The sequence below is a fragment of the Pantoea stewartii subsp. stewartii genome, from assembly GCF_008801695.1.
Classification (GTDB): domain Bacteria; phylum Pseudomonadota; class Gammaproteobacteria; order Enterobacterales; family Enterobacteriaceae; genus Pantoea; species Pantoea stewartii.
In genome coordinates this window covers 1-41641 of record NZ_VZPF01000045.1, presented here as the reverse complement: position 1 = coordinate 41641, position 41641 = coordinate 1, and the positions used below count along the sequence as shown (strand labels likewise).

Here is a 41641-nt window from a genome sequence, read left to right as displayed (position 1 = left end):
GGTTGCTAAGCTGCAACGTATGCAGTTCGGCAAAAGCTCCGAAAAGCTGCGTGAGAAAACGGCCCGCCAGGTGCGCGAGGCAGAGGAGCGCATCAGCGCCCTGCAGGAGGAGATGGCTGAGGTGCTGGGCGAGCAGCATGACCCGGCACTCCCGCAGCCGCTGCGCCAGTCTTCCGCCCGCAAACCGCTGCCGGCCTCACTTCCCCGCGAAACCCTCACGCTGTCGCCGGCAGAAACCACCTGTCCGGCGTGCGGCGGCGAACTCAACCCGCTGGGCTGCGACGTGTCAGAGCAGCTGGAGCTTATCAGCAGCGCCTTTAAGGTTATCGAAACGCAGCGGCCGAAGCTGGCCTGCTGCAGCTGTGACCACATCGTTCAGACAGCCATGCCCTCAAAACCCATCGAGCGCAGCTATGCGGGCCCCGGCCTGCTGGCGCGCATCGTCACGGCGAAGTTCGCCGAACATACGCCACACTATCGTCAGTCAGAGATATACCGTCGCCAGGGCGTGGAGCTGAGCCGGGCAACGCTGGGGCGCTGGTCCGGTGCGGTCAGCGAGCTGCTGGAGCCGCTGTACGACCTGCTGCGCCAGTACGTGCTGATGCCGGGCAAGGTGCATACAGACGATATCCCTGTGCCGGTACAGGAGCCGGGCAGCGGTAAAACGCGCACGGCCCGGCTGTGGGTATACGTGCGGGATGACCGCAACGCGGGCTCACAGCTTCGACCGGCGGTCTGGTTCGCGTACTCGCCGGACCGGAAAGGCGTACATCCACAGCGGCACCTTGCGGGGTACAGCGGTATCCTGCAGGCGGACGCTTACGGTGGTTATAATGCGCTGTACGAAGATGGCCGCATAACCGAAGCAGCCTGCATGGCGCACGCCCGGCGAAAAATCCACGACGTGCATGCCCGGACACCGACCGACATCACAACCGAAGCGCTGAAGCGTATCGGAAAGCTGTATGCCATCGAGGCTGAGATACGCGGCAGCCCGGCAGACGAGCGGCTGGCGGTACGTAAAGAGCAGACTATCCCGTTAATGCAGTCACTGTACGACTGGATACAGGTTCAGATGAAGGTACTGTCGCGCCACTCGGACACGGCGAAGGCGTTCGCCTATCTACTGAAGCAGTGGGACGCATTAAACCTGTACTGCAGCAATGGCTGGGCGGAGATCGACAACAATATCGCGGAGAACGCGCTGCGTGGCGTAGCCCTGGGCCGGAAAAACTGGCTGTTCGCCGGTTCAGATACAGGCGGAGAACGTGCGGCGATCCTCTACTCTCTGATCGTCACCTGCCGGCTTAACGGCGTTGACCCCGAGACGTGGTTGCGTTACGTCATCGGTCATATACAGGACTGGCCGGTGAACCGGGTCCGCGATCTGCTGCCATGGAAGGTCGAGCTTCCCTCTGCCTGAACGTCAATACGGTCTGAATGCGACGCTTACGAACCTGACATGGTCGATGGATTTTGTCGTGGAAGCACTTGCCAGCGGCCGCCGGATAAAGTGCCTGACCTGCGTGGATGATTTCACGAAGGAGTGTCTGAAGATCACCATGGCATTCGGGATTACAGGTGTTCAGGTGACACGTATTCTGGACAGCATTGCGCTGTTTAGTGGCTGTCCTCCAACGATAAGAACCGATCAGGACCCGGAATTTACTTGCCGCGCGCTCGATCAATGGGCCTTAGAACATGGTGTTGAATTGCGCTTAATCCAGCCGGGCAAGCCAACCCAGAACGGATTCAGGCCGCTTAGGGATGAATACCTGAATGAGCACTGGTTCAGCGATATTCGTCATGCCCGGAAAATAATTAATGACTGGCGGCAGGATTAAAACGAGTGTCGACCACATGCGTCGGGCTTTGTTGAATAATAGGTAATCATTCTGTTTTGTCTGCACTGTTTTGGTAGAAAACGCTGATGCCAGACAGAACACCGTCATACGCAAGCATGTAATGCATTGATTTTATGTTATCTGAAACAACCGTTTTCATAGTACCACAGCATAAAATCCATTTATTCAACAAAGCCCATGCGTCGCTGAATATCAGACGCCCTCTGAATTTGCAGCAGGCTGGCGAAACGGGAAAACATGAAGAAAAATCAACCGACATTACTAACTGAAGATTGTATCTAATGCTGGGGGCAGGTCAAAACTTCACTTTTCCTCTGTCAGTTTGGGAACCACAGAATGAATAGAAACCACAAAGATTTTGTTAATAATAAACGGTTCCTGGAGGCATATATGCATGCAAATCCTTTAAGCTCTTTCAACAGAATTCAACATTGTAATCAGACTAATGCAGAGGTCAGCCAAGCTCAATCAATAGGCACCTCTTCTGTCACTGATGTAGCTAGTAAAAATATTGAAGAGCATGTTGCGGAAAGGCTCAGGGATTTAGGCAGACCTGATGGTGGATGGTTTTTCGAGAGATCATTTGGCACCTTGAAAAATTTAAATTTTGAGCAATTATCCGGAATACATGATGTGCTAAAATTAACAGATGGCGTAAAGAACATTGTTTCTTTCGGAGCTCGGGAAGGAGGCTTCGAATTAGCAATGCAGTTTCGTCATGATCTGTATAGATCTCAAAATCCGAATGAAAGCTTGTCGCACGATGCCGCAACTCATTACCTTGATGCAATCAGCCTCCAATCAAACAAATTTACAAAACTCGAGAAACTACAACATGTAGATGTATTTAAAATACAAAACCCTTTTTGGGATGTCGGGTACAAAAACGGCATTGCACACGCAAAAAAATGGCATTTTTCATAACGCCCGAGTGGCTGGCTTCTGATTTCTGCAAACAGGAATTTCAGTGGCTTAGCCAAACAAAAAACAAAGATATACAATCTGCTTTTGTTATTTTTAAAGATGTAGATTTAAAAAGCAAGGATATGAAAAATATCTTTAATTTCGCAGAAATTCATAAATCACACGTCATGATGGCAAGCACGACTCCTGAATCGGGATTAAATGACGTCAAAATCGAAAACAGCGCTGATCTTAATTTCAAGAGATTATTAACTGAGCGTGAGTCATGGGAACTGAATAACTTCCTAGGCGACAAATAGATTGCGTAGGGCAATGCCGACCTGTCCCAGCGCACTGAGGGGCAGGCCAGTGCGCTTGAGGAGACCGCTGCAACCATGACGCATCAGCATGACGGTCAAAAACAACGCGGATAATGCCCGTCAGGCCTCTCAGCTGGCGGTGAACGTTCGGGACGTGGCACACAAATGCAGCGATGCCGCGGGCGCCATCACTGATACGATGAAATCCATACGTGACAATTCTGGCCGCATAGCTGAAATTACCGCCGTCATTGACGGCATCGTTTTCCAGACCAACATACTAGTCCTTAATGCGGCAGTAGAGGCTGCCCGTGCAGGTGAATATGGCCGTGGCTTTGCGGTAGTGGCCGGTGAGGTTCAAACACTTGCCCGGCGCAGCGCCACGGCGGCCGGTAAGATATGCCAGCTCATAGAGTCAAACGCCAACAGCGTCGGTAATGGGAACAGGCTTGTGGCCCATTCCTCCGAAACCATGTCGGATATCCTTTCTGCAGTGAGACGACTGACGGATACCGTTGAAGAAATCACCTCCGCCACCGCTGAGCAGGCCCGCGGAATTGAGCAGGTCGGGATTGCTGTCACGCAGATGGACAGCACAACGCAGCAGAACGCTTCCCTGCTGCCCTTGTCACACCGGGGGCACAGGTTTATAAAGCAAAAGCGCCTGGAAGTGCAGCGAAAACTGGATTATGTGTTCGTTCTATTGCTCAGGCAAGAGGCATGGATTGAGTACCTTTGAAACATGGTATTGTGCCGGACCTGGAAGCAATGACCATGCAGCTCAAAGACTTCATGAAAAAGTATGAAATTTTTGAAAAACTATAGTGATATTTTTCGAAGATACTTCTCATGAATTAGTTATTTAGCACTATGAATCTGTCATGAGCCATAATAAATCAGGAGTTTTATAAATTAATTTTTCCTTCCTTTACGCTGGTCCGGGTGGGCCAGCTGGACTCTTTTTGGATAATCTGTATCCTCGCTAAAATAAGTTAACCATACGTTACTCATAAATTTATTTCTTGAGTAATTTACCTTTGTCGCGTGATGCAGATAAGCGCCCTCCTCTACACGTTAATAAAAAATCGCCAAACTGCGCATTGTTACGGCCTCATGGCGACTTAGCTTAATGTTAAATTTTTTAATTTGTGAGGACGATTTATTTTATAACACTTTTTTGACTAACTAAGTTGTATCTAAGAGGCTTTGATGTTGTTACGTATTATAATTCAAGCCACGTCGTGCTCAGTAATGTGTGTGATGAACTCACGCACCTCTTCAGCTTGTGTAATAAAACCTGTTATAAGGTTACCAAAACTGGTCTCATCAATCTGACTTATCGTTTGCTGAAAACATAAACGCACTATATGATTTTCATCTATCGCCAGCCAACAGCCTCGCATAGCAGACATTTCAAAATTCAACTGCAATAAAAGCGCATAAAAGTTCTGTCCGGCCTGATGTTCAGCGTTGATTAACTGGCAATGAAAAAGCAGGCAGTCACTTTGGTCTGGAACCTCCAGCACTGCGGCTTCATGTCCCTGCGTGTTATACAATGCGCATACACCTTCTTTAAGGTGCAACGTTGTATTGCAGCTCGTGGCAAATTGCTGTAATAATGCTTCAACTTTTTTTTGAGAAGGTGTCATTAATTTACTCCTGAATGTTGTAATAACCTGTAGTGACTGATGAATTAATCATAACCTCAGCTTTTCATTTCAAACCCTTCTTTTTTAAGCTCAGACAAAGCAGAGGCTACGTCTGGATTTGCTTTAGCAATTTCGCCTTCCAGGGTAAAGCGCCTGGGAGTGTCTTGATCTTGCCCATATTTGAAATTAATGGTGCCAATATTACGTCCCATACTTAGACCTGCACTGTTGCTAGCCCCTAATAGCAATGTGGGCATATTAAAACCCTCGCTTTTACTAACACTCTGACTGACATTGATCGAACGGATGCGTAAGTTATTACGATCCTGGAAGAGCAGCGCAAGTTCTTCACGTCCCACCTTACCGTCCAGAATGGCTTTTTCCGTTTGGTCACGCAGGCCATCTTTGAGCTCCATCGAAACGCTTGCGCTGGTGAATGGTGAACTTTGCAACTTTTGGATAAGCGCTTTAAGTAAAGGGTTGTTAGCCATCATATTACTAATACGGGTTGCGCTGGTCGGCGGTAATGCTGCATTGAAATGATGATGTAAAATATCGAAAATGCCGTTTTCATCTAAACGAGAGAGGTTGCTGTATTGCGTGGTATGTTTGGCTGAACCTAATTCCATCATATTACTTTCTGCTGCCCGTTGGCGCTGAACTAATTGTTTCAGACTTCGCACTGCTTCATAACGGTCATCGCCAACGACATTATTATAGCTGAAATGTCGATCAAGGCTTTTCAGTTGCTCAGCCGGATCGGGATTTTCTTGATTTTTAAGAGATGAAAGTAATGTAGTACTCATACTGTCTTTAAAATGCTTACCTAACGTTGAAATTAACTCGTCGATATCGTTTTGAGAGACGGGATCAGCATGTTTCATTTCAACGCTGATGCTTTGTGTCGTGCGATTATCCAAAGCCAGCGCTGCTGAAACATTAACTGACATAAATGCAGGGAAGGTTCCAGGTTTTTTTTCTGGTTTTGTTGTTCCATCCTGACTGACGCTGGCACCGCGGATAAAATCATGAGCGACGCCCGCACTTAACGTAAGGTTGGCACCTATATTAGCAGAATTGAAAAATGTAGGCCGGTTGTCACTGGCCGAAACCGTATTCCCAAGCTGGCCGACTGTTGTACTGCGCTCGCTTCTGGCTGAAACAAGATTGGCTGAGGCGCTCAATCCTGTAGATGCACGGAAGGTGGCGGTATCGGGTTTGCTACCGTCGGCGGTGATATTGATACCGGCACGGAGATCTGACGCGGCCGAAACATCTATGTTAAAGACCAGTTTGCTCCCCTGTTTCATCTGATGCTCAATCCCTTTTTTCATCAGATCTACTGGGGTCAATGTGCCCTGAATCATCCCATTCAGAAATGAGGGAAGCTCATCTTCTGTGAGTTTAAAATTGAGGCTGTTTTGTAGCGTGCGCTGCATGTTGCTACTCAGGGTGGCACCGATACGAAAATCCGGGCTGATTTTATGTTTTTTGCTCAGCCAGTCACTGGCGTTTTCGGCGGTGGTTTGGGTGCCGGTCATATAAGGTAATAAATCATGTCCTGTAGAAACAGAGAGGGTTCCTGTCACTCCGCCGTCGCGGGCAAAGCTGACATCGAGTCCGCCATCAGTACGACCAAACGTGAGATTATAAGCCCGATCCAGAGTGATGCCCGCGCCGGGTACAATCGGTACCGGTATTTTTTTTATAGTGGGAACAAAGGCCGTACTGAGGCCACCACTGTATGCACGACTGAAACTCATACTTTCACCCGCGTTCAGGGACAGAAGCGTATCCTTCAATTTCTTTTCCAGGCTGGCGTTTCCCTGGGTTTCCAGTACGGTGCGAGTGGTCAGATTTACGCCATGATGCTCTTTTCGAAACGCGTTGATAAAAGCTTTTACCGCGTCGTAATTCGCCTCCAGTGCGGCATTATGGGTAAAGCCCATGTCGGTAAACTGTTTTACCGGGTTTGCTTCGTACTGGTTTTCACGCAGGGCCTCAAACTGTTGATGTAGCTGGGCTATCTGGCTGGGGTCGGGATTATGCCCCGATATCAGTGCTGCCTTATCTACAAACTCGTGCAACTCACCAAGGGTAACGACATCCAGAATAAGCCGGGATTTTGTCAGTGCGTTCTCATCATTAGGATCTCGCTGGCGTCCCAACGGTATATCACCTTTCTGGTGGCTCATATTGAGACCTGACGTGACAAAATGGCTTAGCAATTTTTGCAATTTACTTTGAGGGGACGGAGAGGCAGCACGAACGGCTTGCTCCAGACCTTTACTTAAATCCCTGCCAGAGCGGTTAACGTTAAAGCTTTGTATTGCCGCTTTACTGATCGGAGGTTTGAATTTTTCATTGATTTGACCGTTGCTGGTCAGTACGCCTTGATGCTTTCCTAGCAATATTGCTGCTTGTGTTGCGCTGTTTTCAAGTTCTTCACGGAATTGCTTTATGTTTTTAAGTAACGTCGCACCCTGCTCCCCAAAGTCCAGTGCGTCCAGTTTGCTTTGCAAATCCGTTTGCGCACCCTTGTTTCGTACATTTTGAGATTCCAGTTGCTTAATCAGCGCGCCTTGCATTTCATAGACGGCACTCAGGCCTCGCCGTCCTTGCCATCTGTGTTGAAGATTGTATGCAATATTTTTCAGAGGACGCGGTGTAGCCATGGTAGGATTAAATATATAAGCACGCACCCTTTCAGCGAATTTACTCTTTATTTGTCGGTTTTCCCTCCCTGTCTTGCCGGCAAGCTGCGCTGAAGCCTGTATTGTTAGTCCGGTCCCCGGAATTAGCCCACCTTTCATATCCTGATTGAGTCTTGCAAATACACGCTGTGAATCGCGCAGACCGGTTTCTAATTGCGTGGGTTCAGATGCGTTTTGAGGATGCCATGTTTCACCTCTTAACTGGTAACGGCTGCCGTCGAGAAGTACTGCAACAGGATGAAAATGAGCGTCAGTTTCGATACGATCTATTCCGCTCTCACCTGGTGGCATTGTCAGTTTTTGCCAACCTCTCCCTGACTCACCCTGCTGCCAGTGTTCACGTGCCTGGCGAAATATCTCTCCTTCGCGGGTCACTGCATACAAATTCTGCTTTTTATCGAGATGAATATCTTTAAGAGTGCCGTTCAGCCCTTCCTGACTCAGGGTTCGCGCGGGACGTGCTAATTGCTGAGCGCCTGGTTTTATTTGAAAAGACCGGATATCGCCTTTTTCAGATAAGGCAAGATAATTATTCACGCCAACAACAGCGATAGCCTGCGCTTTATCCGTTTTATCCAACCCATGAAGTGCCGTTCCCGGTTCCGGTTTATTGCGAACATGAGGCAATGCGAAGAAATTATCTCTGCCCTGGCTAATGGATGAGGTTGACTGATTAATATTCAGGCGCTTGACTTCACCCTCTTTCAGAATATATGCGCCACCGTCGAGTCCTTTTTTTAACTGCTGACAGCCCGCCTCTGCTTCTGTCCAGCCCCTGGTAAGCTGATCAAAATAGTGCACTTTGCCATCCTGCAGCGTCAGACTGCCTTCATGCCCCAGATTAACGATTTCATGAGGTGCAGGATTAATATTATTCAGCCCGAGCTGATTGTTTATGATCAGCGCATCACTCAAATTCCAGCCTGCATGAAACTGATTGTCGTCAGCCAGTGGGCAAGCATGCATCTGTCGGAAGTTATCTTTTACCAGCGCATTGACCTGTCCGTTGTCATCAGTAAAAAAACCTTCAATACGGTGATCGTGGCCAAAATGTTGCTTAAGAACATTTTGCGACATGGGATTCATGGGCAACTCGCCATCTTTAATCTGTGATAGCTCGCCGCAGTATAATTTCCCTTCGCTGTCGGCAGCAAAAAGCCTGCCGTCCTTAAGCGCGATCGACTGGGTTTCAAGATGTGGCTCACCACGCTGAAGCATTTGCATGGTATCAGCCAGATGAAGACTGAACGCTATACGCTCACTGGAAACCGCATTTGCCGAAGGCATCAGACAAATATGGTGGGGACTTTCTGTATCAGTCAGAACAGCGACTTCCCCGTGCTCACTGACAGCAAATGACTTAATCTTGTCGACAAAACTTTCTGATACGTGATTATCGGAAAGGTTGTGAAGTGCCCGGCTATCCCGTACGGCGTAGAGTTTGCCATCCCCCTGAACGGAAAGCTGGCTATACGGTGTTTTATCCGACGTTTGCCACACTCCGACTTCATTATTTAAATAATGGATTTTGTCATCATGAATGCGGACCCATTGGTTTTCCTGGTTCATCTCCCCTGCTACAGAATGTCGCCAGATACCGCTGAGGTAAGCATGGTGGATTTCGCCGGGAGGATTGAGATGCAATACTTTCTGACCTTCAGCTCCCCTGTCCAGGATTAGTTTTCCATTATCATTTACCAGTTTAATCGGTTCATCATTGTTTTTGGACAACTGCATTTTTACCGTTGAGGGCAGGCTGTTATGAAAAACGCTGTAACCACCCTCATGACTTTTGAGGTCAAACAAGTGCCCTTGTTCATCCAGCAGCATATGATGGTTGCCCTCTGCGCTGGCTGTGTGTGCAACATAGTGTTGCCCCTCCTTGCCTAAGGTTTGTTCCAAAAGCGTATTCATTGCAGTGGGATTGCTGTCAGCAAGCCGTAATTTACCTTTATCTAGCGTCAGGCTAAGCGGGCTGACCGGTGTATTTTCCAGAGGTGGTGGAGTCTGAAGCGGCTGTATTCTTCGGTTTGCCTCAGCTTCCGCGGTATTTTCTGCAATAGCGGGTAATGTAGGCCGGAAGCGGTGAATGCTTGTCACATCCCGGCCTGTTTTTAGTATTCGTGAAGGATTTTCTCGAGCATCAAGATGCCGCTGCGGAAGCTGTTGTTCGGGCTGAGTTGCATCAACCTCTTCCGTTATTTCTGATGTTGTGGATGGAATGGCAGGTAAAGGCGCTCTCGCGTCCATGACTGATGATGTGGTAGCTCCCTGAGAAAATGGTCTCGTTTTGTTCAAGATGTTTTGACGCATCTGATTAAAATTGTTCAGTTGATGCTTAATATCGATGGCAGACGTTTCACGTGGGTCTGCCTTTGCGACAGGCTTATCGCGCATGTCTTCCACGCTGTGACGGCTTACACCGGGAGAACGGGTCAGGCGCGGGGAAGCGGCTGAAGGATGGGGGGCTTGAATCTCACCGTCCTGCTCTGGTTGTGCCAAAAAGTCACCCAGCGTGGGTCTCCGAATCCGACTGCTTTCCGGAACATTTGAGCCAGGGTTTGTGGGTTGGGCAGGGGCCTTTGTTGTTTTTTTAAATCCGAGAAAATTTTTTAAACTGAAGCTTTTATTTTTTTGCCGGGCAGCACCATTTTCACCATCAGCGGATAAATGCTGACGAATAGCGGGCATACTGGCAATGTTTTTACCCTCGCTGGCTAGCGTTCCGCCTGACGCCTGAGGGGCGCTGCTGCTGCTTCCCTGTTGCAGTGGCGGGATTGTAGAATTATTAGGATTTTCGACATTCTGAACGGTTGTTTTCTTTTCTGTTGCGTGCAAATTCAGTCTCATAATCCGCCCTCGCCATCAGGTCTTCGCAAAAAAACATTAATTATCTTTGTGTGGTGAGTTTGCGTGGATAGTTCCACTTTGTTGAATAAAGCCTCAAGCGAAGGATGAACAGTGTTTCAGAACGTGTACGCAAAACTTTTTCCCTATAGTGAAATGATATTTATGGCGCGTGTTCTTATAACGATGAAATAAGGAATGCGTGAGAATGATGATTAGCGGTCCGAGGGGGGAATCATTGCTGGCAAGGGGCACCGGGCAAATCGTGAAGTAACATGATTTATTTACCCGGAAAGACTTTCGCGGAGCCAGGATTTATTGCAGGTCCGTAAAATGGGCAGGCAGAAACTCCCTGCCTGCCTTATGGTGCTTTATGCCGCACTCAGTCTGGTCAGTGCCATATTGTTTATGGCATCTCCCGTCAGGGTGGCATCAATACCCATTGATGATCCGCCTGCGCCACGTGCCTGAAGGTTGATGTTGCCATTATCGCCAGCCATAGCGCTTTTGATGATGCCTTTGGCTTTATTAAATTGCTCCATGCTGGCAGGCGTCATACCGTCATCGTCTGGTTGACTCAGTGCTTCAGCCCAGGATTTCGTATCGGTCTTTACTGCCGAATCTGCGTTTTTTTGGTACTGGGGTTTGCCAAAAGTTTCGGGATATTGATCCATAAACTGTCCCACTTCCCTGGCCAGCGCGCGATCCTCTTTGTTAATAAAAGAGCGAGTACTGCTATCGCTGTGTGTACCAATATTGTTCAGGGCCTCAATGCCCGCTTTCATACCGACACCGGTACCGATCGCATTACCCAACTGCTGAAAGTCAGCAGGACCACTCAGATCCTGTAACCCTTTTCCGCCCAGTCCATTACCGCCACCAAGCCCCATGCCTCCATCCAGTCCACCTTCGGATCCGTTTCCAGCAACCTGGCTCAGGCCTCCTCCCATAAAGGCAGTCAGGGCATCCGTAACACCTTTTTTATATGCATTTTGCTCATCCTGAGAAGGTTGACGCCCTGCGTTGCCTCCCGATGCGCCATCCTGATCGCCAAACAGGCTTTGCGTAATATCGGCGAATATTTTCATCAACTGTTCCATCGGACTCATACCGGATGTTTGGCCAGCGCCTGACAGAGAATCATCACCCGTCTGGGTCGGATCAAGTCCTAGCGACGAACCAGCCCCCGTAGTACCTCCAGGTGAACCACCCGATGTTCCACTCAGCGTGTTCCCGGGTGCCGAGCCTGAACCACCGAAAGGTGAGTTCCCCATCCCAGTGCCTGAACCTAAAAGGCTGCTAAGGCCGCCGCCGCCCATCATGCTCATCATCATCATCATGCCAGTGAGGGCAGCTGCAAGCAGATCGATGCTTTCATTGTGACCTTTCCCCTCGCCCAGCCCTGGCTGGGAAAGTAATCCCAATCCGTCGGTACGTAAATCCGTTCCCATCAAACCATTATTGCCACCCAAAGTAACTTGTAGCGCAGATGTGCCCAGCGGACTCGTATTCATACTCATGTCCTCTTCCTCTTTGAATAAGTGATGATTACTTTGCATACGGTGCGCTATGTGAGTGTCCGGGCAAAGCTTTTATTAAGTGCCGCTATCGCGGTGCTGGTTCCTGTCTGAAATGAAAATAATCACACGTGATGGGGGAATTTGACGTTTACAGGGCGTGACTTTCGTTTGGGTCAGAAGAACGAAATTTGCAAATAAAAGCGGCACAGCGATGTGGAAAAAAGCTGTAAATACAAAGCGTAGTGGGTTAGCAGAGGTAGGTGGAAGATCATAAAAGATGAAACTTACTCAGATCCAGACTTCAGTTTCGATGCCGGCTAGCTGAAAAAGTTGTGCAATCTGATGCTTGTCATCAGCGCCCTCTTCCCTTAACTGATACCAGCAAGAAAGTATGTTCTCACTGTTCAAACAGAGATAACAGCCATCATAGTAATCCGGGTGCTGCGCGCGGCGGCGCAGCAATCGCTGAAAAATTCCGGGAGCCTGAAAAGGGGGATACAGGTTAAGCATCAATTCACGTCCATGAGTACCGCTCAATACAACAAGTTCTACCCCCTGAAGCACTGTCCAGCGGCAGTTTTGTTGAAGTTTGAGCACGTCTAGCACAGCAGAAAGTGAGTTAACCTGAGGGCAAGTTTCATTCATTTACCGAGACCTGAGTATAGTCCGCAGCGTTGTTGCGTAAATCGGGTTGCCACCAGATAACCAACTGATGTGGGCTGGACTGTGGACGACAGTCTGAGGATGTACAGGACAACCCTTTATCCTGCCGCGAAGCGCAGCCAGCAAGTAAAAATGCGGCCACCAGAAGAAGGTAAGCAGAAGATTTAAGCATATATTTAGCCTTAATGATTTATCAGCGATTCTCGTGTCACAGCAATATTACGATGTGGTTGTAGGGCCATGTAAACTTCTGCCGATTCACCCGGTGCCAGGGAACTGTGCGGCCAGACAGCCACCGCCAGTGTCCGTTTGCCTGCGCAACTGGCTTCGTTAAAGCGCAGTGTGTTATGCGTGATATTGCGGACCACACCAACGCTCAGTCGTAAACTCCCGCTGTCGCTGCTGTACCACTGCCCGCGCGCGTTATCAAAAAGTAAGCCCGGGGTGGACTGGCAAATATCGTTTAAACGTTCCCCCGATGCTTCTGCTTTAAAACCTGCGGGAGTTTGTCGTTCAGCCAGATCGCGCAGGGCATTTTCCACCATATCCTGCAGGTTAACGTTACTGTGACGACGTTCGACTCGCGCCATGGCGTCACTTAACTGCTGACGGTTATCTGCGGAGACATAGCGTGTGGGATCCGTTTGATCGCCGATCAGACGCGGGGTAAGAATAAACAATCGCTCACGCTGAGAAATTTCATGCCGTGTTGACGTGAAAAGCCTCCCTAACCACGGAATATCTCCCAGCAAAGGAATCCGGCGGTCACGTTCACCACTTTCTTCGACATGGAATCCACCTAACACCAGGGCGCGATTTTCGCTTATTAATGCCTGGGTGCTAACCGTACCGCGTTTAACGCCGGTTGCCTGGCCGTCGTTGTTGGTTTCAACGTGCCCATCTTCAATATCAATCACTAACTGAATACTGGCATGGTCCTGATGGCCTACTGCACGCGGCGTGACCTGAAGACTGGTGCCTGCCGTGACTGGCTGAATATCCGCAACGCGTTCACCTGTTGCAGTAATGTAAGCGGTCTGGCTGAAATCAATGACAGCTGGCTGATTTTCAAGTGTCAGCACCGACGGGTTGGCGACAATCGATGCGGTACCTTCTCCTTCCAGAGCCTTAATATCGGCAAAAAAACGTTTAAAATCACTGACGAAAAGCGTACCGCTGCCTGACATTAGCGATGTACCGCCAGTTACGCCACCTAACGTTGCCTGCCAGTTTGCTTCCAGTCGATTAAGGGCGGTACGATCGATATCAATGATGACTGCATCAATTTCTACCAAATTTTGCGGTATATCGATCTTGTTAATAAGCTGCGCGTATTCTTCACGACGCTTATCATCATCCCTGATAAGTAATGCATTATTCCTTACGTCTGCAGAAATGCGGCCACTGAGATCGTCAACGCTGTTATTATCTCTGTCACCCGGTCGGTTAGTGTTGTTCGCGTGATTAGAGAGACGAGCCAGTAATGACTGGGTGTTTTGCATCATTGCAGCGTTATCCGCTCCCCCTATCGTCCCCTCAGCCCCGCTGGCGCTTACCGGCGCGGCACGCTTACCGTTCATCAACTCATTAAGCATTGTGGCGACACCGGGAATGACCAGCGTTTGATCCCGGTAATGAATAGTCCTGTCCGCAACCGAAGCATACTTGAGGGGAAAGGTCATCACCTTCCGCCGATCCTCTTTTTTCTGTCGCTGTTCGCTGAAACGTTTAACCAAAGACAGGTATCGTGGCGGACCTGTCACCAGTACCACCCCATCATCAGGTAGCTCACCCCAACCGAATCGGGGATCGAGCAGGCCAATACCACTTAAGGCCTGTTTAATATCAGGCGCGGCATCCGGGGAAATTTCGAGCCGCTCAGAGCTTTGTTCATCTTGTGGGCTAATGTAGAGAGTATTATTGTAAACGAACCATTGAAAACGGTGCTCCAGGGCTAACCGGTCCAGGAAAGCGCTTGCGCTGTCGGCGCGCATCTTGCCATTGACTTCCGTGTCTTCGATATTCCCCAACTGCAAATCAACTCCATGCCCGTCAGCAAAATCTTGAAGTAAAGTGGATAACATAGTGTGATCGGCGGAATAGGCGTAAGACTGGTCTTTCCAGTCAGACGGCGTCTGAGCACATAACCGAAACGTGGCGCACAGCACTAAGACCGCGCATATAACTCGCCAGCGCGATTGAGGTTCGTTAACCATGATCTCCCCTTGATAAAAAAGCCATGCTGTGTAATGGCACGCAACAATGGGTTATTGCTTTTTTTGGCAGTTTTTGTAGCAAACCCTGCCAGACATCTCGTTGATTAAGCAGAGATTCCAGTTGTTTAGCTATTTTTTCTGAGTGAGCCTCATGGAGACGCAAAATTAAGACCAGACTGTTATTTTGCAAGGCTAATGCGGCCGAATCCCGTCCGTAATGACGCAGTGCAGGGGCTGAGAGGCGCAATGCTTGCGCCAGAAACATTTCATCCAGCGGTACTTTATTTGTTAACTCAGCAAGCGCAAAAAGCTTCCCTCCCCGTTGCTGTAACCAGAGAAGACCATCATCGACCTTGCATTGATGGTCTTCGGCGGGGTTAGTCAAAAAAGATCGCACCCAGTGCTGCAATTTAGTTGATCTCGTTGATGAGGGCTTTAATTAAACCATGTTTGACGGTCAATTCTTGCGTGGCTGCCCAACTGGCACTGGAAAGGCCCATGCTGGCTTCAAAAAAGGCAAAACTGTCAGCTTGACTATATCCCTCACTGGCATTCATGGTGGCTTCGTCAAGCTGGTTTTTCGCACGTTCAAACTGACTGTCTAAACGCCGCTGAATCGAACTCAGTGATGACATACATACCCTCTCATTTTGGATGTTCCTGCTATTGAGTGGCAGAAAGTGCAAAACGGTTCCTTGAAAAATAGCTTTTTAAGGCGCTTGTCGTTCTACCGGACAAGGTTTTAATTGCTGCGAAGCCAGCTGCCAGTCGAGGTATAATTCACCCTGTGGTGTAACAAGTTTCAGGCTGTCTGGCGGAAGGGACTCTTCTGGCTGCAGTTGCCAGTTCAGGTGTGAGTAATTTTCCAGCATTGTCGCAATGGACGCCTGTTGAGAGGGATGGCAGCACAGCGTAGCCTTATCTGTCTGCGTTTTTTCAAGCAACAATTGTCGCAGCAGTCCCTGGAGGCGCTGTGATTCAGGGACTTCCGTCAGCAACTGTTCCAGGGCCTGTTCCAGTACGACGTCCATCACTGAGAGCACGTCTGACTCCCACTGCTGTTGCTGCTTTTGCCAGTGCATGAACATCGTGTCTGCCCGCTTCCAGAACGCTTCCTCTGCACGCTGCCGAACCAACAGTGAAGAAGCTTCCGCTTCCTGTTCTGCGGCCGATATTATTTTTTCTGCTCGCTGATGGGCCTCCTGAATGATTGTCCTGGCCTGCTCCTGTACGGCGAGCTGATGCCGGGAGATCACTGGTGCGAGATCATCTTTGCCATTCACCAAATCAATATGTCTGCGTATCAACATGGGCATTCCTGCCTTGCATACCAGAGAACGGCCTGCCAGAGCGGTCGTAAGCGTTCGGGAAAGGTTTCAATGTGGTGCAGTTTTTCCATCTGATTTACACGCTCAGCATTAAATGCCAGACGCAGGCGCTGCCAGCATTCCGGGCCAGCGCGTAGACGCAATAACCATAAGCTCTTAAGATCTGGGCAACTGGCGGGTAAGTCTGTGGCTTGAGTAAGCCAGAGTCCAGGACGCAGTCCCTGAGCAATGCGACGACACCAACGTTGTTGTGTTGGTTCGAGCAATGCGAGTGCGCAATCCCGCCAACATACTTCTGCAGCAAGTAACATTGCCAGTTGCCGTTGCGACATCGTCAGTTCCAGCCATGCCAAAATTTCAGCATCGACCGGTGCGACTTTATTATCTAGCTTCAACTGCTGGCAGATTTGCTTGTGGTGAGTCCTTGCCAGGGCACTAAGACGCGCCTCATCCAGGTCATAAAATGCCGCATAGCGCCAACTTTTATCGGCGGTTAACCAGCTGTCGATGCACCACCACCGTAGCCACCGCAAACGCGCATTATCTGAAAAAGGCATATCACTCACCCTTTTCGTCCGACTCTGTTTTTTTACGTTGGTGATAGCGCCGCCAGTAGGGTAAGCCTACAGATGCAGCTACGGCCAACAGAATCAATGTACCGATAGTGCCACTCAACCAGGTTAACTGTGTCGCCCGCTGAGGCGTTACGGTAAAAGGGCCGAAAGAGACTTCCGATGGCTTATCCTGATACGTTCCCGCCGGGACAAAAACAATAGCCAGATCTTTGCCGGGCCGCCCAGCCAGCCCGGGTAGGCTGCTGGCTACCATTTGACGTATACGTGGTTCAATGACATCAGGATCGAGTTCAGGGCGATACTTAATAAATACCGCCGCACTGGCGGGTAAGATCGGTTCGCCCGGCGCAACGCGTTCCGGAAGCACCACATGCACCCTGGCCACAATCACGCCGTCAATTTGACTCAGTGTCGATTCTACTTCCTGCGACAGTGCGTAAATGTAGCGGGCACGTTCCTCAAGCGGCGTAGAGATAACGCCATTTTTCTGAAAAACTTCGCCCAGATTGGTGCGCGTGGGTCGTGGTAAACCTGCAGCGTCCAGAATATGCACGGCACGGTTCAGGTCTGCAGTATCCACCATTACAGTGATGCCATCTTTGTTCGTGTGTTTTTCAGCCTTGATGTGGTAACGACCCAGTTCCGCTGCGACTTCATTGGCATCGTTTTCCGTAAGACCATGATTGAGTTCTACCTGATCATTGCAACCGAACAACAGCAACACTGACATTAAAATCAATGATTTGAGAGGAAATTTAACCATGCGAATTATTGGATATTCGTCAGTTTTTCTAGACTCTGGACACTCTTACCAATCAGTTTTGCATTGAGAAGGCTTTCCAGATAGTAAGATGATAAGGTGCGGTTAGCATCCATGACGCTTTTTGAGTCAATGCTGCGTGAGGCTTTAGCGAGAGCCCTGTCGGCCTGCTGAGATTCCTTGCTTGCCGCTTGCGTCAGATCAGTAAGTTTGTTTATCCATGAATGATTATCCGGAACATCAGCTTTCTTCACAGGCGCCTGCAACGCTGTTCTAAACCATGAAGCATCTGCAATGCTGGTGTCCGCCAGACTGACGTCATTATTTTCAGAATTCATGACCAATGAAGATGATGTGCCGGTATTAATTTTCATTGTTCGTCCTTATCTCTGGGAAGAAACGGGCGCAACTTTAAAGCTGACGCCCGTTTTAATAATCAGAACTGAATGGCTTTTGCCGCATTATGACCGGAGTTGATTTCTTTGGTCGCAGAGTCCATTTTTCCATCCAGAATGGAGTTCTGAGTATCGATTTTCATTTTAGCTGCCTGGGCAACCGCAGACTCTGCCATAGAATCGCTCATGGCACCTTCCAGGGTTTTTGAAGCAAAACTGGTGGCACTCGACAGTGGACCACCAAGTCCCATAAGTCCGGTAAGAAGACCGCTCATAATTTTCTCTCCAGTTAATTAGGTTTATTCTCAGAACATCACATAATGTTCATGCTTTTAGTGGTGAGTCTTTTATTGCGGTTCCCTTTAATGAGATTTTTTTAATACGCCCGGATTAATCAGGTAGTCAGCTACGCCGTCAGGCAGGTATAAAGGCAGAACAGATATTAAGCTTCTTGCCGGGCTGGAAAAACGTATCGGCAAGAAGCTGACTATCAGACAATGATGCGTTGCGTTGTCACGTTGAGTAATTTGATACGGTGATAAAGCGTGCGTAGCGGCATACCTAACTCCATGGCGGCTTCATCAATGCTGTGCCCATGGCGGACCAGGCAGTCGTGAATCAGGCTTTTTTCAATGCGACGCAGTATCTCCTTCAACTGTGGCCCTTGCCGTTCGGCGTTCCGGGGAACGTTAAGGGGGGGTAATCCCAGCGTAAAGCGTTTAGCCGCCGTTTTAAGTTCACGAATATTTCCCGGCCAGCTGTAACTAAGTAAATATTCACAAAGTTCCTGTGTAATTTCCGGCGGCGTGCATTGCATCGTTGTGGCCGCCTTAGCAATGAAGTGACGAAACAGGGGGATAATAATTTCAACCTGTGATCGCAGAGGCTGTAGCTGAATCGAGAGAGTATTTAGCCGAAAATAAAGATCGCGGCGGAAAGTGCCCTGCTCAACCAGCGTCAGTAGCGGCTTCTGCGTTGCTACAATGACGCGCATATTTACCGGGATAAACCGGGTACCGCCAAGGCGCTCTATGCCACGGTTTTCGAGTACTCGCAGTAATTTGGCCTGCAGGGATAATGGCATGCTATCGATCTCGTCGAGAAACAGAATGCCGTTATTTGCTTCTTCGATGTAACCCGCTCTGGCTTGCACAGCACCGGTGTAAGCTCCGTTGTTGACGCCAAAAAGTTCACTCTCAGCCAGCGTTTCCGGAATGGCTGCACAGTTAACCGCTATCAGTCTGCCTGAGCACCCTGAAAGTCGGTGGATCTTACGAGCCAGAGTATCTTTTCCCGTTCCGGTTTCACCTTCCAGAACAAGATCGATTTCCAGCGGTGCTACAGTTTCAATGAGTGAAGCTAATGAATCGTGGATATCGATAGGTTGCTCTTTCGTGAATGAGATATGCTCTCCCAATTCCGGATGTGGTCGGAATGAGTGCTCATTATTTTCAATATTCATAAAAAGTTGCCCCTCACTTATCTGTAACGGCTCGCAATCGAAACTTCACCGACTCGCAATAATCCCGTTTTTCAGCTCGGATTAAGTGCAAATGAAAAATGCTTCTGGCTCACATTAAGTGATAATCGGCTCGCAATCAGCCAGACGGAATCGCAATCCATTTTGGCTGGCTCACAATAACTGCAAATGAGAAAAACGTCTCATTTGGTTCTAAATGTCGAATGCTGATCGTCTCGTAAATCTGGTTCAAACCCTTATGAGGCGGCGTTACTGTCTCATCGGCCTGTCTGTTTTGGGTAGACCCTCACTAGACAGGCAGCATGTGTTCTGGTGCAAATTTCGTTTTCACTTAGCGTGAGTCCAGAAATTTTGATTGCGAGCCAGCGGCGATAAATGCGAGTCCATTTGCAGTTATTGTGAGTCCGCGCCCGATTTCAGTTGCAGTTAATGTGAGCCAAAATTTGCGCTGATTGCGAGTCCGACTGTTTTCGATTGCGAGCCGCTACACTTATCCCTTTCAACTGACATCATCGCAGTTAACAACATACTTAGAGCCAATAGCTGAATTACATTTAATTACAATCACTATTCTTATGTTTACGAAGTGCTTACAGGGGCATAAGAAATACCATGTCAGCACAGATAAACCATCGTCATATGCTGATATCGGGTAAGGAATTGATGGAGGATTGTAAGGATTTCCTGACTAACCCTGTGTGAAATGAAAACGGTTACATAAAATTTTTAGGCATAACGTGCTGTTTAAAAAGCTTTTTTTTGTAACCTGTTGAAATGATAAAGTAATAACGGTGGGTAGCATTAATTTGTAAATTAAGAGCAATCCTAAGAGATTAAATGATGACTTATTGCGTATTTAACAATGTCAGCATTGGTCTTAAACATCATTTTTTCCATCAGGCGGGCTTTATGCGTACTGACGGTTTTGTTACTGATTGCCAGAGCTTCTGCGATACTGTTAACTCCTTCTCCTCTGGCCAGCTTCAGCATAATTTGCATTTCTCGCGCAGTAAGCTGTTGATGAAGTCCTTCATTCGCACTCATATTTTCATTAAAGACAATTTGCTCGGCGAGCATTTGGTCAATAAAACGCTGTCCGCGCGCTACGCGATGAATGGCAGCCAGCAGGGTTTCAGGATCGTTATCTTTCGTGATGTAACCCAGCGCGCCACATTTAAGTACCCGTCGTGCGATCTGTGGCTCACTGTACATCGTCAGGATAAGGATTGGCAGTTGAGGGTATAGCGAGTGAATGCGGCTGATCAGCTCTTCTCCGCACAGTCCAGGCATACACATATCTAACAGTAAAAGATCGACCTGCTCATTACGCAAACCTTCCATGACCTGTGTACCGTTTCCTGCTTCGCTCACTACCACCAGACGTTCGTCTAACGAAAAAATTTGCTTTAGTCCTTCGCGCATGATGACGTGGTCATCCACAATCATTATTCGAATCGTGTTATCCATATTGTTATCCAAATCTTTACTATTATTCGTCAGGGTATTAAAGGAATGGTCAAAGTCACACGGGTTCCATTGGCAGGCTGACTTTTGACTTCTACTTTGCCTCCGATCATGCGACCACGTTCTTTCATCCCCATAAGACCAAACGCGTTATCTTTGCTCTGATTGCAATCAAAGCCACGGCCGTTATCACTCACTGTTAACACGATCAGATGAGGCTTCCGGATAACCTCTATGAGAACCTCGTTCGCCTGGGCGTGACGAGAGATATTGGTTAAAGACTCCTGCGCGACACGAAATGCGGCTGTGACTTGCTCATCATTCAGTCTTACCTCATTTTCTGGCGCGATCAGCTGGCACTGACAACCAATATGGCGATTAATGAACTCATCGCGAAGCCACTCTAGCGCGGGCGTCAGACCCATGTTCAGCACATTTGGCCTGAGGCGGGTAGCGACATTACGCACTACCTGAATCGTTTTATCAGTAAGCCCCATCAGATGAACTATTCGCTCATGTAGCAAAGGGTTATCTTTGCTGAACTGGATGCGAAGCATCGAAATACCCATTCTCAGCGACGTAAGGTGCTGCCCCAGCTCATCGTGGATTTCACGCGCTATACGTTTTCGCTCCTCTTCACGTGATATTTCTCGCTGCCTTGTTAACAAACGCAAGCGCATATGTGAATCTTCTAACTTTTTTTCAGCGTAATGAATGGCTGTGATATCACGTCCGACCAACATAACTGAGGTCAGATTGCCATTTTGATTAAACTCCGGCACACAGCGGGTATGTATAATCATGGTTCCGCTAGTAAGTGAACTGTCCGACTCTACAAGTTCCCCTTCAGCTTCAATTTTCCTGTTTACCACTTCTTTAAGAAAGCGTTCAATATGCCTCACACAGGGTAAATCCCCCTGAATATCACGCAAAGTGCGTCCGCGAAGCTCTTCAAAAGATAACCGCAGGTGACGCAATGCAGCAGGATTGGCGTATTGGCATTTTAAATCGGGCGAGAATCGAACCACCATATCCGGTGAGTTCTCAACTAATACCCGAAACTCCTGTTCCCGAGCATAAGCTACCTGCTCTAGTTGCTTACGCTCTCTAATATCTTTTACCACGCACATACTGTAGCTTTTCTCTTCGTAAACAAATGGATTCGCACTAATCTCAACCGCTATCATCTCGCCCTGTGAGCTTTTGTGAAAGGTCTCAAAGGTGAATGGCCTGCCGCCATTTTGCTCTCGTACGCGTTTCCACATATCCATGACGTCATCGAAATCCCATTCGGGATCAATATCTGAAACGCGCATATTGAGCAATTCTGCATTGCTGTAGCCAAGCATTCTGCACGCTTCGTCATTGACATAAAAAAAACAGGTATCACTGTCAATCAGGTATACGGCGTCCCTTAGCATGTTCATGGCGAACTCAAGAAGTTTGATTGGCGTATCACTGCTATGTAATCGTCTGTCCAAATACTGCATCTCGCCTCCTTGAAGTAAACATTGTTAACCGGTCTGGGCGCAGATCCACAAGCTCAAGTCGTAATATTGAGAAGTGTCCTAACAGTGGATTAAACACACATCTCATTACAGACCGTTTCCGGTTTGTTTTACCCCGTTCAGCTTCAATAAAAGACGGACTGCTTTAGTGACACACGCGTCCGTGACAAACGCGAACGTACTGTGCCAACAGGGATGTTTAGACTCTTAGCAATATTCTGATAACTGCCGTCTTCCTCTACTAACATACTGAGCAGCTTACGTGTTTCTTTGGGCAGCAGGGCAATAGACTGGAGCGTAGAGCCGAGAATGCGTTGATGCTCTATGATGTGGCTAGGATCATCCTCCTGATTCAGAACAACATCCTCTTCTAATTCATCATAGTGGGGACGGGAAGACTGCGAACGGAAATGATTACGAATAAGGTTCAGGGCAATACCGAATACCCACGTCTCGGGTCGCGAGGCCCCCGCAAACTTATCACGGTTACGAATGACTTCCAGCCAGGTCATTTGAACTAAATCTTCCGCATCTTCACGATGCGCAACACGCTTTCGAATGAAGTTATAAACGCGGCGTCCATGTTCACGAAAAATTTTCTCCCAATCAATATTATGTGGGGATGGAGGGTTAACGTGTAATGACTCAGTAGGGTGCAGGTTCATTTCTGACATAATACGCTCCGTATCTTAATCCATTTTTTGCCGTTTGGCTTAATGGCGATAGCAAAGTCTGTGCCAGCGATTTTATTTTGTTAAACATTTGAAATTTAACGATTTACATTTTATTTCCCTTCATTTTTTCGCAACTTTTTGCCGTAAGCTCCAGCTAAATCTGCAACTCATTGCAATCTTCTGTAATTAACTCTGTTGCCTGGGAAAATTTATTGGGAACCGGAGCATAAAACACGCCACATATCTGCATCAGCTTCCCTGTATGAGGTTCGCCAGGATGAAAATTGCTCCCGCTGTGCCCGGCGTTCAATCGGCGCATTTGTCTCCCAATACCGTGGTTGAAGAGGCATCGGTATCCGTTGTGAGTGCAGCGTCTTCGGTAAGCGGCGCATCATCAAGAGTGCCCGCCTCACCGCTTGAAGACGCTATGGAAGAGGTCTCAATGACATTTGCTGAACATGTAGAGCGTAAAAACAAAGCGCTTAACCAGCGAAAAGTCGTCGCGCAACCGGGTAGCAAATCAACTCAACATATTGAACGTATTGAAAAACTCTACGAGTTAATGAAGTTGCTTGAGCACCCACAGCATGCTCAGCTGGAAACGCAGAATCAAAAAATGCAGACGTTGCTCCAGCGATCGCCTGCGCCTGACTTAGATGCTCTGCTGGATGTCGCTGGAAAGGATCCAGCCCTTTGTGACGTTTTGTTAAGACATACGATGATAAAGGGGCAGCAGACACAGAATACGTTGATAGTGGAGCGATCGCGGCACAGCATCGAACAACTGCATGAAAAGAAGGGAGCTGAAGTCAACGCAGGTTTAAATACTGCGCACGCCATTGCCAGCTTCAGTACCGATCCGCTGCAGAAGCAAGCGTTGCGTCACCTTTACTATGAGACGATTGTTCATCTGCAATCGGGTAATGCAATGCTGGATGCGCTGCTCAACCGTTTCGGCAGCGTTAATTTCATCCAGGGTCTGCGTACCCTACAGCGAGCACTTTCAGATGATATAGCAGCGCGTAGCTCTTCCATACCGAAACGCGCGCTACAAAAAATCATGGTTAGCCTGCAGGACGCCAGTCATATCAGCCAGACGCTTACAGCAAGCAAAGTTTTAATTTCGCGACTGACCAGTAAGTTGCCTGGTGTCGGCATTACTCCCCTGGATCTCACCCGTCGTTTGCTTAACCTGAGTGGCAATGGTGCCTATTTGCGTGATTTACAAAACTTAACGCGCGATGTAGCCGGCCAGCATCCTCAACATCAGGTTTTGTTTCTCAGTGGATTGGTTCCCCTACTCAGCCATTTGCCTATGGGAGTGTGGCGTGAGGACAGAAATAAAAACCGCCACCTGGCGTTAAATCTGTTACGCACAATGATCGGTGAATATGCAGCTGCTGAGCCGCGTGCGGAGCTCAAACAATCCAGGACGGCAGGGTAAATGAGTTCGTTGTTTGTCTGGTTAAATCGTCTCGCCATTAGTGCGATGCAACGCTCGGAAGTCGTAGGCGCCACGATCGTCATGTCGATCGTGTTCATGATGATAATTCCTCTGCCAACCAGTCTGATTGATGTGCTGATCGCACTCAATATATGCATATCTTCTCTACTTATTGTTTTGGCAATGTATCTGCCAAAACCACTGGCTTTCTCGACGTTTCCTTCAGTACTGCTCTTAACAACGATGTTTCGTCTGGCGCTGTCCATCTCAACGACGCGTCAAATCCTGTTGCAACAGGATGCAGGACACATTGTTGAAGCGTTCGGAAATTTTGTGGTGGGCGGCAATCTGGCAGTAGGTCTGGTGATCTTTTTGATTCTGACCGTAGTGAATTTTCTGGTGATAACCAAGGGTTCAGAGCGCGTGGCAGAAGTGGCTGCGCGCTTCACTCTAGATGCGATGCCGGGTAAGCAGATGTCAATTGACAGCGACCTCCGCGCAGGACTCATAGAAGCCCATCAGGCACGTCAGCGACGAGAGAATCTGGCTAAAGAGAGTCAGCTATTCGGCGCGATGGACGGCGCAATGAAGTTTGTAAAAGGTGACGCCATAGCGGGCCTGGTCATTGTCTTTATCAACATGCTTGGCGGATTCGCCATTGGTGTTCTGCAAAATGGTATGGACGCCAGTGCAGCAATTCATATCTATTCTGTATTGACCATTGGTGATGGTTTGATCGCACAGATCCCCGCGCTTCTCATTTCACTGACAGCCGGGATGATTATTACCCGGGTTTCCGCTGATGGTCAGCAAGTCGATGCCAACATTGGCCGGGAAATCGCCGAACAGTTAACAAGCCAGCCTAAGGCCTGGATTATGTCTGCCGCAGGTATGCTCGGCTTCGCGCTGTTGCCCGGTATGCCCACCGCCGTCTTCATCATCATCAGCTTACTCGCCCTGGGCAGCGGTCTTTTTCAGTTATGGCGCAGTAAACATAACAGAATACGACAGGAGGCCGACCAGCTCCATTTGCAGCAGCTGGCACCAGAAGAAAATGGCTACCAGGATCTGAGGCGTTTCAACCCAACCCGCGCTTTTCTGCTGCAGTTTAGCCAGGTTCATCAGGGTGGTGAGGCTGCCACAACGCTGATACGGGAAATACGTCGTCTTCGTAATCGCCTGGTATACCGTTTTGGCTTCACGCTTCCCGGTTTCGATATCGAGTTTTCGCCCAGGCTGGCTGAGGATGAGTTTCGCTTCTGTGTTTATGAAATTCCTCTGGTGACTGCAACCTTTGGCATTCCATTCGTGGCTGTCAGGAAAAGTGATGTGGATGCCTCGCACGGTGAGGACCATGATGAAGCTGATATTCAACTCAAGCCGGGTATTGCAGACCGGAACGAAGCTCACTATTGCTGGCTGTCACCTGACCACCCACTCCTGCAAAAGGACGAAATGCGCTACTGGGCAGCCGGGCAGCTCATTATGCTGCGCATGGAGCAGGCTATTCACCAGAGCTGCGCGCAGTTTATTGGTCTGCAGGAGAGTAAATCCATTCTTACCTGGCTGGAAAGCGAACAACCCGAGCTGGCTCAAGAATTGCAACGTATTATGCCGCTTTCCCGCTTTGCGTCCGTATTACAGCGACTGGCCTCCGAGCGTATTCCGCTGCGCTCAGTCCGCACTATTGCGGAAACACTTGTTGAACATGGACAACATGAACGAGACAGTGCGGCGCTCACCGATCTTGTCCGTATTGCATTGAAAGAGCATATCTGCCACCAGTATCTGCAACCGAATGGGCTAAATGTCTGGTTACTGACTTCGGAAACCGAAGAGCTCCTCCGTGATTCTTTACGTCAGGCACAAAATGAAACCTTTTTCTCGCTGGCGCAGGATTACGGCATCAGTTTACTGCATCAAATGCGCGATGCCTTCCCTCCTTATGACACGCCACAGGCGTTAATTCTTGTCGCCCAGGATTTACGGAGCCCTCTTCGCGCGCTGCTGAAAGATGAGTTCCATGCGGTGCCGGTTATCTCCTTTGCCGAATTGACCAGTAATGTTGCTATCAATGTGTTGGGGCGGATCGATTTACAGCTATCACCGCCTACGCTGCAGGAAGATGAATCATGCATGAATTACGCGTACTGACAGGCTTGCACCGCGGTGCTGCATTGCCGCTAAGTGGCGATAAATGGTGGATTGGTGCTGATGAACATGCCGATTTAGCCCTTTATGACCCGGGAATAAAGGATCGCCACTGTCAGCTGGTAAAAACCCCGCAGGGATGGGAAGTCAAAGCCTCTGACGGGCCAGTGAAAGATAACGAAGGGCAGCGCTGCGAAGCGCTGAGTAATCTGCAACCTGGCACAGCTTTTGCCGTCGGGCATATCTGGTTGAGCATCGTTGACGCAGCGACGCCTTGGCCGGAGGATGAGGCTGAACTGCTGCATGACGCGGAGTCATCCCATGATAGTGAACCAACTTTGGTTGAGGCTTCAGCCTCAGTTCAACCCGTCTCAGAACACCTTTCGGCGAAGAAGAGCCCATTGCCATTTTGGGCGAAACTGTCTTACATGGGCCTGACGTTGCTGCTGGTTATGATGTTAGGGACCTGGATGCTGAATACCAGCATTGCCTCGCCCTCCGCGCCACCTGCTCCAGGTAAACCCTCGCTAACGAGCGTACCCCGGACGCGCCAGATTATTGCCAGCATGTTGCTCGACCGCGGGCTTAATAAACACGTTTCTCTCACTTCAGATAATCAAAGCGTAACCCTGTCAGGCGGTGTCACCGATGAAGAAAATCAGCGATTACAACGCATGCTGAAAACGCTTTATCGCCATTATGACGTACGGTTACCGATTCATAACCATGTGGGTGCCGCTAGCGTTAAGCTGCCGTTCAATATTGTGCAAATTACCAGCGGTGCTCACGCCAACATCGTCACTGACAGTGGTCAGCGTATATTTATAGGCGATGAAGTAGACCAGTTACGTCTGGTGGCAATTAACAGCGACAGCATTGAGTTTGCAGGGCGCGAAAATATCCGGGTGAAATGGTAATGGATACCTTAAGCCAGGATTTGAAACAGTGGTCGCTGAATCACCAACAGCGGCTTGCCCGTTATAAGCCCATCAGACGTTATGGAAAAGTCACCGGCATCAATGGGATTCTTATCGAATGCAGCCTGCCGGGCGCACGTATTGGTGATTTGTGCCTCATCCAGCGCAGTGAGGGTGACGCTGTGTTGTCCGAGATTGTAGGTTTTAGTGCAGAACACATTTTGCTTTCTGCACTCGGCGCTTTAGACGGCATATCTCAGGGTGCCCTTATCACACCCCTTTATCTCCCTCACAGCATCTGCGTGAGTGAACGGCTTATGGGGAGTGTACTCGATGGTTTTGGGCGCGCACTGGAACCTGGCGGCTACAGCGCCTTCGCTGAGCCGGGCCTTCAGTGCACTACCGTACCCGTCCTGAATGATGCACCTCCTCCTACAGAGCGACCGCGAATTGATACCGTTTTGCCAACCGGACTGCGGGCGATTGATGGTCTTTTGACGATAGGCAAGGGCCAGCGTGTTGGCGTTTTCGCCGGAGCGGGTTGTGGTAAAACGACGCTGCTGGCAGAACTGGCAAGAAATTCACCCTGTGATGTTATCGTCTTTGGTTTGATTGGCGAACGTGGTCGAGAGTTGCGCGAATTTCTCGATCATGAGCTGGACGATACCCTACGTAAACGTACCATTTTGCTATGCGCCACTTCAGACCGAAGCAGTATGGAGCGCGCCAGGGCCGCGTTTACAGCCACTGCCATTGCCGAGGCGTTTCGTGCTGAGGGCAAAAGCGTGCTGCTCATCATCGACTCTTTAACCCGCTTTGCCCGTGCCCAACGTGAAATAGGTCTCGCCTTAGGCGAACCGCCGGGACGTGGCGGGTTGCCGCCTTCTGTATATACGCTTCTGCCGCGCTTAGTAGAACGAGCCGGACAGACCCGGAAGGGAGCGATCACCGCGCTGTATTCGGTCTTGATCGAACAGGACTCTATGGGTGATCCGGTAGCCGATGAAGTTCGTTCACTGATTGATGGACACATTGTGCTCAGTCGCCGTCTGGCCGAGCGTAACCATTACCCTGCTATCGACATTCTGGCCAGCCTGAGCCGGACCATGAGTAACGTGGTAGATCAGGTTCACCTCAAGCAGGTGGGGAATATCCGTAGCCTCATAGCCGCTTACAAGCAGGTAGAAGTGCTGATTCGGTTAGGGGAATATCAACCCGGTCACGACATCCTGACGGATGCTGCCGTTAATGCGAACGACACCATCAACCATTTTCTGCGCCAGACAATGCGCACTCCTGAGCCTTTTGAACACATCCTCTCTCAACTTAATGAGGTCAGTGCCCATGCGCCAGAATGAAGACGATGAACTTGCTCAGGAAAACCCATTTGAAAGCCTACAAATGGCCCTGGAGACATTGATTCCCCTACGCCGCCAGCGTTTCATACGTGCTCAGCGCGTACAACGACAGCTGCAAAATAATCTGATTGAGGCTGAGTCACAGCAACACGTTGAAGAACAGCACCTTCAGCAAGCTCAGTTGCACTATCAACGACAACGTGAAGGCTTGCGTAAGCAATCGTGCCGGCAAACGCTCACGGCACAGGTTAACGCAGAGCGTACGGCTCTGGAGACCATGTGTCGGCAGCAGCAGAGCTGTCAGCAGTCAGAGCAACGCTGTCAACAGGTGGCTCATGAACTGACGCAAGCGTCTCAACACACGCGCGAACGGCAAAAAGATCTCGAAAAACTGGAATATTTAGCTGAACACCTGGAGGATGCATGAGAGAGCCATCGTGTTATCCTGACCGGTTACCGTCCCATAAACCTCAGCATCGGCTTGATGAGCGCGCAAGTAAGTCCACATCCGCGTCTTTCTTGCGCAAGCACGAGAGCAAAGAATCGCTGGCCACATTAGGTTCACTGTTTTTGGCCAGCACAACTTCGTACGAGCCCGTTAAGGATCAGCCGCCGGATGCATCGCCCTCGCCGGACTGGGACAGCCTTCATCAGGCGTTACTTGAACACATCGCTGACCATGCAAACGAAGACTGTGCTTTTACCCTTATGCTGCCTGAAGCAGGCGAAGTTGACGTCAGGCTCGCCCGTTGCCAGCCGGCCGGATGGGATATTGCGCTGCGCTTTTCGCCTCGCGTCTGGGATCACTGGCAGCGTCGTGAAAGACAGTGTCGCCGCCAGTTGAGTCAGTCTTTTGGTGCACCTGTCCGTCTCAGAATTGAACAGGGTAGCCTCTGATGGGCAAGATAACGCGACGACATTTCCCACTGGTGAGCCGGGCCAGTATGCAGTCACAGAATCAACTGGCGTGCAAATATTCATTTCCTTTCACGTTAGGTGATGAAGTCGGAGCACTGTCTCTTTTGCCTGGACACCTCTCCTCTCCGATCGCCCTGACTCACTGGTCTTGTGCACTGGGAAACTTTTCCCTGGGTGACGGCATACCGCTGCTTAATATGTTGTCGCTGTCACCTTTTACCGATCAGGATGTGCAGTCGCCTGCCTGTGAGTGGGAATTGATATTATTTAATCAATACCTCAGCCCAGAACTGGCGAACTTGTTTGGTGAAATAAAACGCTGCGACAGAGCTGAAAAGGATGTGTTAAGCACGAGGCTTATTGTCAGGCTCGGAGAGCGTCGTGTGGAAGGCAGACTTTATCTCAGCCATACGAGCCTGGCACACTGGCTCAGGCAACCCGGTTGGCAACCTCAACGATATACGCTGCCAGACACGCTGACTTACGTCAGGCCGTTAGTGCTTGGCCGCATCACTCTGCATACCTCACAGCTACATGCGCTTCAGGAAGGCGATGTGCTTGTTCCCCCCGTTAACTATTTTAGCCCGGATGGAAAAGGCTGCGTCAACATTGCTGGATATGAGCTGGTGGGGACACTGCAGTTGCCTCATCACTTTGTGATTACTCATCTGGAGAGAACCGCTTTGAATCCCTATGAAACTGAAGGCTCTGACGCTGTTTCCAAACGGGAACATCTTGCATCGGATGATCATTTCTCGTTAGCCATGCTGCCATTGTCGCTGGAAGTCCGATGTGGCCGGACACGCCTTACTTTAGGAGAACTGCAACACCTCCAGCCGGGCAGCGTGTTGACGCTCGATAACATGACGCCTGGCGAAGCTGATTTATATTACGGCGAGACATTAATCGCTCAGGGTGAACTTGTGGATGTGGAAGGGCAACTTGGATTACAGCTCACCCGTCTCCTGCTGACATTACAGCAGGTATGAGTATGAGTACTGAACAATTCGATCCCATGACCTTTGCTCTTTTTCTGGGCGCGCTGTCACTCATACCTATCCTGATGATCGTCTGTACCTGCTTTTTAAAAATCTCTATGGTGCTGTTGATCACACGTAATGCTATTGGGGTCCAGCAAGTTCCACCCAACATGGCCCTTTACGGCATTGCACTGGCGGCAACGCTGTTTGTTATGGCTCCCGTTTTTAATCAGATGCAGCAGCAGTTCAGTCAGGCGCCCGCAGATTTCTCGAATGTGGACAACCTGAGAACCAGCATCACCAATGGCGTAACACCGTTACAGAAATTTATGGCGCATAACACCGATCCCGACATTTTGATTCACTTGCAGGAAAACAGTGTCAGGATGTGGCCGAAGTCCATGTCAGAAAATATCAGTAAAGACAACCTGTTACTTGTCATACCGGCTTTCGTTTTGTCGGAATTACAAGCTGGATTCAAGATTGGTTTCTTAATCTATATCCCGTTTATTGTTATCGACCTCATTGTTTCAAATGTTTTACTGGCGCTGGGGATGCAGATGGTGGCCCCGATGACACTTTCCCTGCCCTTAAAAATGTTGCTCTTTGTGCTTATCAATGGCTGGACACGCCTGCTGGATGGCCTGTTTTATAGTTATCTTTGAGGTGCAAGCATGGAAATAATGAATCTCTTTAAACAGGCGATGTTACTTGTGGTTCTGCTTTCTGCTCCGCCATTGCTGGTTGCCGTCATTGTTGGCGTGTTGGTTTCTCTGCTTCAGGCCGTCATGCAACTTCAGGACCAGACCCTGCCGTTCGCGATCAAACTCGTAGCGGTAGGCATTGCACTGGCATTGAGTGGTCGCTGGATTGGAGTTGAGTTGCTGGAGTTGGCCCAGCAGGCTATGGCCATGATTCCTCAAACTGGCGCTTAATCATGGCGAACACTGTCATCCACTTACTCTATGAATATCTTTTCGCCCTGGCGCTGAGTGCCGCACGTTTATATCCCTGTCTGATCCTGGTGCCGGTATTTTCTTTCAATATCCTTAAAGGGATTGTACGTAGCGGGGTGGTATTAGCGCTGGCAATCGTCCCGACTTTGGGTTTACAGGCACAACTGGCTTTACAAATGCCAGGCTGGCCGCAACTTATTGCGCTTATCCTTAAAGAGGGGGTGATTGGAATTCTGCTGGGATTGGTGATCAGCATGCCCTTCTGGTTATTTCAGTCAGTCGGTGCGCTGTTCGATAACCAGCGTGGCGCCCTCATTGGGGGACAATTGAATCCGGCACTCGGTAGTGACGTGACACCGCTGGGACTTCTGCTTCAACAGACACTCATACTGTTTCTCATTCTTACCACCGGATTGAGTGGCGTCACTCAGATTATTTGGGACAGCTATTCTGTCTGGCCGGTAATGCAGTGGTTGCCATTTCCGAATCATAATGGATTTGAGCAATATCTGGCTCTGCTGACTGACACGTTCAGTCATATTATTATTTATGCTGGTCCGCTGGTGGCATTACTACTCATGATGGATTTCAGTATTGCGATTCTCAGCCTGTATAGCCCTCAGCTACAGGCTTTTGTTCTGTCGGTTCCCGCAAAATGCCTCCTCGGTCTGCTGTTTTTTGTACTTTATATCCCAACGTTAAGCACGCTGGGAGAGGAACGACTGTACCTGCTACGCGATCTCAGCAAACTGATAAAAGGCTTATTGGGGGGGCAGTGACATGTCTGAAAAAACGGAAAAACCTACGGCAAAAAAACTTCAGGATGCGCGCCGTAAAGGCCAGGTTCCCCAAAGCCAGGACGTTCCGAAGCTTCTCATTTGTGCAGGCGTGGTTGAAACCGTAATGGCGCTGGATGATGTTGGCATGCAGAAGCTTCAGGCTCTTATGATGTTGCCGCTTATGCGCCTGAACCAGCCTTTTGAGCAGGTTCTCAGCGAGCTTGCTGGTAGTGCTTTGCTTATTGTTTCAACATTTTTTGGTATTACTGTGGCAGTGGCTGCGTTACTACGTATTATCGGCGGTTGGATACAATATGGGCCTTTGTTTGCAACAGAAGCCCTCAAGCCTGATTTTAATCGCCTGAATCCCGTGAATCAGTTCAGGCAGATGTTTTCTGTGAAGAAACTCACCGACATGCTTAGTAGCATGCTAAAAGCTGCGGCAATATGTACTATTTTTATTTTAGTGCTGAGTACCGATCTTGAGTCTCTTTCCCGTCTTGCTTATGGTGACCTGAACAGCTTTTGGCCTGCGGTGGAGGTTCTGCTCACCCGCGTTTCACGCCAGACACTGTTGACCTTATTGATAATGACCCTCCTGGACTTTGGCCTGCAGAAGTATTATTTCCTTAAGCAACAGCGTATGAGTCATCAGGACATACGTGATGAACATAAGCAATCCGAAGGTGACCCTCATATGAAAGGACATCGTCATGCTGTTGCACAAGAGTTGCTGAACGCGCCTGTACAGGCTGTGAAGCGAGAGCCGCTTGAAAAGGCTGACCTGCTTCTGGTCAACCCTACCCATTATGCTGTTGCGCTCTACTATCGTCCTGAGTTAACGCCCTTACCACGTATCATATGCAAAGGTGAGGACAGTGATGCTAAGACGCTGATTGTCCGGGCACAACAGGCTAAAATTCCCGTGATTCGCTTCATTTGGCTGGCCAGAACGCTTTATCAATCCCAGGAGGGGCAACTCATCCCCAGGCATACTTTGCAGGCCGTCGCGAGAGTTTATCGTGTGTTGCGTGAACTGGATGACCCATCTGACGAGGATGTGATCGAACTGGAAGCAGAATAATGGAACTTAATGCCACATCTCGCCACTTACACGTTTTAATGCTGAGGTAGAGCAGATTGCTGTTAACAAGGAACAGGGTACGTGAAGATGATAATAACAGCTACTCCTCATCCTGACGATGTGGCTGAAATACATAAGAAATTGATGGCATTTAATTCCCGGTATGTCGACCCTGATGAAAAAAAAGACATTGCTCTTTTCATTAATGATGATGATGGCAACAAAGTGGCTGGCTTAGTCGCTATTACATGGGGTAACTGGATGCATATACACTTTCTGTGGGTCGACGAATCACGTCGAAAAACAGGGCTTGGCGCGAGGATGCTGCACGCTGCAGAACAGGAAGCATTAGCACGTGGTTGTAAAGGCGTTTTCGTTGATACATTCAGTTTTCAGGCGCGTGAATTCTATGAGAAACAAGGCTACCTGTTGCAAATGACGATCGAGCAAATTCCCCATCATCATCGCCAGCACTTTTTAATTAAACAGTTAGAATGTGCGGTTTAATTATTACTCAGTGATGTTATTAAATGTTTTTAATAATGGAGAAAGAAAATGTTGCTCTCTAAGCAATCTGCTTCATCAGACAGAAAGTACAGACTGTATGCCAGTAAATTCGCCATGTTGGCTACTTTTTTATGCATCTTTTCCCAGTCTGCTTTTGCCAGTACGCTCAATACGGTTTCTGAGATTAACCAGGCGTTAATGAAAGGAAAAGACATTAATTTGTCTATCGATTTAACGCAGTGTTTCGATCGGGAAAACAATATCAAAGGTACCATGAGAGGCGGTATGAAGATTACGTCATACCTGATCAGACCTGACGGTTCTCTGGCTTTCTCAGATATGCACCAAACGGTTAATAATAAAGATAAACCGCAAGTCCAGTTTTTGCGCTACCGTTCAAAGGATGAAAACACCATAGGATTCTCCATGCGGACGTTTACTTTGCCAGACTGGAAGCCCTACGGCAATCCCGCTCAATACGAGTGTGCCATTAATAAAGGGATCGTGTTCTATTCTCACGATCAGGACTAACGGTTTTTCGGCTTAACTGCCCTACTGGTATTTATTTGCGGGTTTTTATTTCCTTGCAATTAAACAATCAGAAATAAATAACGGGTTTTACAGAGTAGTATGAGCTAACGGGGCCTGCACTATAAGGTGGAGTCTACACATTTAGCGGCGGGCCCCCTCTTCCCCTGTTAGTCACCAATTCTTTTACACCCGAGCTTTATTGTCAGAATTCACGTAGTGCTGTCCCTGGACTGTACAACTCGTAACAGCCTGCCCGGACAGAGAAGGTGCCGTCGCTTCCGGCGACAGTGAGGCCTTTTCTGAACATATATGATGCTCAGCGTGACGCAGATGTGCGCCGCCTGGGCGAATGCGTATGGCTCCACCAGATCAACGCAGATCACGAGTTTAGCAACGTCCGCTGCTGGCACAAAACGGACGTTTTAATCTGAATTAACCCCTGCAGTGAGAGCCGTATTCATAATGCCGCTTCAGCGGCATGAAGGTGCCAGATGACGTAAAAGATGGCGCAGAACTGAACGGCGCCGTACGCCCGGCGTAGCCGGTTACAGACGCATAAATCGTAGCCTACCCTACCCGTTCCCTGAACAGCCCTGCGAGCCTTTGGCATGCCGTTAGCCTGCAACATCATTGTCATCAGTAAAACCCGCGCACTGTCCAGAGATACGGTACCCAGTTTTCTGGCCATCCGTTCACGAAGCAGACAGGCCGCGTGATCGAATACCAGTACTTCTTCGACCTCTAGCTGCTCGGGTGGATAATCTGTCCGCAGTTCATGCAAAGCCTGCTGAAGAAGCTCCTGACTGGTTCCGTATGCCAGCTGTTCGCCGCTGGACTGCCGTGTTTTTTGGGGCGTTTTTCGTTTGCGGGATTTCTTTATTTTTACCATGATGCTTAGCCAATAGTGAAGAACATGGCATCCCTGCACAATAAAGACTCAATCGGGGCTTACCGTAACGGAGTAATCAGCAACGATAAGTTTCAGATCCCGCGCCACGCTTTCCCGGTCACCACAGAAGACAAACGAGCCAAGACAATCCTTATGACAGAAGAACGCCCCTGACGCCACCTCGCCCAATTTGGGAAGCTGCTGCATCTTCAGCGTTGGCAGCCTGTCCACGGAAGGAACAGTCAGCCGGGAAACATAAAGTGTCTCTTTGGCAAGGTGCTTTTTAGGAAAGGTCATATATCCCCACGCCTCGCCCTGGGGTGCAAAATGGCGTCCCACTTCCAGCCCCAATTGCGTAGCCAGATGTGTGAAACGCAAATCTACTCTCCAGGCAATAGCGATCATTTCTACCGTCGCTGCCCCGCCGGGCCGGTATGCAATCTCAAGTAATTCTACCCCCTGCCCGTCATCACCAAATGCTTCAATATGATAAACGCCATCCGGACCGCCAAAAGCCGCTAACACCTTCTCAGTGAAAGGCCGCCAGATGTGCCGCAAATCGCGCTCCTCCACCGAAAAAAATCCCAGTGGATGCTCATCGAGGTAATCGATAGGTTTACCAATATATTTTCCCGCCGAGAGTAGCGCGAGCCGTCCTTCCAGCATTATCGCATCAAGCTGATAAACCGGCTGGGGATTGTAGCTCTCAAAAAAATATTGCTGCTCATCCATATCGCGATAGTCATCACCTTCGGTCGGCGTGATTGCACTGAGTTGCCCGGCATCAGTGATAATTTTCACCCCAACGGAGCCTGCCAGCGAGCGAGGTTTCATCACCAGCGGAAAACTCACATCGCCACGTTTAATCGCCTGCGGGCTGATTTCCCGTGCGGTGAGGATGCCTGCGCGACAGGCAATCTCTTTCATCTTCTTTTTATCGCGAAATCGGGCCGCCATATCAAAGGTTAGTCCCGGCAGTTGCCAGCGATGGTTGGCCCAGGCCGCAATCCATACGGCGAACTCATCATTGGGAATCACCCGCGTGACTGAAAATGACTGTGCAATCTGGCTGAACACATCTTCCACATCGTGATGGCGGGCAAAATCCCTGACGATAAAGACATCCTCGCGATGCAAATCATCTGCCGCCTGGTTTTTCAAATCTTCAAGAAGATAGATAAACCGCCACGGCCGGTTGGGATACGCTGTCTTGATGTCAGTGACCACCTCGCCGACATCCAGTTCTGATGAAACGATCAGGATGGTCTGCATCTCTTTTTTACTCATTCTTTGTCACCTTGTCCTGACTGTAAGCGCGATTTTTGTTCACAGCCGTTAAGTGACCATTCTCAATATTAAGGCTGATACTCCGGCGCAACCTGTACCAGATAATGTGCATTCAGATAATTCACATCTCTTGAAACCTGCTCGCGATCGCCACAAAATACAAAGGATCCCAGTGAGTCTTTGTAGCAATAGAACTCTCCTGAGGCGATATCTCCGGCAACGGGAACCTTATGCGACTTAAGCGTTGCCATATGCTGTAATGGCGGCAGGTGGACACGGGTGACATAAAGTGTCTGAGTAGCAAGATGTTTCTTTGGAAAGGTCATATAGCCAAAGGCTTCTTCCCTGCGCTGAACGAGAAGACCAACATCAAGTCCCAGTTGCGCAGCCAGATGAATATGTTTCAGATTCAGCCCGTACACCATCTCGACCATTTCCACGATTGCCGCACCGCCGGGACGCCAGGCAATTTCGAGTAATTCCACGCCCGCACCGGAATCAGCAAAAGCTTCGATGTGGTAAACCCCCTCCGGCGCGTCGAAAGCAGCAAGAACTTTTTCGGTAAAAGGTTGCCAGACATCCTCAACGGTATGATCACAGACTGACAACACACCGACAGGCTTTTCCTGCAAAAAGTTAATCGGCTTACCTAAATATTCACCGACGGAAATAAATGAGAGACGACCATTAATCACTACACAATCAATATGATAAATTGTGTTTGGATTATATTGCTCAATTAAGTATTGCCGCTCATCCATATCGCGGTATTCCGGCGACCAGTCAATATCTATATCGGCAAGCTGCTTTGCATCAGAGACGATTTTTATGCCCATTGAGCCTGCCAGCGAACGTGGTTTTACTATCACCGGAAAGGCAACATCTCCATTTTCGATATTCTGAAGAGTTATTTCCCGCGCGGTGGCAATGCCAGCCTGCTGCGCCAGCTCTTTCATGCGTTTTTTATCGCGAAATTTCCTTGCTTCCGCGCAGGTTATTCCGGTTAATTGCCAGAAATCATTGGCAAAGGCAGCCACGTAAACCGCAAACTCATCGCAGGATATGACCAGCGAGACATCATATTGCTGATCGATCTTATGCAATACCGCCTTAATATCCTCCAACGCGGCGAAGTCACGCACAATAAAATTTTCAGGCCGCTCCTTTTCACAGGTGGCCACACCAAGATAATCCTCTATGAGATAGATAAAATGATGTGTTTTAAGCCCGTGCATGGCCTTGACGGCCTCAACCGTTTTCGCCGCATCCAGCTCGGAGGAGACAATCAATACTGTCTGAGTGGGTTGCATTTTGACATCCTGTTATTTTCCTTTTAATTGTGTAAAACGTTTTATGCCGTGATGCAGAGCCAGATGGCTCTGCGTGAGATCAAATGCTTTTTATCCATTGCATACGGGACAATGGCTGTTATGAGTAGAGTTATCAGATATAGCTCTTCAGACTTCCGCTTCGCTTCACATCCAACGTGGCGCAGTGGAATGAACCACCAAATGTCTGGAAATGCTTAAACGGACAAAGAACGGTTCTGAAACCCCATTTACGGAAGGCAGAAATCAGTGCTTCTTCATCTTTCTCAACCACCACGGTTTTTTCATCCAACATCAGTACATTCACGTGGATCCATTTTGAGGTGATGTATAAAGGATGGTCGTCCGGCAGATTAGAAGCAGGCGGATGCAATATTTCCCAGTCTCTGAAAATATCAGGGATCTGCGGTACCCAACCTTTATTAATTAATACGCGGCCCGGTGCCAACGGCAATATCGTCGTATCAATATGCATGGGACCTGGCTCTTCAAACTCATAGATATGGACGCGATAATCAGGCCCCAGCGTTCTGCGCAGCCACTCGATACCTTTATTATTGGTGACATGACTACGCTGACCTATAATGTCCCGCCCCATTCTCATAAAGTCGGCTGCGTCAAAAAGTGGCTCTACTTCGGTAATGATCGAATTAAAGGGGAGTTCCTGTTCGAAGTCATACTCTGTTTGCCACACATCATCTTTCAGCATCGGCTTGGGTGCAGAAATCCACTCCGCCCCTCTGGTGAAATAATCATTCAGGATGCTGCGAAAGGCGAAGGTTTCGAAATAACGGCTGCGCCATGACATCGGCACTTCAATGATTTTCTTTCCGATAGCAAACAGGCAGTCTCGCGGCATCGCGGAATAGAAGGTTCCACCGGTGGTAAAGTGCGGTGTGACGATCGGCTGATGATGATTTGACTCATCAGGGCGGCGTACTCTGATCCCTTCAGCTTGCAGGATTTCGGCAAAGGTATTCACTTCCTGCCTGGCTTTAACTACGAGTTCTTCCGGGAAACGTTGCCCGGAATACTCACGGAAAAAACCACTGGTTTCCTTAGGAATAATAGCTTTAAGGCCGGTGTCCCAATCCGGAACACGAATATCGTCCATAATCCCGACAATGACCTCTTCAAGTGGGTCCCATTCCGTATAAACTTCCACCGGGCTTTCATCTGTTGAAAAACAGGAGGTCTCTTCTTTTTGAAACTGCATGCTTTACCTTTAAAGTAATGTAATTTTTTGAACACTTTTCCTTAACATACTTAAACCGTCACGTTGCTGAAAAAAGCCCTTAGCAGCTGAACGAGTAACAGCAAACTGGCGGCCTGGCACAGTATTCTCCTGGCAGATGATAAATATAATCACTTGATAATTATTATAAAATCATCTGTATTGGTGGGTGGTTAAAGACGGATATGAGTTCCCGGTTAAGTTTCTTATAGGAACAATCCTGGTTAGTTATTAATTATTTTAAATAATCATTAAAAACTATTGGCAACGCCGCGGGGCTGAACAGACGGGCTGAGTTGCGCTGGCACCGGTGAGATTCCGGTGCGCCATAACCGCCATGCATGAGAAATATTTTTTCGTTGCAAAAGGACAAAAAGTACGGCAAGGCATCAGAGCCATTCAGCAACGTCACTGCGTACAGAAGCTATCATAGCGTGGCGGGCCCGGTTAACACGGGCGTAATCAGGCGGGTCTAATAGCCCCGGGACACTGAACAAACAGCGTCCGGGGTAATTTAACTGTCAGACAGGCTTTGTTGAATAAATGGATTTTATGCTGTGGTACTATGAAAACGGTTGTTTCAGATAACATAAAATCAATGCGTTACATGCTTGCGTATGACGGTGTTCTGTCTGGCATCAGCGTTTTCTACCAAAACAGTGCAGACAAAACAGAATGATTACCTATTATTCAACAAAGCCCCGGAAATGTTACAGCGGCTATAACCCTATTAGGTTCGATACTAAAATCATAAGATTTTAACTTTAACCAAGTTGCTTTGGTATAGAAATATTTCACTCTTGCCCGCGATAAGTCAGGATGTTATTCGCCTCTTCGTGGTTAAGATTTTTTCTGCACACAGCCAAGGTATTCTGAATATGTCAAATTCTGACAGCGACGCCCTACCGTTGCAAACGTGCGCAAGCGAGGACGCCCAACAACAGCGCGCCATCATTGACGTAGCGCCAGGAAAGCCAGGGATTGAAGCCCGCTGGACATCGAGTGCCAAGAGCGGAATTGGCACCGCCCTTTCACCTGATTCCCGCGTCTGGTTCACCTTAAGCCACGGCATTCTCAACGAAATTTATTATCCGCGCGTTGACAGCGCCTGCACCCGCGATTTCGGGTTCATCATCACCGCCCCTGAAGGTTATTTTTCAGAAGAAAAGCGCGATTGCTCGACAGAAACCCATACGGTCTCGCCAGGCATTCCGGCCTTTTCGATCGTTAACACGGCCCGGGATGGTCGCTACCGGCTCGAAAAAGATATCATCACGGATCCTGCCCGTGACTGTGTCCTGCAACGCATCCGTTTCACCGCGCTAAAGGGGGATGTTGCGGATTACAAGATCACCGCCCTGCTCGCTCCCCATCTGGTGAATGCCGGGCAAATGAACACCGCATGAATCAGTGAATTTGAAGACAGGCCCGTGCTTTTCGCCACGGGTCGCTCTCGTTACTTAGCGCTCGTCTGCGATATACCCTGGACGGCAATGAGCGTGGGCTTTGTCGGCACGTCAGACGGCTGGCAACAGCTGAAAAAATACGGGCGCATCGCGAACTCGTATCAGCGCGCGGACGATGGCAATGTCGCCCTTGCCGGTGAGCTGGCATTCACTAGTGCCTGCCGTGAAGCCATGCTGGCAATCGGGTTCGGCCAGACGGAATCCGAAGCCGCAGCGGCGGCAACCGCCAGTCTGAAAGCAGGCTTTGACAAAGCCCGCAAGCACTACATCAGTAACTGGCAAGCATGGCAGAACACGCTCATTCCACTCGATCAACCCGAGCGGAACGGTGTGAATACATACCGGGTGTCAACCGCAGTTCTGGCCTCGCATAAAGCAGCCGATTGCCCCGGTGCCATTGTCGCGAGCCTGACGATTCCGTGGGGATTTTCCAGGGGCGATGACGATCTGGGAGGCTATCATCTGGTCTGGCCGCGTGACCTGGTCGAAACGGCTGGGGGATTCCTGGCAGCTGGCGATGCCAACGAAGCACTCGCCATACTGGATTATCTCCGACGCGTTCAGGAGCCCTCCGGGCGCTGGCCACAGAACCTGTGGCTCGATGGAAAACCATACTGGTCAGGTATCCAGATGGATGAGTGTGCCTTCCCTGTTCTGCTAGCCGATATGCTGCACCGACTTGGTCATCTCGATAAAAAAGCGCTGAAACACATTATGCCCATGCTGCGCGGTGCGGCCCGCTATATTTTGACCAACGGCCCGGCGACCGGCGAGGATCGCTGGGAGGAAGACGCGGGCTACAGCCCTGACGAATCCCCACAAAAATGAGACAGACATAGCAAGATGTGATCTACTGATTCTTCCACAAATTCAATGGGATCACCGCTATGCCTGCCCGTAAAGTATGTCAGAATTTTTTTCAGGATGCTCT

At 49.1% G+C, this 41641-nt stretch carries 39 protein-coding genes and 3 pseudogenes; 21 read left to right on the top strand and 21 right to left on the bottom strand.

Translation table 11 applies throughout. The features are described 5' to 3' along the window. From tnpC to F7Q90_RS28140, 6 genes and pseudogenes are all read left to right on the top strand, one after another. On the top strand, positions 1-1423 hold a 1423-nt coding region (tnpC, locus tag F7Q90_RS14590; RefSeq protein WP_151161021.1), incomplete at its 5' end, for an IS66 family transposase. A gap of 31 nt (positions 1424-1454) precedes the next feature. Then, positions 1455-1841, top strand: a pseudogene (locus tag F7Q90_RS14585) (DDE-type integrase/transposase/recombinase); the annotation flags it as partial. A gap of 414 nt (positions 1842-2255) precedes the next feature. Then, entirely contained in the window at positions 2256-2789 is a 534-nt protein-coding gene (locus tag F7Q90_RS26705; protein ID WP_044243021.1) for a hypothetical protein, read from the top strand. Beyond that, complete coding sequence (locus tag F7Q90_RS14575; RefSeq protein ID WP_044243024.1) at positions 2774-3088, top strand: hypothetical protein; 315 nt, start codon at positions 2774-2776, stop codon at positions 3086-3088. The genes F7Q90_RS26705 and F7Q90_RS14575 overlap by 16 nt, the downstream gene beginning before the upstream one ends. Before the next feature lie 9 nt (positions 3089-3097). Next, positions 3098-3711 (top strand): annotated as a pseudogene (locus F7Q90_RS26890) (methyl-accepting chemotaxis protein); the annotation flags it as partial. Between the two features lie 145 nt (positions 3712-3856). Then, a complete protein-coding gene (locus tag F7Q90_RS28140; RefSeq protein ID WP_420919773.1) occupies positions 3857-3913 on the top strand; it encodes a hypothetical protein in 57 nt (18 codons plus the stop codon). Between the two features lie 404 nt (positions 3914-4317). Here F7Q90_RS28140 and F7Q90_RS14560 read toward each other — a convergent pair whose 3' ends face one another. The 17 genes from F7Q90_RS14560 to F7Q90_RS14480 form a co-directional block, all read right to left on the bottom strand. Further along, positions 4318-4737 carry a type III secretion system chaperone gene (locus F7Q90_RS14560; RefSeq protein WP_044243030.1) on the bottom strand — a complete coding sequence of 140 codons (420 nt, stop codon included), beginning with the start codon at positions 4735-4737 and terminating at the stop codon, positions 4318-4320. A gap of 56 nt (positions 4738-4793) precedes the next feature. Beyond that, positions 4794-10301 carry an AvrE-family type 3 secretion system effector gene (locus F7Q90_RS14555; RefSeq protein ID WP_006121853.1) on the bottom strand — a complete coding sequence of 1836 codons (5508 nt, stop codon included), beginning with the start codon at positions 10299-10301 and terminating at the stop codon, positions 4794-4796. A gap of 368 nt (positions 10302-10669) precedes the next feature. Continuing rightward, positions 10670-11818: a harpin HrpZ family protein gene (locus F7Q90_RS14550; RefSeq protein WP_052310156.1), complete on the bottom strand. Its 1149-nt coding sequence runs from the start codon at positions 11816-11818 to the stop codon at positions 10670-10672. A 288-nt stretch (positions 11819-12106) separates the two neighbouring features. Next, complete coding sequence (gene hrpV, locus F7Q90_RS14545; RefSeq protein WP_044243032.1) at positions 12107-12463, bottom strand: HrpV family type III secretion system protein; 357 nt, start codon at positions 12461-12463, stop codon at positions 12107-12109. Further along, entirely contained in the window at positions 12456-12653 is a 198-nt protein-coding gene (gene hrpT, locus F7Q90_RS27230; RefSeq protein WP_071988803.1) for an HrpT family type III secretion system protein, read from the bottom strand. The genes hrpV and hrpT overlap by 8 nt, the downstream gene beginning before the upstream one ends. A 10-nt stretch (positions 12654-12663) precedes the next feature. Next, positions 12664-14697, bottom strand: coding sequence for a type III secretion system outer membrane ring subunit SctC (gene sctC / locus F7Q90_RS14535; RefSeq protein WP_044243035.1), 2034 nt, complete (start codon positions 14695-14697; stop codon positions 12664-12666). Beyond that, complete coding sequence (locus F7Q90_RS14530; protein WP_237166171.1) at positions 14690-15082, bottom strand: type III secretion system chaperone; 393 nt, start codon at positions 15080-15082, stop codon at positions 14690-14692. The genes sctC and F7Q90_RS14530 overlap by 8 nt, the downstream gene beginning before the upstream one ends. A 25-nt stretch (positions 15083-15107) precedes the next feature. After that, complete coding sequence (locus F7Q90_RS14525; RefSeq protein ID WP_006121860.1) at positions 15108-15332, bottom strand: HPr kinase; 225 nt, start codon at positions 15330-15332, stop codon at positions 15108-15110. Between the two features lie 75 nt (positions 15333-15407). Further along, positions 15408-16007: a type III secretion system stator protein SctL gene (sctL, locus tag F7Q90_RS14520; protein ID WP_006121863.1), complete on the bottom strand. Its 600-nt coding sequence runs from the start codon at positions 16005-16007 to the stop codon at positions 15408-15410. Beyond that, positions 16001-16582, bottom strand: coding sequence for a type III secretion system protein (locus tag F7Q90_RS14515; RefSeq protein ID WP_237166172.1), 582 nt, complete (start codon positions 16580-16582; stop codon positions 16001-16003). The genes sctL and F7Q90_RS14515 overlap by 7 nt, the downstream gene beginning before the upstream one ends. A gap of 1 nt (position 16583) precedes the next feature. After that, positions 16584-17363 carry a type III secretion system inner membrane ring lipoprotein SctJ gene (gene sctJ / locus F7Q90_RS14510; RefSeq protein WP_033742572.1) on the bottom strand — a complete coding sequence of 260 codons (780 nt, stop codon included), beginning with the start codon at positions 17361-17363 and terminating at the stop codon, positions 16584-16586. Between the two features lie 5 nt (positions 17364-17368). After that, positions 17369-17734, bottom strand: coding sequence for an EscI/YscI/HrpB family type III secretion system inner rod protein (locus F7Q90_RS14505; RefSeq protein WP_044243044.1), 366 nt, complete (start codon positions 17732-17734; stop codon positions 17369-17371). A gap of 62 nt (positions 17735-17796) precedes the next feature. Beyond that, positions 17797-18030, bottom strand: a complete 234-nt coding sequence (locus F7Q90_RS14500; protein ID WP_080577483.1) for a hypothetical protein — start codon at positions 18028-18030, stop codon at positions 17797-17799. 215 nt (positions 18031-18245) lie between these two features. Then, positions 18246-19217, bottom strand: coding sequence for a sigma 54-interacting transcriptional regulator (locus F7Q90_RS14495; RefSeq protein ID WP_006121868.1), 972 nt, complete (start codon positions 19215-19217; stop codon positions 18246-18248). 843 nt (positions 19218-20060) lie between these two features. Further along, entirely contained in the window at positions 20061-20702 is a 642-nt protein-coding gene (locus tag F7Q90_RS14490; RefSeq protein WP_033742563.1) for a response regulator transcription factor, read from the bottom strand. A gap of 29 nt (positions 20703-20731) precedes the next feature. Then, positions 20732-22189, bottom strand: a complete 1458-nt coding sequence (locus F7Q90_RS14485) for a PAS domain-containing sensor histidine kinase (protein ID WP_006121870.1) — start codon at positions 22187-22189, stop codon at positions 20732-20734. Positions 22190-22332: 143 nt separating this feature from the next. Next, positions 22333-22881: an RNA polymerase sigma factor gene (locus tag F7Q90_RS14480; protein ID WP_052310157.1), complete on the bottom strand. Its 549-nt coding sequence runs from the start codon at positions 22879-22881 to the stop codon at positions 22333-22335. A 277-nt stretch (positions 22882-23158) separates the two neighbouring features. On the opposite strand from F7Q90_RS14480, the gene sctW reads away from it, so the two are divergent. The 13 genes from sctW (at position 23159) to F7Q90_RS14415 (ending at position 34506) form a co-directional block, all read left to right on the top strand. Then, positions 23159-24325 (top strand): type III secretion system gatekeeper subunit SctW, encoded by a 1167-nt coding sequence (gene sctW, locus F7Q90_RS14475; protein WP_006121872.1) that lies wholly within the window; start codon positions 23159-23161, stop codon positions 24323-24325. Then, positions 24326-26479, top strand: coding sequence for a type III secretion system export apparatus subunit SctV (sctV, locus tag F7Q90_RS14470; RefSeq protein WP_006121874.1), 2154 nt, complete (start codon positions 24326-24328; stop codon positions 26477-26479). Continuing rightward, positions 26458-27393, top strand: a complete 936-nt coding sequence (gene sctD, locus F7Q90_RS14465; RefSeq protein WP_006121875.1) for a type III secretion system inner membrane ring subunit SctD — start codon at positions 26458-26460, stop codon at positions 27391-27393. The genes sctV and sctD overlap by 22 nt, the downstream gene beginning before the upstream one ends. Then, positions 27387-28751, top strand: a complete 1365-nt coding sequence (locus F7Q90_RS14460) for a FliI/YscN family ATPase (protein WP_006121876.1) — start codon at positions 27387-27389, stop codon at positions 28749-28751. Before sctD ends, F7Q90_RS14460 begins: the two co-directional genes overlap by 7 nt. After that, entirely contained in the window at positions 28738-29178 is a 441-nt protein-coding gene (locus F7Q90_RS14455) for a hypothetical protein (protein ID WP_006121877.1), read from the top strand. The genes F7Q90_RS14460 and F7Q90_RS14455 overlap by 14 nt, the downstream gene beginning before the upstream one ends. Next, the gene (locus F7Q90_RS14450) at positions 29175-29648 is read left to right on the top strand and encodes a type III secretion system HrpP C-terminal domain-containing protein (protein ID WP_044243053.1); all 474 of its coding nucleotides are present in this window, start codon (positions 29175-29177) and stop codon (positions 29646-29648) included. The genes F7Q90_RS14455 and F7Q90_RS14450 overlap by 4 nt, the downstream gene beginning before the upstream one ends. After that, positions 29648-30658, top strand: coding sequence for a FliM/FliN family flagellar motor switch protein (locus F7Q90_RS14445; RefSeq protein WP_006121879.1), 1011 nt, complete (start codon positions 29648-29650; stop codon positions 30656-30658). Before F7Q90_RS14450 ends, F7Q90_RS14445 begins: the two co-directional genes overlap by 1 nt. A 2-nt stretch (positions 30659-30660) precedes the next feature. Beyond that, positions 30661-31314: a type III secretion system export apparatus subunit SctR gene (sctR, locus tag F7Q90_RS14440; protein ID WP_006121880.1), complete on the top strand. Its 654-nt coding sequence runs from the start codon at positions 30661-30663 to the stop codon at positions 31312-31314. 9 nt (positions 31315-31323) lie between these two features. Further along, positions 31324-31584, top strand: coding sequence for a type III secretion system export apparatus subunit SctS (gene sctS, locus F7Q90_RS14435; protein ID WP_033742539.1), 261 nt, complete (start codon positions 31324-31326; stop codon positions 31582-31584). A gap of 2 nt (positions 31585-31586) precedes the next feature. Beyond that, a complete protein-coding gene (sctT, locus tag F7Q90_RS14430) occupies positions 31587-32384 on the top strand; it encodes a type III secretion system export apparatus subunit SctT (RefSeq protein ID WP_006121882.1) in 798 nt (265 codons plus the stop codon). Between the two features lies 1 nt (position 32385). Next, positions 32386-33468: a type III secretion system export apparatus subunit SctU gene (gene sctU, locus F7Q90_RS14425; protein ID WP_006121883.1), complete on the top strand. Its 1083-nt coding sequence runs from the start codon at positions 32386-32388 to the stop codon at positions 33466-33468. Between the two features lie 81 nt (positions 33469-33549). Further along, positions 33550-33975, top strand: coding sequence for a GNAT family N-acetyltransferase (locus F7Q90_RS14420; RefSeq protein ID WP_039339383.1), 426 nt, complete (start codon positions 33550-33552; stop codon positions 33973-33975). Between the two features lie 48 nt (positions 33976-34023). Further along, positions 34024-34506, top strand: coding sequence for a VirK family protein (locus F7Q90_RS14415; RefSeq protein WP_052310158.1), 483 nt, complete (start codon positions 34024-34026; stop codon positions 34504-34506). Positions 34507-34963: 457 nt separating this feature from the next. On the opposite strand, the gene F7Q90_RS26700 is transcribed toward F7Q90_RS14415, so the two are convergent. The 4 genes from F7Q90_RS26700 to F7Q90_RS14400 all read right to left on the bottom strand — a co-directional run bounded on the left by F7Q90_RS26700 (position 34964) and on the right by F7Q90_RS14400 (position 39226). Next, positions 34964-35395 carry a hypothetical protein gene (locus F7Q90_RS26700; protein WP_006121887.1) on the bottom strand — a complete coding sequence of 144 codons (432 nt, stop codon included), beginning with the start codon at positions 35393-35395 and terminating at the stop codon, positions 34964-34966. A 48-nt stretch (positions 35396-35443) separates the two neighbouring features. Next, positions 35444-36682 carry an ATP-grasp domain-containing protein gene (locus F7Q90_RS14410; protein ID WP_006121888.1) on the bottom strand — a complete coding sequence of 413 codons (1239 nt, stop codon included), beginning with the start codon at positions 36680-36682 and terminating at the stop codon, positions 35444-35446. Between the two features lie 68 nt (positions 36683-36750). After that, positions 36751-37992 (bottom strand): ATP-grasp domain-containing protein, encoded by a 1242-nt coding sequence (locus tag F7Q90_RS14405; protein ID WP_006121889.1) that lies wholly within the window; start codon positions 37990-37992, stop codon positions 36751-36753. A gap of 133 nt (positions 37993-38125) precedes the next feature. Further along, positions 38126-39226 carry a hypothetical protein gene (locus F7Q90_RS14400; protein WP_006121890.1) on the bottom strand — a complete coding sequence of 367 codons (1101 nt, stop codon included), beginning with the start codon at positions 39224-39226 and terminating at the stop codon, positions 38126-38128. An 896-nt stretch (positions 39227-40122) separates the two neighbouring features. On the opposite strand from F7Q90_RS14400, the pseudogene F7Q90_RS27715 reads away from it, so the two are divergent. Together F7Q90_RS27715 and F7Q90_RS27710 are read left to right on the top strand one after the other, a co-directional pair. Further along, positions 40123-40989: pseudogene (locus tag F7Q90_RS27715) on the top strand (glucan 1,4-alpha-glucosidase); the annotation flags it as partial. A gap of 51 nt (positions 40990-41040) precedes the next feature. Beyond that, the gene (locus F7Q90_RS27710; RefSeq protein ID WP_346265395.1) at positions 41041-41538 is read left to right on the top strand and encodes a glycoside hydrolase family 15 protein; all 498 of its coding nucleotides are present in this window, start codon (positions 41041-41043) and stop codon (positions 41536-41538) included. Positions 41539-41641: the final 103 nt, after the last annotated feature.

Bases quoted from the DNA above. Each gene is read 5' to 3' on its own strand.
- F7Q90_RS26705 (WP_044243021.1), top strand. From the start codon at position 2,256: ATGCATGCAAATCCTTTAAGCTCTTTCAACAGAATTCAACATTGTAAT.
- F7Q90_RS14575 (WP_044243024.1), top strand. From the start codon at position 2,774: ATGGCATTTTTCATAACGCCCGAGTGGCTGGCTTCTGATTTCTGCAAA.
- F7Q90_RS14560 (WP_044243030.1), bottom strand. From the start codon at position 4,737: ATGACACCTTCTCAAAAAAAAGTTGAAGCATTATTACAGCAATTTGCC.
- F7Q90_RS14555 (WP_006121853.1), bottom strand. From the start codon at position 10,301: ATGAGACTGAATTTGCACGCAACAGAAAAGAAAACAACCGTTCAGAAT.
- F7Q90_RS14550 (WP_052310156.1), bottom strand. From the start codon at position 11,818: ATGAGTATGAATACGAGTCCGCTGGGCACATCTGCGCTACAAGTTACT.
- hrpV (WP_044243032.1), bottom strand. From the start codon at position 12,463: ATGAATGAAACTTGCCCTCAGGTTAACTCACTTTCTGCTGTGCTAGAC.
- hrpT (WP_071988803.1), bottom strand. From the start codon at position 12,653: ATGCTTAAATCTTCTGCTTACCTTCTTCTGGTGGCCGCATTTTTACTT.
- sctC (WP_044243035.1), bottom strand. From the start codon at position 14,697: ATGGTTAACGAACCTCAATCGCGCTGGCGAGTTATATGCGCGGTCTTA.
- F7Q90_RS14525 (WP_006121860.1), bottom strand. From the start codon at position 15,332: ATGTCATCACTGAGTTCGATTCAGCGGCGTTTAGACAGTCAGTTTGAA.
- sctL (WP_006121863.1), bottom strand. From the start codon at position 16,007: ATGTTGATACGCAGACATATTGATTTGGTGAATGGCAAAGATGATCTC.
- F7Q90_RS14515 (WP_237166172.1), bottom strand. From the start codon at position 16,582: ATGCCTTTTTCAGATAATGCGCGTTTGCGGTGGCTACGGTGGTGGTGC.
- sctJ (WP_033742572.1), bottom strand. From the start codon at position 17,363: ATGGTTAAATTTCCTCTCAAATCATTGATTTTAATGTCAGTGTTGCTG.
- F7Q90_RS14505 (WP_044243044.1), bottom strand. From the start codon at position 17,734: ATGAAAATTAATACCGGCACATCATCTTCATTGGTCATGAATTCTGAA.
- F7Q90_RS14500 (WP_080577483.1), bottom strand. From the start codon at position 18,030: ATGAGCGGTCTTCTTACCGGACTTATGGGACTTGGTGGTCCACTGTCG.
- F7Q90_RS14495 (WP_006121868.1), bottom strand. From the start codon at position 19,217: ATGAATATTGAAAATAATGAGCACTCATTCCGACCACATCCGGAATTG.
- F7Q90_RS14490 (WP_033742563.1), bottom strand. From the start codon at position 20,702: ATGGATAACACGATTCGAATAATGATTGTGGATGACCACGTCATCATG.
- F7Q90_RS14485 (WP_006121870.1), bottom strand. From the start codon at position 22,189: ATGCAGTATTTGGACAGACGATTACATAGCAGTGATACGCCAATCAAA.
- F7Q90_RS14480 (WP_052310157.1), bottom strand. From the start codon at position 22,881: ATGTCAGAAATGAACCTGCACCCTACTGAGTCATTACACGTTAACCCT.
- sctW (WP_006121872.1), top strand. From the start codon at position 23,159: ATGAAAATTGCTCCCGCTGTGCCCGGCGTTCAATCGGCGCATTTGTCT.
- sctV (WP_006121874.1), top strand. From the start codon at position 24,326: ATGAGTTCGTTGTTTGTCTGGTTAAATCGTCTCGCCATTAGTGCGATG.
- sctD (WP_006121875.1), top strand. From the start codon at position 26,458: ATGCATGAATTACGCGTACTGACAGGCTTGCACCGCGGTGCTGCATTG.
- F7Q90_RS14460 (WP_006121876.1), top strand. From the start codon at position 27,387: ATGGTAATGGATACCTTAAGCCAGGATTTGAAACAGTGGTCGCTGAAT.
- F7Q90_RS14455 (WP_006121877.1), top strand. From the start codon at position 28,738: ATGCGCCAGAATGAAGACGATGAACTTGCTCAGGAAAACCCATTTGAA.
- F7Q90_RS14450 (WP_044243053.1), top strand. From the start codon at position 29,175: ATGAGAGAGCCATCGTGTTATCCTGACCGGTTACCGTCCCATAAACCT.
- F7Q90_RS14445 (WP_006121879.1), top strand. From the start codon at position 29,648: ATGGGCAAGATAACGCGACGACATTTCCCACTGGTGAGCCGGGCCAGT.
- sctR (WP_006121880.1), top strand. From the start codon at position 30,661: ATGAGTACTGAACAATTCGATCCCATGACCTTTGCTCTTTTTCTGGGC.
- sctS (WP_033742539.1), top strand. From the start codon at position 31,324: ATGGAAATAATGAATCTCTTTAAACAGGCGATGTTACTTGTGGTTCTG.
- sctT (WP_006121882.1), top strand. From the start codon at position 31,587: ATGGCGAACACTGTCATCCACTTACTCTATGAATATCTTTTCGCCCTG.
- sctU (WP_006121883.1), top strand. From the start codon at position 32,386: ATGTCTGAAAAAACGGAAAAACCTACGGCAAAAAAACTTCAGGATGCG.
- F7Q90_RS14415 (WP_052310158.1), top strand. From the start codon at position 34,024: ATGTTGCTCTCTAAGCAATCTGCTTCATCAGACAGAAAGTACAGACTG.
- F7Q90_RS26700 (WP_006121887.1), bottom strand. From the start codon at position 35,395: ATGGTAAAAATAAAGAAATCCCGCAAACGAAAAACGCCCCAAAAAACA.
- F7Q90_RS14410 (WP_006121888.1), bottom strand. From the start codon at position 36,682: ATGAGTAAAAAAGAGATGCAGACCATCCTGATCGTTTCATCAGAACTG.
- F7Q90_RS14405 (WP_006121889.1), bottom strand. From the start codon at position 37,992: ATGCAACCCACTCAGACAGTATTGATTGTCTCCTCCGAGCTGGATGCG.
- F7Q90_RS14400 (WP_006121890.1), bottom strand. From the start codon at position 39,226: ATGCAGTTTCAAAAAGAAGAGACCTCCTGTTTTTCAACAGATGAAAGC.